This window comes from Xanthomonas sp. NCPPB 3583 (genome assembly GCF_041475715.2).
Lineage (GTDB): Bacteria > Pseudomonadota > Gammaproteobacteria > Xanthomonadales > Xanthomonadaceae > Xanthomonas > Xanthomonas euvesicatoria.
Window position 1 is genome coordinate 4882501 of sequence record NZ_CM191263.1, and the last position, 55597, is coordinate 4938097.

A 55597-nucleotide genomic window follows, 5' to 3' on the forward strand; every position below is an offset into this window, starting at 1 on the left:
ACGTGTATCGGCTTGTCGCTGCGCTACCGCGTGCCGGTGGTCACGGCCTGGTCCACGCCGGGCGCGGCGATGCTGATCGGCAGTGCAGCCGGAGTGCCGTTAGGCGAAGCGGTCGGTGCATTTGTGGTGGCCGCGGTGTTGGGGATGGTGGCCGGGTTTTCGGGATTGTTCGAACGCGCGATCCGGCGGATTCCGGTCTCGCTTGCCTCCGGGATGCTGGCCGGCGTGTTGTTGCGCTTCGGCCTGGACATCTTTGTGGCGATGCAGAGCCAGCTGTTGCTGGCGCTGGCGATGTTGGCGACCTACCTGGGCGGGCGGCGCTGGTTCGCGCGCTATGCGGTGATTGCGACCTTGTTGGTGGGTATTGCGATGGCTGCCAGCGGCGGGCTGCTGCGGTTGGAGGCGGTGCAGTTGCAACTGGCCCACCCGGTGCTGGTAGTGCCGTCGCTATCGTGGGCGGCGCTGTTCGGCCTGGCGATTCCGTTGTTCGTGGTGACCATGGCCTCGCAGAACGTGCCGGGCGTGGCTGTGATCCGGGCGTCCGGCTATGCGGTGCCGATCTCACCGACGGTCGGCTGGATCGGTGCGGTCAATGCGGTGCTGGCGCCGTTCGGTGGCTTTGCGTTGAATCTGGCGGCGATTACGGCGGCGATCTGCATGGGTCGCGAAGCGCATGAAGATCCGGCGCGGCGCTACACCGCTGCGGTCAGCGCGGGCGTGTTCTACCTGCTGGTCGGGTTGTTCGGTGCGACCGTGGCAGCGGTGTTTGCGGCCTTCCCGCGTGAACTGGTGATGGCCATTGCCGGGATCGCGCTGCTAGGCACCATCGGCAATAGCCTGGCGGCGGCATTGCGCGAGGACAGCGAACGCGAAGCGGCGTTGATCACCTTTCTGGTCACCGCCTCCGGGCTGACGCTGGTCGGGATCGGCGCGGCGTTCTGGGGCCTGGTGGCCGGAACGATCACATTGCTGGCATTGCGGACGAAGCCAGCGCCTTAGCGTGCGTGCCCGCTGATGGAGCACCAAGTGCGGCAGACGCATGCGCTGGCCGCCTGCCGGTGATCGCAGCGCTCTTACTCCGGGTCGCGCAACTGCAGCAGCCAGTGCGCAGTGACGCCGCTGGGGCTGGGCAAGGGTTCGAGATGGAACTGGCGATACACCGGTGCACCATCGCGGGTGCGCAGCGGCAAGGTGACATAGGCGGCGCGACCCAGGCGTAGCGCCTCTTCGAACAGTTCGACCTTGCCACGTGCGGCATCGTCGGCCAGCAAAGCGAGGATGTCGCAACCGATCAACTCGGCCACTTCGGTCTGGCTGAGTTCGGCGAACGCCGGGTTGACGAACATCAGCCGGTGCGCGGCGCCCTTGGCACCGCGTTCGATGATGGCCACTCCGTCGCGCAGCCGCGACAGCGAGGCTTCGAGCAGGGTGAAATCCTGCTGGAAGCGCTTGCGTTCCATCAGTTCGATCAGCACACGCAGGCTGCGCGCCGATTCCAGATGCAGCGGCGACCAGCGCCGTGCGCGGCCGCGCACGGTCTGCTGCCACAGATCGAAACTCTTGCGTGGCGACAGCCGCGAGTTGGGGATGTCCTGCAGCTTGGCCAGCTGCGGGTTGCCGGCCCATTTGACCTGCTGCACCTGCTCGCGGCGGGTCCACAACAGGGCGCTACGCGATTGCGGCATCAGCGGCACGAAGATGAAGCCGGCGGCCAGCGGAGCGAGGTCGGCCAGCTCAGGGAACACCTCGCCGATGGCGTCCACATGCAGGGCACCGACCGCATCCTCGCGCAGGGCGTCGTGATGCTCGGATTCGATGTGGTCGCGGATGCGGCGCAACGCCTCTGCATCCGGCACGCTGCCATGACGGCTGATTTCGTTGCCGTGGAAGATTGCCACGCCATCGGCGTCGACCACGTCCATCAGGTCCGGGGCCATGTCGGCGAGCATGTCCACGGTCAGGTGCTCGGCGTCGTTGAAGTCGGTGATCAGCTTTTCGCGGATGGTGAGCAGCACCGACTCCAGCCGCGCCCGCCCCACCGCCTGTAGCGCGCCGATGCGCCCGGCCAGCGCGCGGGTCACCGCATCGGTGGCATCGCGCATGGCATGGCTGGTGAAGTGCGGGCTGTAGTGGTGACAGGAAATCAGCCCCCAGAGCGCATCGTTGACCACGATCGAGGACACGAGGGTGGCGCTGACGCCCATGTTGGCCAGGTATTCCAAGTGCACCGGCGAGACGCTGCGCAGGCTGACATCGCTCAGATCCACCGGGGTGCCCAGGCGCGGATGCAAGGTGGGCTGGATCGGCGACGGCTGGTACCGCACATCGGCGATCTGGCGCACGCGGTTGCGCAGGTACAGCGCGCGTGCCTGCGCCGGGATGTCGCTGGCCGGGTAATGCAGGCCCAGATAGGCTTCCAGTTCGGGCTGGCGCGCTTCGGCGATGACGTCGCCATTCCACTCTTCGTCGAAGCGATAGACCATCACCCGGTCGAAGCCGATCATGCTGCGCAGGCCCTTGGCCGCGCGCACCGCCGCCTCGTTGATGCCCGCATCGCGCTCGATGCTGCGCAACAGCGGCAGCGCTTCGCGCAGGGTGACATCCATCAGGCGCGCGTCGCGCGGCTCGATTTCAATCAGCCATTGCTCCGGATATAGATGCCAGGCGGCCACCCAGGGATGATCGGTCGGCGCGCTGCGCTGCGGGAAGCGCACATCGGCGTGCAGCAGGTGCTGCGGTTGATCGTCTACTGCAAATGGTTGCGCATCGGGCAGTTCCAGCACCTGGGTGTACGGCATGCCCAGCAGGGCATCCATCGGCACGCCGAGCAGATCGGCGGCGGTGCTGCTGGCCTGCACGATGCGGCCATCGGCCGGTTCGATCACCAGCAACACGCCGTAAGGCTGGATCAGGCCGGGAATATGGATCGGTTCCCGCGCGCAGACATCCATATCCAGAGGTTCGGTGGACTGATTCACGGCTGTGGCTCCGCTGCGAGGCAGGTATGGAAGTGGGCGAACATGGCCTGCGCGCCGTCGATGGCGGCGTCGCGTGCGGATGGGGTGGCCAGGCGTCGGTCCAGCGCTGCCTGGAAGCGGCGCCAGCCGGCCGGGTCGTCGTCGGCCATCTCGAAATAGCGCAGGGCGCCGGCCAGCGCGGGCTGCTGCTTGCGCACGCTGCGTGCGATCACCCGTCCACCGAGCTGCGAGCCTTCGATGACGTACAACATGCCCCAGCGCGCGGCATCGTCGGCAGTGGCGGGCAGTGCGGCCGGCAGATCCGGTTGCTGGCCGAGCGCGCGCAGGTCATCGCGCAGTGCCGGCACCCGACGGCGGTAATGCCAGCCGTTGCCGACCAGGGTGGCCAGCCAGTTGCCGAGTTGCGCTTCGAAGCCGCTCAGCAAGGCATGGTGGCGGCGCAGGATCTGCACATAGGCGGCCGAATCGACCCGCCCCTGCGCTAACGCCTGCATCAGCGGCACTGCTTCGACCAGGCGATGGGCATCCTGGGTGGCGTGGCGCAGTGCGAGCGCAGCCGATGGCGGAACTGCCAGGACGTCGGAAACCATAGGAGCTCAAAGCGGTGCCGCGGCACGAAGGACACCAGCCTAGCAGTGCCTGCGCAAATCAGAAAAAGCAGACGCGAGCGCAAGCTGAATAGGTTGGCTTCACGGCTGCGCCGCGGGGCTGGTGCCGGCGCCGCGCGCAGCCCGTTTCCAGGCCATGCCCCAGCCTGCGGCCAGCAGCACAGCGGCCAGCAACCACGGCGCGCCCGGCAGATGCAGCGGTGCACCGCTGCCGATGAACCAGGCGAAGACATTGGCGAACAACAATGGACCGGCGATACCGGCCAGGCTGACCAGGCCGGTGAGCGCGCCCTGCACGCGACCTTGCGCGTCGGCGCCGACCTCACGGGTGATCAGGGCCTGCGCGGACGGTGCGGCGATGGCCCACAACGCACTGATCGGCACACCGATCAGGAAGGCAGTGCCGCTGTCGGCCAGCCCATAGATGATGAAGCCGATCACCCCGCAGCCCAGCCCCAGCAGCAACGCGCGGCGTTCGCCGAGCCGGCGCACCAGGCGGCCGACCAGCAACGCATTGACGATGATGCTGCAGACACCGACCCCGGCCAGCACCCAGCTCACTTCGCGCGGGCCCCAATGGTATTGGTAGCCGGCGAACAGCACGAAAATGCTGGGATAGACGTAGTGCGCCAAGTTGGCCAGGAACACCACCGACGCCAGGCCGAACACCTGCGGGTAGCGGCGCAGCAGCTTGAGCGCGCCCAGCGGATTGGCGTGCGACCAGTCCAGCCGCGCGGTACGACGTTCGGCGGGCAGCGATTCGGGCAGCACGAACCAGCCATACAGCACGTTCAACAGGGCAAGCCCGGCAGCAAACCAGAACGGCCAGCGCAACCCGATGCTGCCCAGCCAACCGCCGATCAACGGGCCGGCGACAAAGCCGATGCCGAAGGCGGCACCGAGCATGCCGAATGCGCCGGCGCGTTTGTCCGGTGGGGTGACATCGGCGATGTAGGCATTGGCGGTGGAGAAGCTGGCCGAGCACACGCCGGAGATGACCCGTGCCAGCAGCAGCATCGGCAGGCTGTGGGCAATGGCCATCAGGATGAAGTCCAGGCCCAGGCCCAGGCACGAGAGCAGGATCACCGGGCGGCGACCGAAGCGATCGGAGAGCGCGCCCTGCAATGGCGAGCAGACGAACTGGATGGCAGCGAACAGGAAACCGAACCAGCCGATCCAGCCGGCGGCCACCACGTAGTCGCCGCCGGTGAAGTGGCGCACCAGATCCGGAAGTACCGGAATGATCACCCCGAAGGACAGCACGTCGATCAGGACGGTGATGAAGATGAAGATCAGCGCGGCGCGGCGGCGCCCGGGGACGGGAGCGGAATCGGGAGAGAGGGACATCGCGCGGCGCAGTTGGGCGAAGCGGCGAGTGTAGCGGTGGATTGAATGGTGGGGTTGGGGTGGGCTGTCGTCTGATGCGCCCGAGGTCCCCTCTACTGAAAGCCCCTCTCCTGCGGGAGAGGGGTTGGGTGAGGTACGGGGCGAAGCGACATGTGCGCTCGGCCTCCACCAGGCTTCGTTCGTACCCTCATCCGCCCCTTCGGGCACCTTCTCCCCCATAGAGCAGGGCAATGTTCCGGTGGAAGAAGCGAGTCGTTGCTGCTGCTTTCGTATTCTGAAAACAGCGTGGGCTTTGCCCGATCGGGAGGCGATTGTTGCGCTTACTCGACGCTGATGGTCTGGGTCAGGGTGTGGCTGGCGCCGGGAGCGAGTTCGATCACGTCCGGGCCGGCATTGGCCGCTTCCAGGCAGACGTAGTCGCGCCAGCCCTCGCCCACGTCGGCCATCTGCCTGCCGGCCTCTTGGCCCGGGTTCCAGGCCACCAGCGAGCGGCTGCCTTCGGTAGCGATGACGATGCGGCGGCCGAGCACCGGGTCGGTGAGCGTGTAGCGGCCGCCGGCATTGGTGTAGATGCGGTCGCTGCGGCCGGGGTCGCGTGGGTCGCGCAGGCTCCAGTCGCCTTGCTGGCGGTGAACGGTGGCGTAGTTCTCGTACTTATCGAGATAGTCCAGGCCGTCCAGGCCCTGCACGCTGACCTTGAGCGCGTCGCCGACACGGAAATAGTTGTGCAGCGCCTGGGTGAAACGCACCGGGGCGGCGCTGGTGTTTTCGGTGATCAGGCGTTGCTCCAGCGTGCGGCCGATGCGCAGGGTCATGCGCAGGCGCAGCGCCAGGTCGTCGAAACGCGGCGGGGTGAGCGTGAGCACCACGGTGCCGTCGTCTTCGCGGCGGCTTTCGGTGAGTTGCCAGGCCACGGTGCGCACGAAGCCGTGGGCGGGGACGTCGCCGGTCTGGTCCTGGCGGCCGAAATACGGCCAGCACACCGGCGCGCCGCCGCGGATCGGGGTAGGCGGTTGCTTGGCAATGGGCGAGAGCCACATCACGTCCTGTCCGCCCTTGGGCACGAACGAGAGCAACTGACCGCCGAACAGGCTGATGGCGGCGGTGGAGAACGGGGTGTCGATCAGCAGCGACGGAAACCCGTGGAAATCGCCTGTGGTCAGGCCGGTGGTGTCGGACATGGGGGATGCCTTGTGGACGCTGGGGGAGTGGGCGAAGGCCGGGTATGCGGCCGGCAGCTTGAACGCGGTGGCGCGCATGGCGGTGGCGCCGGTAACTGGCGGGGCGGCGCGCAGGGCGGTGAGGATGCGTTGGCCGGGGCGGCCGTCGGCCGGTTGCAGGCCCAGGCGGGTCTGCTCGACCTGGATGGCGCGGCGGGTGGCACTGCCGACCATGCCGTCGGCCTCGCCGATCTGGTAGCCACGGGCGAGCAGCAACTGCTGCAGTTCGCGCCGTTCGGGCCGGCCCAGGCCGGGATCGTCGGTGGGCCAGGCCGCGATCAGGCCGGGGCCGCCACGCAGGCGATCGGCGAGCAGGGCGATGGACAGTGCGTAACTTTCGGCGGCGTTGTAGGCATAGATCGCGTCGTAGTTGCCAAACACCAGGAACGCCGGGCCAGTGGCGCCGGCCGGCAGCAGCAAGGCGGCCGGCGTTTCTGCCGGCAGTCCGGTCGGTGCCAGCGGTGTGCCGTCGGTGCCGAGCAGGCCGGCGCGTTGCCAGGCCTGCAGCGGCTGGCGGCGGGTGCGCCCGGCCTTGCTGGCGTCGAAGCCCCGCGGCAGGGTGACTTCCATGCCCCACGGACGGGCACGTTCCCAGCCGGCCTTGACCAGGTAGTTGGCGGTGGAGGCCAGTGCATCGGGAATGCTGGTCACCAGATCGCGGCGGCCGTCGCCGTCGCCATCCACGGCGATGCGGGCGTAGGTGGAGGGCATGAACTGGGTTTGCCCGAACGCACCGGCCCAGGAGCCGGTGAGTCCGTCCGCCGACAGATCGCCTTGCTGCAGCAGGCTGAGCAAGGCGAGGAATTCGCCGCGAAAGAACGGCTGGCGGCGGCCTGCGCACGACAGCGTGGCCAGCGACACCAGCAGCGGGCGCTTGCCGGTGACACGGCCGTAATCGCTCTCCACGCCCCACACCGCCACGATGGTGGCCGGGTCCACGCCGGTCTGTTCGGACAGGCGGGCAAGCAGCTCGCGGTGGGTAACCAGCACGGCCTGGCCGTCGCTGACACGCTGGCTGTCGACCAGGCTGGTCAGGTAATCCCAGATGGGCGTGGTGAATTCGGGCTGCGCATCCAGCAGCGGCAGCACGCTGGGATCGGGCGCCAGCCCGGCGGTGAAGCGCTGAAAGCTGGCAGCGTCCACGCCCTTGGCAGCGGCCTGGGACTGCAGGCCAGCCAGGCAGCGGTCGAAGGCCGGATCGGCAGAGGCTGCCAGCGGCAGCAGTCCCAACACGAACGGCAATGCACGCCGGGCCAGCGTCATGGCGCGATGGCCGGCGGGTGGACAGACGTCATGCGGTGAGGTGCTCCTGCGCGGCAAGTCGAGCCGCCGAGCATAGCCAACCTGGAGGTCACAAGCGTGCAGAGGGCGATACGTGAGGCGTCCCTGGGTGGGGCCGGCGGCTCGGTGCGAGCGAGAGGCCGCCGGCCCGACGCTCAGCTGCCGTCGCCGGTGATCCCGGTCAGCATCGACAGGGCCGGCGCGGATGGGGCGTTGTCGGTCACTCGGCGGGGGCGGGCATGGCGCGGCGCATCGTGGCGCGGGCCGAAGCGAATCAGTGCGGTCGCCACGCACGCCGGCAGCACGATCGCGAACACGACCGCCGCCAGAAGCACCCACTGCCAGAGATTGAAGGTTGCCATGATCCAAGTCCCCCCGCGGCGGAGTTCGCCTGCGCGGCAAGCTTCGGCGATCGGCTGCGAACGCGGCGTCGACAAATGGCGGGCGTGAAGACCGTTCGTCGGGCTGAACAGGCCTGGCGGGCGGTGCATCGAGGGGCGCAGTTGGTGGCGACGTCGGGCTGGGGTGGGACGGTGGGCGTGGGTCTCAGCGCGCGTCGAGGTAGTACCAGTGACCTGCCTCGCGCACGAAACGGCTGTGTTCGGTCATGCGGACTGCGCTGCCGCCACCGATGCGATAGCGCGCCAGGAAGACCACCTCGGCCGTCTCGGGGCCGGTCTCGAGGGTGCGCTGCACGCTCAGGCCAAGCCAGGTGGTGCGCCCGCCTTCGTCCAGCGACAGCGCGGCCGGGCGCGTGGACGGATGCCAGCTGGCCAGCAGGTACGCAGCATCGCGGCGCACGTAGGCGCTGTAGCGGGCGCGCATCAACGTCTCGGCGTCGGGCGCGGCGGCACCGGCGTGATACGGGCCGCAACAACGTGCGTAATCGGCCGGGCGGCCGCAGGGACAGGGGTCGGTGGGTGTGGTCGGCATGCGGGGATTGTGCGGGATGGGATTGGGGATTGGGGATTGCATTGCGAAGCGGGACGCGGGAGCGGCGGCTATGCTGTCGCCCCCGTTGCGCGGAGCGTGGTCTTGCTGGAACTGATTCCCACCGAATTGCCGTGGCTGCTGTGCATTGCGTTCGTGGCCGGGTTGGTGGATGCGGCGGTCGGCGGCGGCGGATTGATCCAGCTGCCGGGCCTGTTTGCCACGCTGCCGCAGCAGGCGCCGTCGCTGATTCTGGGCACCAACAAGTTCAGTGCGATGTTCGGCACCGCTGCGTCGGCGTGGCGATACGCGCGCACGGTGCGCTTTCCGTGGCGGCCGGTGCTGTATGCCACCGCGGCAGCGTTTACGTTCTCGTTCCTGGGCGCGACCGCCGTCAGCCTGATGCCCAGGCAGGCGGTGCGGCCGCTGATCCTGGTGCTGCTGATCGCGATGCTGATCTACACGCTGATCAGGAAGGACTTCGGCGCGCTGCATCGGCCACGTCAGATCGGCCGGCGCGAACTGGCCACCGCGTTGGCGATGGGAGCGGCGATCGGCTTCTACGACGGGTTCTTCGGCCCGGGTACGGGCAGCTTCCTGATCTTCCTGTTCATTCGCTTTTTCGGGCTGGATTTCCTGCGCGCCTCGGCGGCGGCGAAGGTGGTCAACCTGGCCACCAACCTTGCGGCGCTGTCGTTCTTCTTGCCCAGCGGGCAGGTGATGTTGGCGATCGGCCTGCCGATGGCGGCGGCGAACGTGGCTGGCGCGGTGGCCGGCACACGGATGGCGTTACGTGGCGGCACGCCATTGATCCGCAAATTGTTCCTGGTGCTGGTGATCGTGCTGATCGGCAAGATGGGCTGGGATCTGCTGCACTCATCACTGGCACCCGCTGCCAACGCAGCGTAGTCGAACCGGCGACGCCACCTGCAGATGGCGTCGCCCGTGGATTGTCTTCAGCGCTTGCCGCGCGCCTGCGGGGCGTTCGCCTTAGCGGCACGCTTTTTGGCCGGCGACGGTTTCGCTGCCGCACGTGATGAAGATGTCTTGCCGGCACCACGCGCTGGCTGACCAGTCGATGCAGCTGTTGCACGTGGCTTGGCTGCGGCAGTGTTTTTCACTGGCGCAGATGCAGCGGCGACCTTCCTGGATGTGGCGTTGGATGCGTTTGCGGCCGCAATCGGCTTGCCCGGCGTGTTTGAAGACGGAGTGGTCTTGCCCACGTTGGACCTGGCTCCTGAAGACACCGCCGACGCGTCCGCCGTGCGTTTGCCGGATGCCGGCATGTTGGCCACAGCTGGCGTGCGCGAAGTCGGTTTCTTGGTCTGCGTTGCGCGAGACTGTGCCGCAGCGCGCGTGGAAGATGCAGTCCTGGCGTTCTTGGCGGCCTTGTTCTGCTTGTTCGCCGTCGCGACGGCCGGCTTGCGCTGACCAGTCTGCGTTTCCGGCGCCGCGGACGAGGTCTCCTCCGCCGCAGGCGATGCCGTGCGCATCGGCACGCCGTCGGCTGCCATGCCATCTGCGCTGGTAGCGCCCTGCACGACTGCAGGCTCGCTCAACGCCGCGATCGACGGCGCTGCGCCAGCAGCATCGGCAGCTGCCGGCTCATCGCCACGCGAGCGCTCCGGCAGCTTCAATCGCTGTGCCTGCTCGTCGTATTCGATCAGCAACACGCCGGAGTTATGGCGGCCGCTGATTTCGACAAAACATGCGCCGCCGATGAAGGGCTCCAAGGTCATCACCGACTTCAACGGCGTGGCCACCACCATCTGGAAGCCGAAGTTCTCGAAGATGTTCATCGCCAGCGCGGTGAATTCGTTGTCGGCCTTGTCGAAGGCTTCGTCCAGCACCACCGCGCAGTAGCGCGGCAGTTCGCCGTCTTCGCCGCCAAGCTGGTAGCGCAGCGCGGCCGCCAGGCAGGTGGTTGCCAGTTTCTGGCGCTGACCGCCGGACTTGCCCGCGCCGCTGCGGTAGATCTCCACCTGCGCGCGCGTCTGCGCGTCCAGTTCCACACCGATGAACTCCACATGCAGGCGCACATCCAGCACCTGTTCGCGCCAGCGGCGTGCCTCCGGTTCCTGCGCACCCAGGCGCGCCACCAGCGCACGCAAGGTGGAAAACTGCGCTTCGGCCAGGGCGCGGTCTTCGGTCTGTTGATGCGACAGCACCGCGCGCAACTGCTGCTGGAATTCCTGCACCTCGGCCAGGCGACGGTCGCCGACCTCGATGGTCAGCACGGTGTCGCGATTGAACGGCACCTGCTCCAGGCTGGCGTTGACCTCGTCCATGCGCTGCTTGATGCCTTTGTGGGCTTCGGCGGTGTAACGCTGCAAGGCCAGCAGGTTGTTCTTGCTCTGAGTCTGCAACAGGTCGAAGAAACGATGCTCGTGACGCGGCAGGCCATCGCTTTCCAGCCGGTCCAGACGCGCGAGGAAATCGTCGGCGCTGGCAAGGCTCACGGTGAAATCGCCGCTGTCTTCGGGCCACTGCTGGCAATACTTGCGGAAGCATTCCAGCAACTGCGCGCTGAGCCGGCTGTCGCGGCCCTGGCTGTCGGCCAGCTGCTCGGCCAGGCCACGTTCGACCACGCGGAAATGCGCTTCCAGATTGTCCAGCGACAGCGGCGTCAATGCGGCAAGCCGTTCCCGCAAGCCCTGCAACTGGGTGGGCGTGAGCGTGGCGGAACCGGCGCGGCCCGCGCAGGCCGCATGCTGCTGTTCGAGCCGCACGCGTTCGCGCGCCAGTTGCGCGCGCTCCAGCCGCACATCTTCATAGGTGCGCTTGGCCTGGTCGCGCAGGGTCCGTGCGGTCTCGATGGCCTGGCCGAGCACGCGCAGGCCGCTGTTGCCTTCGCGCAGCTGCACCAATTGTTCGTCGATATCGCTCAGGCGCTGCAGCTTGGGGCCGACGTCGATCTCGTCCCAGTCGCGCTCCACCAAGGTGTGCGCAGCGAGTTGGCGTTCCTGGTCCTGCTCACGCTGCTTGCGCAGCGCTGCCACATCGGCATCGCAGCTGGCGATGCGCTGGGCCAGCGCCTGCGCTTCGCGCTCGAACACCTTGAGCTTGTCGCGGTTGTCGTGACCGAGCAGCCAACGCTTGCGATCGTTGACTGCGTGGCGGTCGTCCTTCTCATAGCGATCGCCAGGATGCTTGACCTGGCCCTCGCGGGTGATCGCGCGGTCGGCGTTGCGCAATGCTGCGGCATTGTCCACGCACGCGTAGTCGAAGCGACGGGTCAGTTCGTTGCGCAGCCATTCGGTAAAGGCGTGCTCGCGCAGCTGCAGCTTGCCGGGCAGCGCGCCGGGATCGACCCGCCGCGAATGCAGCTCGTCGTTGCGGCGCACACGGAAGTACACCAGGCGCGTGCCGATGTGGGTGCGGTTGACCCATTCGCTGACCTGCGCGTAATGCCGCTCGTCCACCAGCAGCGATTGCGCAAAGCCGTGCAGCACACGCTCGATCGCACCGCGCCAGGCCGTCTGGTCCTCGCGCACCTGCACCAGCTCGCCAACGAACGGCAGCGCGGCCTCGGCAATGCCGGTGTCTTCGCACAAGCGCGCGCGCAGGGCCTGCATCGGTGCGGGCATGCTCGATGGCGCGCGCTTCAGCGCATCCAGTTCGGCACGGATTTCGGCAAACCGGCGCTCGTCGTCGCGCCGCGCGCCCATGCGTTCGGCGATGGCCTCATCCAGCGCGCTGGCGTCATGCTTGCCGTTATCCAGCACGGTCTGCGCATGCGCGATCTGTGCGGCAAAGCCACTGGCGCCGGCCGCCAGGGCGGTGCCGAGCTGGCGGCAGGCCTGTTCGATCTGTGCACGGCGGCGCAGGCGTTCGTCGCGCTCGCGCTCGACGCGTGCGCGTTCGCGTTCCAGTTCCTCGATCTGCTCGCCACCGGCGGCGCGCTGTTCGCGCTCCAGGCCGGCCAGTTTTTGTTCGTGGTTATCCAGCGATTCGCGGCGCTGGCCTTCTTCGCCGGCCAGTCCACGGTCCTGGTTGTCGAGCTCCTGCAGCCGCTCCTCCAGCAAGGCCAGCCGCTGCTGCTCGCGGTAGCTGTCCACGCCCAGCTGCAGCTCGCGCAACTCGCCGACGCTGTGGCGCAGCGCCATCAGCGCCGCGTGGTGCTCGCGCGCAGGGGTCAGGGTTTCCACCTGGCGCCGGGCGGTGACCACCGCATGGTGCGCGCCATCGAGCTCGGCAAAATCTTCCACCAGCCGGTCGGCCGCTTCGAAGGTACGCGGCTCGTCCAGCATGAAGCCGCGCAGAAACGCATTGAGATCGCCCAGGTTCTTGGCCGACTGGGTCTTGTGCAACAGCCGCAGCGCCATCTCGTTGCCGATGCCCAGCGCATGCCGGAAACGTTCGGCGTAGCCGGCGAAGCCGTCGAAATGCGCAACGTCCTCACCCAATCGCGCCTTGAGCTTGCGCAGGTCAAGATCGAAGCCATCCAGCTCGGTCGCCACGTCGAAACGGCGTGGCGCGACCATGTAGTGACGCCGTACATCGGCCGCCGCGTTACCGCTGCCGGCGATCCAGAACAAGCGGATCAGGCTCACCGCCTCGCCGTGCGCATTTGCGTATTCCAGCACCAGCGCGGTCCAGGTGGCGCCCTTGCGCAGGTATTGGGTGGCGATTTCGCCGGACGCGCTGTCCTGCTGATCGGCCCACGCACCGCGCACATACGACACCAGACTCCGATCGCGCCCACTGCGCTCGGCTTCGCGCGCGGCGGCGTTGAAGTCGACGATGCTCGGCGGCGTCAGCAGTGCCGACATCGCATCCAGCAAGGTGGACTTGCCCGAGCCCGAACGCCCGACAAACAGGAAGCCCTTCTCCGCGATCGGCACTTCGGTCAGCCCGTTGAAGGTGCCCCAGTTGTGCACCTGCAAGCGCCGCATGCGGAACTGCTGCGCACGTTGCTCGGCGAGCGTCTCGGCAAACAAGGAGGCACCTGGTTGCGCTGGCGACAGATTGGACTGGGAATTCATAGCTCACTCATCAAAACGGGACGACGTGGAACGCGAAAAACCGGATGACGCATGGTGCCGCGCTGCTGTGTGGTGAGTTGCTGCGGCGCTGTTGCTGTCGATGCTGCGATTCCTATAACTGCCGTCGTCGCAGTAGATGCAACACATACGACATGTTCCCAAGCACCACGCCACAACGTCCCCTCATCGCCCTGCGGGCAGCTTCTTCCCGATGAAGGAGGACAATGTCCCGACGCGAGAACGGAAGCCGGCGCGCCGGCGCGGGAGAAGGAAAATTACTCAGCAGCTACATCCCCTTCCCGCAAACCGCGATACGCGACCACCAAGGCCTGCACATCCTCTGCCGAGAACAACAGCTTCAGCACCGGCGAGACTTCATAGCGCTCCTCGCTGCCGCGCAAGCGCGACAGCAACTGGTTGTCGCGCATCTTGCCGATGGCCGTCATCACCCGCCGCGCGAAGCCCGCCCGATCGGTGGACACGTTCTTCTCGTAGACCGACAACGCCTCCACCAACTGCGCTTCGTCCACCACCGCACGCTCGCCGCGCGTATCGGCCTCGGCCAGTTGCTGGCGCAGGAACAGCAGCAACACCGACTCGATGAACGTCAGCGGCGCGCTGCGCAGCAAGGTGGGCGATTCGAGCTCGGCGGTGTCGGCCTGGCGGGTGAAGGCCACCCCGCCCTCGCGGTCGAGCACCAGCTCCAGAAACAGCTCGCACAGCACCTGGCGGATCGCCACCTCGTTGCGCAACAACGCCGGCCACAGCGCGCCGTGCCGTTGCGCATCGATGCTGGGCCCTGCCAGCAACTGGCACAGCGCACGCCGCGCGTCGAACGGCAGCGTGCCGGTGTCGCCTAAAAACAGCTCGCCGCGCGGCTCGGCACTGGAGGCTTGCGTCATCGGCATGCGGTCGTCGATGGCCGACACCGCGGTGCTCTCGTCGGCGTCCGGGCCGGCGTCCTCAGACCAGTTCATTGCGTTTCTCCCGGGTAAACCACACCAAGGGAATGCGCGCGCGCCGCACGGCGCCGTCGCTGCCTTCCCATTGCACCGTTTCCATCTGTCCTTCGATCACCATGCCGTGGCGCGTGCCCAGCGACAGGTATCCGATCACGCTGCCCAGGCCCTGCACGGCCGGGCGTTGTTGCAAGGCGTCGCCGATGGTCAGCCGCGGGCGTTGGCCGAGCAGCTCATGCAGGTCGTTGCGCAGGCTGCGTACATCGATCTCCGATTGCGCGACCAGATCGCCCACGCTGTCCAGCGAGATCTCGGCCGCGTCGGCGGCCTGCACGCGTCCATCGACCTGGGTGAGCCGTGGATCGTGCAGCCGCCATTGCGACAGCGAGCGCAGGCGGCTGCTGCTGAGTGCCTGCGTATAGCCGGTGGCGGTGGTGGCGTGGAGGCTGTCGCGCAATTGCAAGGCTTCGCCCTGCGCCTGCTTGAGCAATTGATTGAGCCGGCGCTGTTCCAGATACCCACGGCTTTGCACGAACCCGCGCAGGCTGCGCGCGAAATGCTGCATCACCGTGTGCACCTCGCCGCCGCGTTCCAGCAGCGTGCCGGTCAGCCCGCGCAAGAAGGCGCGTTCGCGGCGATCGAGCTTGCGGGCAAACCCACGGGCAAGCAGCGCATCCAGCGCCTGGTCGAGCTGGCTGCTTTGCTGGGTGTCGTTGAGCAGACTCCAGAACGCCTCGAAGGTGCGCCCGGCTTCGCTGTCTGCAATCACATCCACGCCGTTGAACAATTGTTCGAGCACGTCGCCGCGCGCGCCTTCGTCGTCGATGATGCGCTCGCGGAATTGGCGGTTGAGCTGCTCGAAGTCGTCGCGCACGCGGTGGAAATCTTCGGCCAGCTCGTCAGAGAGATGGATCAGGTCGCGCGCGCGTTCCAGCGCGCGTTTGCCGTCCAGCGCCGCCACGCGGCCGGAGGCCACGCGTTCGATTTCGGCATCGATGCGCGCACGTTCATCGCGCAGCGCGGCCAGCCGGAGCTCTGGATCGGCCTCGGTCTGTCCGGCCAGCTGCACCAGTTGCTGGATCACCAGCGACAGGCGGCTTTCGGTGGCGCTGCTGCTGCTTTCGCGCAGGCCGGCGATGAAGCGGATGGCCTGGGTCGCGGCACGCGAGAGTTCGTATTCTTCTTCGGCTGCGCCTTCAGGCAGGCGGCGTTCCAGCCAGCCCTGTGCCAACCAATGCGCCAGATATGCCTGTGCGGTGCGCGGCAGTTCGCGCGAGAGCTCGTCGGCGCGCAAGGCGTCGAGCTGGCGCTGCAAACGTTCGTGCAACACGGCCGAAGGCAGGCGGCGTTCGCCATCCATCAGCACCGTCTGCAGCAGGCCGATCAGTTCGGGTGCGTGGTCGGCGGCGAGCAGTTTCCATACCGGCTGCTCGCGCAGTTGCCGATAACCGGCGATACGTGCCTGGTGCTTCATGGGCGCTGCCGCGACTGCCTCAACGCTTGCCGCCCACTTCGATGAACTGCAGGAATTCGGCGCGGGTGCGCGCATCTTCGCGGAAGGTGCCCAGCATCTTGGAGGTCACCATGCTGACGCCGCGCTTGTGGATGCCGCGGGTGGTCATGCACTCGTGCGCGCCTTCCACCACCACGCCCACGCCAAGCGGCTGCAGCACGTCCTGGATGCATTGGGCGATCTGCGCGGTCATCTTTTCCTGCACCTGGAAGCGGCGCGCGTAGCTTTCCACCACGCGGGCCAGCTTGCTGATGCCGACGACCTTGCCACGCGGCAGATAGCCCACGTGCACCTTGCCGATGATCGGCGCCATGTGGTGCTCGCAATGGCTTTCGTAGGAAATGTCGCGCAGCACGATCAACTCGTCGTAGCCGGCCACTTCCTCGAAGGTGCGTTCCAGGTATTCGCGCGGTTCTTCGCGGTAGCCGCTGAACCAGTCGCCGTAGGCTTCAGCCACCCGGCGCGGGGTGTCCAGCAGGCCCTCGCGCGTGGGATCTTCGCCCGCCCAGCGCAACAGGGTGCGCACGGCCTCTTCGGCCTGGGTCTGGGTGACGGAGGAATCGGGCTGGTTGGACTGGCTCATGCGCAGGTGCACCCAAAGGGGGCGTGCATGGTACCCGAGGACGGCCCGGCCGCCCCAGTGGCGGTTGCGCCAGCTTGCACATATTCAGTGACTATTGATTCATTTATGAATTGATAGCATCCTATCTATTATGAAACCTGCTCTTTCTCCACGCGCCCAGCTCAGTTCCGGTCTGCTGGTGGCTGCCCGTCAGTGGCAACGCTTGGCCGATCAGGCGTTTGCCGAGTTCGACCTGTCCAGCGCCTGCACCGGACCATTGCTGATGATCGGGCGCTCCGGCGGCGGCATCCGCCAGGTGGCGCTGGCCCAGCAACTGGGCATGGAAGGCCCCTCGTTGGTGCGTTTGCTGGACAAGTTGGCCGCGCAGGGCCTGCTGCGCCGCGAGGCCGACAGCAGCGACCGCCGCGCCAACCAGCTGTGGCTCACCGATGCAGGCCAGGCACTGGTCGGCCAGATCGAGATCCGCCTGGATGCACTGCGTGCGCAGGTGTTGGGCGCACTCAGCGACGCCGACGTGCAGGTGGTGCTGACCTTGTGGGAGCAGATCGCGCAGGCGCATGCGCGGCTGAGCCAGGCCGACTGAGTCGGCTGTCGGCGTCGCGCGCGACGCCCGTTGTGCCCTTTCCGATGCCCCGGCGCGCTGCGCCGGGCGCTGTGGTTCTTTTTCCAGGATGTGCCCGATGTACGGCGAATTCAGTCTCTACGGTGTGTTCGTACCCACCTTGCTGGCGTTGATGACGCTGGCCTACCTGCTCAACAGCAGCATCGCCGCGCTGCTGACCCGCGCTGGCGCCTACCGCTACATCTGGCACCCGGCGCTGTTCAACCTGGCGTTGTACATCGCACTGCTGGGCGGCCTGTTCTTCCTTACCCGTTGGATGCAATCGTGAAAAAGCTGCTCAAGACCGCGGGGCCGGCACTGCTGACCCTGGCGATGGTGGTGCTGGCCGCGTGGGTGTTGCAGCACCTGTGGCGTTATTACATGCAGGCGCCGTGGACGCGCGATGCGCACGTGGGCGCCGATGTGGTGCAGGTGGCGCCGGACGTCTCCGGGTTGGTGGAATCGGTCGCCGTGGCCGACAACCAACCGGTGACGCGCGGGCAATTGCTGTTCGTGGTGGACCGCGCGCGCTATGCGATCGCGCTGGAACAGGCGCGCGCCGCGCTGGCCGAACGCCAGGCTACGCTGACCCAGTTGCGCCGCGAGATCGCGCGCGACCGCAGCCTGCAGGATCTGGTCGCCGCCGAAGATGCCGAAGTGCGCCGCTCCAACGTACAGAAGGCGCAGGCCGCAGTGGCCACCGCGCAATCGGCGGTGGATCTGGCCCAGCTCAACCTGGACCGCACCCAGGTGCGCAGCCCGGCTAACGGTCGCGTCAGCGACCGCACCGTGCGGGTGGGTGACTACGTCAACGCCGGGCGTCCGGTGGTGGCGGTGCTGGACACCGGCTCGTTCCGCGTCGATGGCTACTTCGAAGAAACCCGCCTGCAGGGCGTGCACCCCGGCCAGCGCGTGGACGTGCAGCTGATGGGCGAGCCGGTCACGTTGCAGGGGCATGTGCAGAGCATCGCCGCCGGGATCGAAGACCGCTACCGTAGCGGCAGCGCCGGCGCATTGCCCAATGTCACCCCGGCATTCGACTGGGTCCGGCTGGCGCAACGCATCCCGGTGCGCATCGTGCTGGATCGCGTGCCTGCGCATGTGCAGTTGATCGCAGGGCGCACTGCCACGGTTAGCATTCTGCCCGACACAGCGCACCCAACCCCGGCGACCGCGCCTGCCCATGTGCAGGCCAAGGCGGCGCCATGAACCGCGCGATGTTGCGTCCGCTGGGAGTGGCCGCACTGCTGAGCATGCTCAGTGCCTGCAGCACGGTCGGCCCGAACTACGCGGTGCCGGCCGAGTCGGCCTACCAGCGCCCGGCCGCCAATGCCGCGTTCCTGGACACCGGCAACGCGCAGGTGCAGCCCGGCGCCGCGCTGCCGGCGCGCTGGTGGGCGCTGTATCAGGACCCGATGCTGGATGGCCTGATCGAGCAGGCCCTGCGCGACAACGTCGAATTGAAGGTCGCCGGTGCCAACCTGCGCCGCGCTGCCGCGGTGTACGAACAGGCCATGGATGCCGGCGGGTTCGATTACGACGTGGAAGCCGGTGTCAGCCGCGCGCAGGTCTCGGCCGAAGCATTTTTGCAGGAAGAAAAGCTGCCGGTATTCAACCTGGCCGATGGCAAGTTCGGCGTGTCGTACCAGTTCGATCTGTTCGGCAAGCTGCAACGCGGCGCCGAAGCCGCGCATGCCGACACGCAGGTGGCGCAGGCGGCGATCGATCTGGCGCGCGTCAGCGTGGCCGCGCAGGTGGCCGGCAGCTATGTGGAGATTTGCCACGCCAACCATGAGCTGCAGGTGGCCGAGCATTCGCTGCAGTTGCAGCAACACAGCCGCCAGATCACCCAGCGCCTGATCGCGGCCGGTCGCGGCACGCCGCCCGATCTGGCGCGCGCCACCGCACAGGTGGCGATGCTGGAAGCGGCGCTGCCGCCGCTACGGGCGCGCCGCCAGGCCGCCGGTTACCAATTGGCCGCGCTGCTCGGCAAGACGCCCGGCGAGTTGCCGCCCGGCGTGGACAGCTGCGCGCACGCGCCTGCAGTGCAGCAGCCGATCCCGATCGGCGATGGCCGCGCGCTGCTGGCGCGCCGCCCAGACGTGCGCCAGGCCGAGCGCCGGCTCGCCGCCGCCACCGCGCGCATCGGCGTGGCCACTGCCGCGTTGTATCCGGACATCCGCCTGGGCGGTTCGATCGGCGCCACCGGCCTGCTGGCGGATTTCGGCGAGCCGGCCACACACGCATGGTCGTTGGGCCCGCTGATTTCCTGGACGCTGCCCTCCAGCGGTGCGCGTGCGCGGGTGCGCGCCACCGAAGCCGGCGCCGATGCGGCGCTGGCGCAGTTCGACAACACCGTGCTGCAGGCCTTGCGCGAGGTGCAGACCAGCTTGTCGCGCTATGCGCAGGACCTGGACCGCCTGCATCTGCTGGAACAGGCGCAGCAACAGGCCGAGCTGGCGTCGGCGCAAAACCGGCGCCTGTATCAGGGCGGACGCACGCCGTACCTGTCCAGCCTGGACGCCGAGCGCACCCTGGCCAGCGCCGAGATGACCCTGGCCAACGCACAGGCGCAGGTGTCGCAGGACCAGATCCAGCTGTTTCTGGCGCTGGGCGGCGGTTGGGATGCCGACGCCGGGCGCAATACCACCACGGCTGCACGATGAGCCCGTTGTTGCGCGATCGCCAGGCCTGGCTGTTTTCGGCCAAGACCTTTGCCGCCTCGATCGCGGCGCTGTATGTCGCACTGGCCGGCAATCTGTCGCGACCGTACTGGGCCATGGCCACGGTCTACATCGTCTCGCAACCGCTGCTCGGCCCCACCCGTGCCAAGGGCGTGTACCGCGTGCTCGGCACCTTGCTGGCCGGCGTGGCCACCTTGGTGATGCTGCCGAATCTGGTGGAAACGCCGTTGCTGCTGAGCGCGGCGATGGCACTGTGGCTCTCGGCCTGCCTGTTCCTGGCGCTGCTCAATCGCGGCCCGCGCGGCTATGCATTCCTGCTGGCCGGCTACACCACCGCCTTCATCGGCTTTCCTGCGGTCACCTCGCCGGAAGGCATCTTCGACACCGTGGTGGCCCGCAGCGAAGAGATCATCCTGGGCACGGTGATGGCGGTGCTGTTCGCGTCGCTGTTGTTCCCAGCCTCGGTCAAGCCGATGCTCACCGCGCGGATCGGCAACTGGATGCAGGACGCCGCGCAATGGTGCCGCCAGGTGCTGCAGCGCGGCCCGTCGCAGGCGCCGCGCAATCGGCTGGCGGCCGATCTGGTGCAGTTCCAGGCCCTGATCGCCTTCGTGCGCCATGACGACCCACGCCATGCCGGCGCCGCGCCTGCGCTGGAACAGTTGCGCGCACGCATGCTGATGCTGTTGCCGGTGCTGTCGTCGATTGCCGACCGCCTGGACGCCTTGCAGCGCGACGACGCCGCGCACGGGCCGGAGTTGGCGACATTGCTGGAGGCTGTTGCTGCGTGGGTGGATCATGTCGCCGACACCGGCAGTGCCGATGCCGATGCCGATGCCGATGCCGCCCGACAGGCTGATGCACTGCGTGCGCGCATCGAGGCACTGCGCCCGGTGGTGGATCAGGACATCGATCACCTGCTGCTGGACAGTGTGCTGCTGCGCCTGAAGGAGCTGCTCGACCTGTGGCAGGACTGCCGCGCGTTGCAGCAGGCGCTGGTGCAGGGCACCGAGCCCGTTGCGCTGCGTGTGCCGCCGGCGCCGGCACCTGCTGCATCCATGCAAGCCGACCCTGCAGCGCGTGATGCCGCGGCGCGTTCCGCAGCGCCCGGGGCGTTGCTGCAGCGCCTGGGCTTCTCGCGCCATCGCACGGCGCAGCCGGCCGTGCCCACGCAGGACGACGCGGCGCCGCGCGATGGCGCGCTGCGCTCGTCAACGCGTGCGGCAGCGTGGCGGCCACCGGGCCAGCCCTCTGCAGAGATCGCTGACACTCCGGTTGCGGCACACGCCACGCGCCACATCGATTTGGGCATGGCCGCATTTTCCGCGCTGAGCGCCGGCTTTGCGCTGATGGCGTACTGCGTGTTGTGGATCGGCATCGGCTGGGAAGGCGGCGGCAACGGCGCGATGATGGCCGCAGTGACTGCTGCGTTTTTCGCCGCGCAGGACGACCCCGCGCCGAGCATGCTGTCGTTCCTGACCTGGGCGGTGGTGGCCAGCGTGGTTGCCGGCATCTATCAGTTCGGCATCTTCCCGGCCATCCACGATTTCCCGATGCTGGTGGTGGTGCTGGCGGCGGTCTTCCTGCCATTGGGCGCACTGCTGCATCGCCCCGGGAGCATGCTGATCGCCTTGCCGCTGGTGGTGAACCTCACCGCGCTGCTGAGCCTGCAGAACACCTACAGCGCCAACCTGCAGAGCTTCGTCAACGCGGCGGTGGCGATGGTGCTGGGGATCGGGTTTGCGGTGGTGCTGACGCGTCTGTTTCGTTCGGTCGGTGCCGAATGGAGCGCGCGCCGACTGGTGCGCCAGGGCTGGCGCACGCTGGCCGATGCCGCCGACGGACATGGCGCGCAGGATCGCCAGCACTTTGCCGCACGCATGCTGGATCTGCTTGGTCTGCTTGCGCCACGGCTGGCGTTGACGCCGGAAGGTAGCGACCTGGCCTCGGTGGATATGCTCAACGAAGTGCGCGTAGGCTTGAACATCCTGCAGCTGCGCCGCGCACGGCATGGCTTGCCGGCGTCCAGTCGCGATGCGGTGGACGCGATGTTGCGCGACGTGGCTGCGCACTACCGGCGGCAGGTTGCACGGAAGCGTCCGTTGCCTGGGCCTGACTCTTTGCGTGATCGTCTGGATATGTCGCTGACGCGCGTGGGCAAGGTGCCGGCAGGCGCGCATCGTGATGAAGCGTTGTTGGGGTTGATTGGTTTGCGTTACAGCGTGTTTGCTAAGACAACAGCGCAGCATCAGGACGGCGCAGAACAGCAGCCCGCGTTAGCCCCTCTCCCGCCAGGACGATAAGGCACTGCTTGCGCTCCACTGGCGCGCATGTCTTGCAGCGGCCGCGCTGCTAGTGCAGGCCGGGACGCGGAGCGGGGGTTGAGCTGAGGGTTTGGCTACCAATGCACGACCGCAGCATCGAAGCTTCACCTTGGCTGCGCGTGGCGACGCGTTTACCACGCTCGGTATGCCAATCACCTGAGGCGCCCCTCATCCGCCCTTCGGGCACCTTCTCGCCCATGAGGGGGGACAATGTCCCGCAGGGAGAAGGGAAGGGCTCTGCCCGCGCGCGCGCATCACCGCTTGCGCTGATGCATCGCCGCTTCGTCGTCCAGCCAGTTGCTGCCCTTGTTGGTCAGGAAGAACATGTAAACCACCAACGACACCGCAATCACCGCTGTCGCATAGATCACGAACTCGGTCACGTGGTTGGTCTTCAGCGAGGCCTGATACAGCAACGGCGCGGTTCCGCCGAAGGCCGAATTGGCCAGCGCGTAGCCAAGGCCGACACCCAGCGCGCGCACGTGGGTGGGGAACAATTCCGCCTTCACCACGGCATTGATCGAGGTGTAGCCGGTCAGGATCACAAAGCCCACGGTGAGGATTGCGAACGCGGTCAACCAGTCGGTCTGCTTGGGCAGTTCCATCACCAGGAACCAGGTGTAGAGCACGCCGCCGATGCCGAAGAACACGAGCAAGGTCTTGCGCCCGACGATGTCCGACAACCAGCCGCCCACCGGCTGCATCAGCATCAGCACGGTCAGCGCCACCAGGTTGATGATGGTGCCGGCCATCACGTCGCCACCGGCGAACGCGGTCTGGATCATCTTCGGCCCGGTGACCGAATAGGTGTAGAACGCGATCGTGCCGCCGGCGGTGATCAAAAAGCACAACAGCAGCGGACGCCACTGATTGACGAACAATTCGCGCATCGAGCCGGAGGCCTTGGCCTTGCCGGTACGCGAATCGGCGATGGATTCGGAGCTCAGCGACTCATCCATCGTGCGGCGCAGCCAGAACACCACCAACGCGCCGATGCCGCCCAGCCCGAACGCCACGCGCCAGCCCCATTCGGAGACCTGCGACGCATCGAAGAAATGCAACATGATCAGCAAGGTGGTCTGTGCCAGTACGTGCCCGCCCACCAGCGTCACGTAATGGAACGACGACAAAAACCCGCGCCGGCCGGGAATCGCCGCTTCGGACATGTATGTGGCGCTGGTGCCGTATTCGCCGCCGGTCGCAAAGCCCTGCAGCAGGCGCGCCACCAGCAAGATGATCGGCGCAGCGATGCCGATCGTGGCCACCGTGGGCGTGATCGCAATCACGAACGAGCACAGCGCCATCACCGATACCGAAATGGTCAACGCCAGGCGGCGGCCATAACGGTCGGCGAAGCGGCCGAAATACCACGCGCCGATCGGGCGCATCAGGAACGTCATCGCAAAGATCGCCCACACGAACATGGTGGCGTTCTTGTCTTCCTTGGAAAAGAACTGCGACTCGAAGTAGGTGGCGAACACCGAATAGACGTAGACGTCGTACCACTCGACGAGGTTGCCTGCCGAGCCCTTGAGCGTGTTGGACACCGAGCGGCGAAGGCTGCCGGCAGCTGTGCCAGAACCGGCAGCGATCGGAGACGATGGGGGTGCGCTCATGCGGTCAGAACCTCTTCGGTGGGACAGCCCCGGAGTATAGGTGCGCGCTTGTGTGACGCATGTAAGCATTTTGGCTTATAGATGGCGGCAACTCGCCCACCGGACCGCCTGCTTCAGCCCGCTTTTGGCGTGGGTGCCGCCAGCGCGTGGCTGTACTTGCCGGAGCGATCGAAACAGCACGCACGCCGCTTGCCCGAGGCCAGCATGGCGCATGCGGTAGCGATGCGCTTGCCCCGCGTTTGGGCCTTCTTGCCGGACACCACCCAGAAGATCCAATCGCGCCGCGCCACGGCGGTGATGTCGTCCCAGGTCGCACGCGCGGCCGGATGCGCGGCCAGCGCTGCATGCAGATCGTCCGGCACCAGCGGCTCGGGCTCTTCGGCCACGGGCGTCAGCGCGAGCGCCACCGTCTGTCCAGCGCACACGCCGGCTGCCTGCTGCAGGGCGCGTTCGATCGTCAGCCAATGCCCGCCCCGCCCGTCCGGCTGCAGCGTCGCCTGCAGTGGGTGCCCGGCCACCGTCCCGGTGACGCTCACCATGCTGCGCGTAGGCAACGCGTTGCTCGCCGCTGCAGGCAGCAGCAGAAACAGCCAGCTGGCATCGGCCGGCGTTGCCGGTTGCAGCAAGGTGGCAGTGAACCGGATGGCGGCCGGACGCATGGCGCGAACCATAGCACCGCACACCGCCGGGTTCTGCTGTTGCTGCCGCGCATTGGCGCACGCGTGATCGTGCAGGCAGCACCATGGTCGGAGCCGTGAGGTGCGCTTCAGCCGTGCTGCGGCAGCAGCTCCTTGAGCGTCTCGATAAAGGCGCGCAGACCCGGCGGCAGATGCCGATGCCCCGGGTAGTACAGCACCAGCCCCGGAATGGTGGGACACCATGCGTCCAGCACAGGCACCAACGTGCCGCGTTGCAGGGCGGCGCTGACCGCGTACTCGGGCACGTAGGCGATACCAAGGCCGGCTTCGGCTGCCTCGCGCATCGGCGCGATCTGGTCCAGGGTGAGCCGCCCGGGCACATCGATCACCACCTCCTCGCCACGGCGCTCGAACTCCCAGTGGTACAGCCGGCCGCTGGGCATGCGGTGGCGGATGCAGGCATGCCGGTGCAAGGCATCGGGCGTTGATGGAATCCCGGCGCGCGCAAGATAGGCGGGCGCCGCGACGGCGAGGAAACGCGTAGGCCCACCGAACGGTACCGCCACCATGTCCTGCGGCACCGACTCGCTGAAGCGAATGCCGGCATCGCATCCTGCAGCCACGATATCCACCAGCCGGCCTTCGCTCACCAGATCCACCGATAGCGCCGGGTGGCGCGCCAGCACTTGCGGCACTACCTGCTGCAGCAAGACCTGCACCACCACTTCCGGTGCGTTGATGCGTACCGTGCCGGTGGGCCCGCCACGGAAATCGTCCAGCGCCAGCAACGCGTGGTCCACCTCCTGCAGCGCCGGCACCAGCCTTGCGTACAGGCGCTCGCCGGCTTCGGTCAACGACACGCTACGGGTGGTCCGGTGTAACAGGCGCACGCCGAGATTGCGCTCCAGTGCGCTGATCACATGGCTGAGCGAGGACGGCGCCAAGCCCACCTCAGCGGCGGCACGCCTTCACTGCGGTGCGTGGCCACCGCAGTGAAGGCGACCAGATCGTTGAAGCCGGGCTTGGACATTGGTGGCAAAACCGCATCAAGTCATTCGAATTTTATGGCATAGACCCAACAATTCCCGTTTCCTAGAGTGACGCCTTCTCCAGCGAACAAGGCCACTCCCATGTCCAAGACCTGGCTCATCACAGGCGCATCGTCCGGCTTCGGCCGCCTCCTGGCAGAGACCGTGCTGGCGCGCGGCGACCGGATCGTCGCCACCGTCCGCAAACCACAAGCGCTGGCCGATCTGCAGGCCCGGTATGGCGATGCAGCGACGGTGCTGCAGCTGGACGTGCGCGAGACTGCAGCCGTGCACGCAGCGGTGGCGCAGGCATTCGCAGCGCTGGGTCGCATCGATGTGGTGGTCAGCAATGCCGGATACGGCACGCTGGGCGCGGCCGAGGCCGCCACCGAGGCGCAGGTCCGCGCGATCATCGACACCAACCTCATCGGCTCCATCGCAGTGATCCAGGCAGTGTTGCCGCGGCTGCGCCAGCAGGGCGGCGGGCACGTGGTGCAGGTGTCATCGGAAGGTGGGCAAATCGCCTATCCCGGCTTCAGCCTGTACCACGCCAGCAAGTGGGGCATCGAAGGCTTCATCGAGGCCGTGCAGCAGGAAGTGGCCGGCTTCGGCATCCACTTCACCCTGGCCGAACCCGGCCCGGCCCGTACCAATTTCGGCGCCGCCTTGGTGCGCACCCACATTCCTGCCGACTACGCCGACACGCCGGTCGGGGCGCTCAGCCGCGCACTGGACGATGGCAGCTGGGTCATCGCTGGCGACCCGCAACGCATGGTCGAGGCGATGATCGCCAGCACCGAACACGCCCCGCCACCGCGGCGTCTGGTGATGGGTGCCAGCGCCTACCATTCCATCCGGCAGGCCCTGGGCGCTCGCTTGGCCGAACTCGAGGCGCAACGCGGCATTGCCCTGTCGACCGACAGCCCGCCACCGTGATGCGGCAGACGCAGACGCAGACACGGAAGTGGATGTCGATGTGCCTGCGCGACGCCGCACGCAGACACGCTCTGCATGCCGCGCATCGTGCAGTGCGTGGGGTCTGCGCAGCGCGCGGCGGTAGACTCGCATCCACGCACCACACCCCAGCACTGCACATGCGCTCGCTGCACACCGAGACCAGCAAGTTCCTCAGCTATGTCCTTCGCCATGCACCGCAGTCCATCGGGCTGACACTGGATCGCCAAGGATGGGCCGACATCGATGCCCTGATCGCTGCCGCCACTGCCGCTGGAAGGGCGCTGGATGCAGACCTGATCCGTGCAGTGGTCTTCAGCAACGACAAGCAGCGCTTTGCGCTGTCTGCCGATGGTCGGCAAATCCGCGCAGTCCAAGGCCACTCCACAGCGACCGTCGCTCTGATGCATATGCCGCGCACACCGCCATCGATGCTGTACCACGGCACCGCGACCCGCTTTCTCGAGGCGATCCTTGCCCAAGGCCTGCAGCCCGGGCAACGCCATCATGTGCATCTGTCCGCTGATCCCAAGACCGCCACCACGGTCGGCGCACGACACGGCACACCTAGTGTGCTACGCGTGCACAGCCTGCAGATGCACGAGGACGGCCATGTTTTTTACCAGGCCGACAACGGCGTCTGGCTGACGCGGCATGTACCGCCGAACTACCTGCATCTGGTGGAGTGAGGCAGGCAGCACATCGCGTGCATGCCACCACCTGCTGCTGCCCCTTCACAAACCCCATGCCACCGGCCTTGCCAAAATGCCGGCCGCTTGCGCCCGCAGTGGCGGGACATCGGAGTGGGATGCATGACATGGATCATCGTGGCCGCCGTGGCGGTCACCTTGCTGGTGGGGCTGCTGCTGCTCAACTTCGCCACGCCGGAGAAAAAGCTCGAGCACATCCCCAAACACCTGTACGACGTTGCCGATCCGCAATTCAAACGCGAGATGTCGGTGTTGCTGGGGCCGGCCATCCTGCCGGGCAACAGGATCGACGTGCTCAATAACGGCCGCGAGATCTTTCCGGCCATGCTGGAGGCCATCGGCAGCGCGCAGCACACCATCACGTTCGAAACCTATATCTATTGGTCGGGCGAGATCGGCCGCGAGTTCAGCGACGCCTTGTCCGAGCGCGCGCGTGCCGGGGTGGATGTGCGGGTCACCATCGACTGGGGTGGCAGCCTGAAGATGGACCATGCACTGGTGGACACCATGACCGAGGCCGGCGTGGAGGTGCATCGCTACCGCCCGCTGGCCTGGTACAACCTGCATCGCATCAACAACCGCACCCACCGCAAGTTGCTGGTGATCGATGGCCGCATCGGCTTCACCGGTGGGGTCGGCGTGGCCGACCAATGGATGGGCGACGCGCAGGACCCGGACCATTGGCGCGACACCCACTACCGCATCGAGGGCCCGGTGGTGGCGCAGGTGCAGACCGCCTTCAACGACAACTGGATCAAGACCACCGGCCGTGTGGTCAACGGCGCGCAGTATTACCCGGCGTTGGAGGCTGCCGGCGACAGCGATGCGCAGTTGTTCGTGGCCTCGCCGGCCGGCGGCAGCGAAAGCATGCACCTGATGTACCTGATCGCCATCGCCGCCGCACGCAGCAGCATCGACCTGGCTGCGGCGTATTTCGTACCCGATGCCTTGATCACCCGCTCGCTGCTCGAAGCACGTACGCGCGGCGTGCGCATCCGGGTGCTGCTGCCCGGCAAGCATATCGATGCCGTCTCGGTGCGGCTGGCCTCCAAGGCCAGCTGGGAGCCGCTGCTGCAGGCCGGCATCGAGATCCACGAATACCAGCCCACCATGCTGCATACCAAGCTGCTGATCATCGACGGCCTGTTGGTGTCGGTGGGCTCCACCAATTTCGACATCCGCTCGTTCCGCCTCAACGACGAGGCCAGCCTGAATGTCTACGACCGCACGCTGGCCGCACGCATGACCGAGGTATTCGAACGCGATCTGCAACGTGCCGAGCAGTATTCGCTGGAGCGCTGGCGCGCGCGGCCGTTGCGGCAGAGGCTTGGCGAGAAACTGGTGTTCCCGTTCCGCTCGCAGGTGTGAGCGCGCAGGGCCAATCGCGGCGGGTCAGCGTGCCGCCTGCAGGCGCAGCTGGCGCAGCCGCCACCACAACCCGCCCACGTGCACCAGCGAATACAGCACCAGTGCCGCGGCAATCCCCAGGGTCAGCGGGCTGGCCTGCGAACCGGCCGCCGCCGCACCGGCAGTGAACGCGCCATCGGCCCAGCGCCAGGCCAGGCGCCCCAGCAACACCAGCGTCAAACCGCCGCCGATCCAGGGATTGGGCGTGTACCAGCCTTGGCCATCCACCCATCCGGCATGCGTGTAGCGCAGCGACAGCGCACCCAGGCCGATGCCGACCAGCGCGCCTGCGGCAATGCCGAACCGCACCTGCGGCAAGCCGTACACCGCGAACGCCAGTGCTGCCACCGCGATCAGCAGCACCGCGCTGCGCACCGCCGTGGCCATCGGCTTCCATTGCTGGCGCCCGAAGCTGCGCCGGATGCGCCGGTAGTAGAGGTAGCTGATGGCGGCCATCGAGAGATACGGCGTCAGGGGTGCGATGGCAGCGGCAGGCATGGCGAGTCCTTTGCGAATGAGTGAAGCGACCCGCGCAGAATGAAACCAGCCGTGGGCCCGAACAAGGTGCCAAGTGTCACTTTCTGCAGGCGGCAGCACTGCCGGTCGCTGCCCGGCATCGGGCATGCGGTTAGGCCGTGCGCCACCCAGACCGCTGCCGCGCAGGCGCTTGCCGCCTGCCCGGTGAACGCCGCGCGCGGACGCCGGCGCCTGCCACACGCGAACAGGAGCGGCGCGGGTAGACTTGCGCAGTGCTCCCCCCACCGCCGTGCCATGTCCGCCATCAAGCAAGACGCCCACATGCTGATCGACACGCTGCCCGAGACGGCTGGATGGAGTGACGTGGTCCGCGTCGTGGCCGACGCCAGCTTCCAGGCCGCGGTGCAGGATGGCATTGCCGCTGCAGATCAGGGCGCGTTGACGGCTCCGGCACAGGTGAGCGCACTGTTCGCCAGATGGGGCGTTGATGTTACGGCGTGACTGGACCGTCCCGGCCGCCACGCAGCTTGCACACGCCCAGGATCACTACCACGCGCTCAACCCGACTGCCGCTGCCGCGATGGCGCGGCAGGTGCTGGAAGCCACCCGCACCCTGGCCGAGCAACCCGGCCGTGGCCGCGCTGGCCGCGTGCCCGGCACCCGCGAATGGGTGGTCAAGCAGACCCCGTACGTGCTGGTCTACCGCGTGCGCGAGGGCGCCCTGCAGGTGCTGCACGTCCATCTGGATGCCAGCGACTGGCTGCCCCGCACCGAGCCGCTGATCGAACGCATCGAACCGTGGATTGCCGCGCTGATCAGCGCGCTGCTGCACGTGCTGATGTTGCTGATCCTGCTGTCGGCCTCCACCCCCACCATGACCCCGCCGCAAGGCTCGGCCAGCGGTGGACGCATCAAGGTGGATTTTGTCGGCGACACCTCCCAGCCCGATCAGCCGGTGCCCTCGCCCACCCCGGTGCCACCGACATCCACGCCCGTGCAGCCGCCACCGGCGGCCTCGCCGGTGCAGTCCACGCTGGTGCAGCAGGCCAAAAATCCGGTGCCGCCGCAGGGCGATACCGCGCAAGGCAGCCTGGCCGAACGCCGCCAGCCGCGTCGCCAGCAACGCCCCACCCCGCCGCAACCGCCCGCTCCGCCGGCGGCATCCGCACAGCGCCGCCCGGACACCTGGACCGGCAGGCCGCCCGGCATGCTGGACGAACCGGCCGACGGCGCCGAAGACGGCATGGCCAACACCCCCACCATCAGCCAGGGCCGCCGCAACGACCGCAACAACGCCCAGCCCAGCCTGGATATCGGCGGCTTCCAGGTCTATTACGACGTGCGCAGCGAAACCCAGCTGCGCGCCTGGAAAGAACAAGGCATGCAGGAAATCGCCATCATCCTGCCCGGCACCCAGCAACGCATGATCTGCCCGCTGGATGTCGCGCTCAAGCGCGGCTCCAGCAAATGCCGCCTGCTGCCGCCGGATTCGCCCGAACTGAAGTCCATCGGCGACGCCCGCGAAGTCATCAACATGATGGAGGTTTACCGCCAGGGCGAACCGGTCTGGCGTGGGCCGGGGCCGTATCGCTGAGGGCTGGTTGCCTGCCACACATCGCGGCAGGCAACCACGCCGCTTGCTCGGATACGGCGTCCCGGACAACGCCACCGCTCGCCCATCGCCAGCGTCCTGTGCTGGGCACATCCTGCTCCGGGGACGCGGCCGCTTAGCGATTGGTCGAACGCGCTGAAGCCCTGGTCGGCTGGCCCGTCCGGCGGCGACTGGGACGCTGCAACATCAACGCCCCTGGTCCTTTCCAAGCTGGCTGCTCAAGGCTCCCTGGAAGGGCGCCGGATCGCTGGTGACCAGGCAGTTGTAGCGCTTGTCGCTGTTGAGCACGAGCACGGACGACTTGGGGTCCTTGAAATTCAGCCCGACCGAGAACAGCACATAGGTGTTGGGCAGTGCGCTCGGCCGGAATGCACCAAACGCATAGTCGCCGGACAACCCCAACGGCGACAGCGGCACCGTGAGCATCAACGGCTGCGTGGCAACAGGCGATGGCAGCGACGCCGAAGCGGTCATCATCTTCGACTGCACATCGATGGAATAGGTGGTGGTGACCGCCACTCCCAGGTATTTGGACGTCGGCTCGGCAACCTGCTTGCGACACGCCGCAACATCTTCGGGCTTCTGATCCTGCTGACCGTTCTGCAGCGTGGCGAAGACATGGCGCAACGTAACCGTTTCCTTCCCGGGCACCGCTGCGGCAACAGCTGCGCTCATACACAGCACCATCGCCACAAGCGAGAGGCTGCATGCCGCAAGCGCACAGCGACGGTTTTTTTTCTGGATCATTTTGATCACTCCTGAGTGTGAGTTTATGGTGCAAGGACGATCAGCGGCCACGGTTTGTAGTGCGATGTACTGCGCTTTGAAAGAGCACGCAGTGCCATTTGCGAACATCTCAAACAGCAGATAATCGCTTGCGCTTTTGACGATTAGATACGGCGTTGAAGGTAATTCCAGATCTCCATCGATGTTTAATCGATTACTTTCTGGTGCAGCGATTTTGAGTTTCTGCAACATGCCAACCCGACAAATCGTCTCAGCGATTTCGTTACGTGATGCAGTTTTGATTTTCAGAGGAGAACAACCGGGTTCGGTCGATCGAGCTAGAAAACAACTGAGACAGAACGGATCCGTCACTTAGTGAGCGACTCGGTACGTCAGGGCCGCTACTGAAGTCTGAGCGTCTATTGATGACTCATGGATTGCTCTTACTCACCGATCCATGCTGGGCTTGGCCCAGAAGCGTCAGCGCAAAGCCCCATTGACAATCCGCTCAACGACTATCGGCTCTTGAGAGCTTGTAGTAAGCTGGCAGCCTTCCGCCCGAACGCTACTCGGTTTTCGAGCTTGGCCGAGAAGGACAGTATCTCGCGGATATTCGAATCACGTGATTAGTCGCATCAGGAGATCGCCATGCCACGCATCATGTCGAAGTGCTTGGCCGCAACACTTGCACTTGTCGGGGTTGCGGTACTTCCACTTTCGTCCTGCGCCAATGCGGACAATGCGCGCACTACTTCGACACAGGAAGACCCCTCGATGACAGGAGCCAGCCCAATGTTTGACGAGATTTATGCTTCCCAAAAACCCGTTCGATTCGAACAGATCGATGTGAGCAATATCGTTACGAAATACATACCGTTGGGCACTACAAAGGCGTCGGTGCTAGAGACCTTCGGTAAATCTCCAACCTCGAAGGTCGTTGAAGACACCGAAAGCAAGATTGTCGTCAGGGACAACAAGGGACAAGCGATGTTGGATCCCGATGCACGTTCCGTAGTGATGACTTTTTCTTTGGATGCCGACGGCAAGGTGACACACGTCGCAGCCGTTCATATCAAGAATCAGTAAGCCACAGGAGCATGTCATGGATGAGAAGATCGAAGTCGGGTACCGGAATATCGGGGCTGCTCTCGGCAAGGAATACCACCACAAGTTCCTTCTCTACACGGACAAGGAGGGCAACCAGCGCACTATTAGCGGCTGGACTGGCGATGAGCGACCTGGATTGCCGTACGGACGGATGCACGTTGAGACTAACCTCCCCTATGACCGAAACAACCCTGATCATCGGGACAATCCGAATGCAATTGGCCAAAAGCAGTATCGGGAAGAGATTGCAAATGGCGCGGACTTGTCCGGAACGTGGGGCCGCATGGTCGCTAATGCCAGGAGTAAGGATGACAAATATCCCTACGATCCCCTGCTGCAAAACTCAAACACACTCGCTGATAGCGTTCTGCGGGACGTGGGTCTTCAGGAACCGAAAAACGACGGAGTCTTAGGACATCCTGATTAGCCCTGACTCTCAGCCATGAAAATTGCTCGCTGCACGCAGGACCGGCTCTGGACATGGGTTGGATTGCATCATGGCCGTGGCAAGTCGCGGCAGCATCTCGCGCAAGCGGAATCGACGATTAAAACGATAGGCCGCTTCTCCCAGGTAGCGCCTTGCGTATTTGCCTTGCGCGATAGCGTGATACACGCCGCTGATGGCGCGTTTGAGATTGCCCAGCACCACGTTGAGCCAACGTGCACCGGCCGTTTCGGTCGCGGCACGACCACCGCCAGTGTCCAGCGTGGTGTGCGCGTGGCCGGCGTCTTCCAGCCGGCGGAAGCAGGCCAGCCCATCGGTGTAGACCTCGCATTCGGGCGCCAGGCGACGGGCAATCCAGTCCTGCAGCGAGGTGTTGTCGAAGCTGCGCACCGGCTCAATCACCACAAAGCGCGGCGCGGTGAAGGTGGCATCGGTCTGCACCGCAATCAGGAACGCTTGTTTGTTCTCTGATCCGCGTCCGGCCTTGCCACCGTTACGCTCGCCGCCGAGATAGGCATCGTCGATCTGCACGAAACCCGCCAATTTCCGCGTGGCTTCACGCTCGGCCATGACCTGCATGATCTTGTGCTTCATCCGCCAGGCCGTCTTGTAGTTAACCCCCAGATGACGCATCAGCTCCAGTGCGGCCATGTTGGTTTTGGTCGAGGTCAACAGGTGCAAGGCCAGCATCCAGGTGCGCAGCGGCAGTTTGGTGCCTTCGAACATCGTGCCTGCCATCAGACTGGTCTGATGCCGGCACGCGCTGCATTGGTAGTAGATCGCAGCACGCCGCTTGAAACGCGAGCGCACGCGCCCGGCACAAACAGGGCAACGAAAGCCCTGCGGCCAACGCCACGTGTAGAGCGCGCGATAGCACTTGGCCTCGGTGCCGTAGAACGCGAAGAACTCAGGCATCGACAATCCAGCCTGGAACTGCACCGCATTGATGCTCATCACGTCACCTCGTTGGCTTCAGAGTGACAGCAGCATCCACCCAGCGCGGCGCAGATCCTGCGACTGGCGGCTGAAGGTCAGGGCTAATCAGGTAGGACATTGGGCGCCTGCATCGGGGCGACAGCTGGACGAGTCGGTCCAGCCCGCGGTACCAGGTCTAGGTAATTCAGGACGTGCCTTTAGTGCAGGTGGAGCACCTCTCGATCCGCAACAAGAAGCCCGGCTGCGTGATGATCCATTGTTCAAACAGGCTCTTGCTGGACTCGACAAGCTGGGTCCAGATGCTGGTGTTTACACCAATCAGCAAGACAAGGAGCGGATTGCCGGCGCCCTGGCTGTCCAGGCAAAACTTAATCGTCCGCCTCTGCCCGAGATCCAAGAAGTCGTTCCAAGCCAAACCAATGGCAATGTCTTCGCAACTTATAAGAATCCAGGAAGTGACATGGACCTCCTGCGCACCCATGTCGACAAAGGTGAGGCCGTCAAGCAGCCGTTGGCAGAGAACCTGCAGAAGCTGGAAACCGCAAACCAGCAAGCTGTACAGCCCCCCGCACAGGAAGCATCACGCTCGATAGATCAACCAAGTCATGGCGCACTCGGATTGCGATAAGCACGGCGAACTGGTTAGTTGCATATGATTACAAGCGCAAGAAACATAATCAAAATCAACTTGTATTGTGGACGTGCTCCGGGCCCGTCAACATAGCGCTCGACGAGTCTGGACCGTCATATCGGCATTGCCAGCAATTAGCCCACGCGATCAAGCGTTGGGCTGTCGGACAAGTGCACCGGAAGCTGACTGCCGGCATCGACGACGTTGTCTGCACCGAGTGGCACAGGGAAGAAGTAGGAATTATCAGTTCGCCACTCTACCAGTAGACAAGCGTCCATAGGTCGCTTTCTACCGGGTCGCAGCGATGCATGAACTTCTAACTACAAATATCGCCATATAACTTATCTGACGCCTGTCTGCTGCTTGCCTATCGATGTCTTAAGCTCCACTCGCAAATTCGACGTGACCTGGATATCCGGTTGCCTCAGCAGTTCAGACAGTCGATCTAACTGCATGGTATCTGTGCTGTATCAGCTGCGCTGAGCTAGTCCGCCCTCACCACAAACGCCTTGAACACATGCAACTCTAGCCACTCTTGCGCCGCAAGCGACCCCAACCTGAGCGCGTAAAATACCTGGATTGGATGCGCTGACCTCATCTCGCCCACAGCGCGCGCAGCTCCCCCAGAAACTGGCTACAGTCCGCACAGGGCCACCAAGCCCACCCCACACATCCGCTTTCAAGGATCTGCATGTCCCTGCATCGTCTTGCCCCACGCCTGGGCCTGGCCGTCGGCCTGCTGTGCGCTTGTGTCTTACACGCCGCCGAGCCGGCGCCGGCGCATCGTCTGCTGCGCGTCAGCCTGGGCGGGGCGACCGACCAGGCCACGTCCGGGCGCCTGCTGGTGTTCGCCACCCTGGCCAAGGATGCCCAGGCGCAGGCCAAGCAAAGCGGGAAAGACGGCAAGGTGGAGGAGGTGGATATGAATCCCTTCCGCCCTACCGCAGTGGCGGTGGCCGCGCAGGAGGTCACCGCGCTGGCGCCCGGCGGCAGTGTGCAGATCGATCTGGACAACATCGCCTTCCCGCGCGGGTTTTCTGCGCTGCCGGCCGGCGATTATCTGTTCCAGGCCGTGCTCGACCCGGATGGCAGCTATGGCTACAGCGGCCGCGATGGCGGCGATCTGCTGAGCGAGGTCACCGCCGTGACATTGGCCAACGGCAAGCCGCTGCCGGCGCTGACCTTGAGCAAGCAGGTGCCGGTCTCGGACGATCCGTGGCAGGTCTCGCCACGCGCGCCGCAGGCGGTGCGCGATGCGGTGCCCGAAGCCAGGCTGCATAGCGCCGATGCCTCGATGGTGAGTCCGTCGCTCAGCGCGTTCTGGGGCCGGCCGGTGTCGCTGCGCGCCCGTGTGCTGACGCCGCCCGACTACAACGCCAAGGCCGCCACGCGCTATCCCACCGTGTATGTCACGCATGGCTTCGGCGGTAACTACAACCGCTTCGCCGGCAGCATTGCATCCACCTGGAGCCTGATGGCGGCCAAGCAGATACCGCCGATGATCTGGGTCTTCCTGGATCAGTCCACGCCCACCGGTACCCACGAGTTCGCCGATTCGGTCAATAACGGCCCGTGGGGCACCGCGCTGACCGAAGAGCTGATTCCGGCGCTCGAGCGTCAGTACAAGATGGACGGCAAGGCCAGCGGCCGCTTCTTGAACGGGCATTCGTCCGGCGGCTGGGCCACGCTGTGGTTGCAGACCCGCTACCCCAAACTGTTCGGCGGCACCTGGTCCACCTCGCCGGATTCCAGCGATTTCCGTGACTTCACCGGCCCGGATTTGTACACGCCCAATGCCAACGTCTACCGCCGCGCCGACGGCAGCCAGTTTCCGCTGATCCGCGACCACGGCAAGGTGCTGGCCGATCTGGAAACCTTCGCCAAGCTCGAACGGGTGCTCGGCCCGTACGGCGGCCAGCTCACCTCGTTCGAGTGGGTCTTTTCGCCGCGCGGCGCCGACGGCCGCCCGCTGCCGATGTTCGACCGCGACACCGGCAAGGTGGACCCGGCCGTGGTGGCCTATTGGCGTACCCACTACGACATTTCCGCACGCGTGGCCGCGCAATGGCCCACGCTCAAGCCGGACCTGGACGGCAAGATCCATGTGATCGTCGGCACCGCCGATACGTTCTACCTGGATGGCGCGGCGCATAAATTCCAGGCGGTGCTCGATGGCCTGGGCGCCAAGAGCGATTTCCGCTATCTGGAAGGCCGCACCCACTTCGATCTCTACACCGAGGGCGACGACAACGACGCGCTGATGAAGAAGATCGCCGCAGAGATGTACGCAGTGGCGCGACCGAAACGGTGAGTGGCTGAGATCATCGCGTTGCACACGGCTACGCGCGCGTGCAACGCCCGCCGCAACCGCACCGCGCATGCCGGACCGCATGCACGGCGGTGTCGATCAGGCATCAGGCATCAGGCAGAGCGCGGCAATTCCCATTCCACCTGCTGGCGCAGCACCAGCAGCAGCACCTGGATGCGCCCGCCACGCACCATCGCCGCAGGCGTCTGGCCGTCGAGGGCATTCATGGGTTGACGAAACCAGCGGATCAATGCCTCGTTATTGCCACCGTTCAAGGCCCACGCGTGGCAAACGATTTCGCCCAGGTTTTCGATGCCGGCGGTGCCAAGCAACTTGAGGTGTTCGGGGGTGAACGCAAACATCGACAGCACCAGCTCGGCGTCGGCCGCCTTGCCGTGGTCCACCTGCATCTGCTCGCTGTGCGCGGTGCTGTAGAGCGCGCCCTGCGCGCGAAAATCTTCGGCGCGCCGCATGCCGGTAAGCACTGCTGCGATGAGGTCGGCGCGTTCCATGGGTTGTCCAGCTGAGTACGTGCGCGCACGCTAACCGGGCCGCTGCTGCCGCTCAATCGGGAGACTCCTGACAGCCGCCAGGCGCGTCAGCGGCCGTTGCGTGATGCAGCGCGGCGCGGCGGCCCGGCGTGGAACACGCGTGCTGGCCGGCGCATCGCCTGCACGGCGTCGCCCGCGCCTGCCCGCCTTCGCAGCACTTAACGCAGCGGTTGCTAGCATCCGGGCGCGTCACTGGCAGCAGCCCGCGCGTGGATGGGCTGCAGTGTTGGAGTCTCACCTCATGAGGAGTTGTCAGATGCCCTGGAAATCCGCCCTTGCCATGCTTGCCCTGTCCACCGCCGCGCTGCCGGCGCTGGCCCAGTCCGACCGCCAGGTGGTCGAAGACATGCTCACCCGCTCGGCCAATGTCTGCCCCGGCCACAGCACCGAACGCACCACGCCCACCGTCAAGGCCGTGCCGGTCGGCGCGCTGCGCGTGATGCTGGAACGCGGCCTGGTCATGTGCCCCGACCGTCGCCTGGACGCCGCAGCACCGGCCGTGTTCTACGGCCGCCTGGGCGTGTTCGCCTGGAACCCGGACGTGAAAGCCGGATCCACCGTCATCGCCAAACAGATCGACAGCATGACCCGCAAGGACGAATACCCCACCGACACCCTGGTGTGGGACGCCAAGGGCACCGCGCTCAAACAGCAGACCGTGCCGATGTTCGAACCCAGGCCGGGTGCGGCGGTGTTGTACAAGGTGCGTTGAGGCCGACGCGATTGCACGCGGCGCCCAGTCAGGCCCTGGCGCCGCTCTGCACGCGCGGCTCGGCCGCATCGGCAGGGCCATGGCCGCCGAGCCGCTGTTCGTAAATCTCATCGACCACACCGCGCACCGCACGGGCGGCATTGAAGATGCTCTCGCCCAACACCGAGAGGCTGGTGGCGTCCAGTGGCTTGCCGCTGCAGACCGCCACCATATCGCTCTGCGCGGTGATCGTGCGCAGCAATGTGTGAAAGCGGTCGATCTGCTCGACCGTGACGCCGAAGGTGAAGTTTTCTTCTTGCTTTCGTAGCGCGGCCGTTTTGCTGGTTTTTGAGGTCGTCATGGCGCCCATCCTCGACGGAAACGGACGGGATATCCGCAGCCTGAATTTATCCCTTTTTCAGATATTTGAAAAGGGGATATAGCTTCAGTGCGGCCTACCAACCTCGCCGCCATGCCAATCAAGTCGATCCACAAAGATCATTACGACATCCTGCTGCAGCAGTTGCGCGAACTTCGCCTTTCCGCCGGTTTAACGCAGGTCGCCTTGAGCAACGCGTTGGAGCGCCCGCAGTCGTATGTAAGTGACGTTGAGCGAGGCAGTCGCCGGATGGATCTGCTTCAGTTGCGAGACTTCTGTAATGCATGCGGAACCTCACTGACCAAATTCGTTGCCGAGTTCGAGAAAGAACTGAAGTAATCCACAGGTGCAGTGCTGGTTGCTCTGTTCCTAACTGTTCGGCCCGACCTTCGCTCTAAAACTCCGTGGCTCACCGGTCAGCGGGTCATCGAACGCCAATGTATGCGCGAACAGCTGCAGCGGGCGTTCCGGGTCATCGGGCCGCTGGGCTTCCAGCTCGGGATAAAACCGGTCGTGCAGGATCGGCGCGCCCAGCGCGGCCATGTGCACACGCAGTTGATGCTTGCGCCCGGTCACCGGCTCCAGCCGATACGTCCAGGTGTCTGCGTTGCGTGCGACCACCTCGATCACCGTCTCGCTGTTCGCTTCGCCCACGCCCTCGTGCATGCGGAAGAACGGCTCGCCCGGCACCAACAGGCTGCGGTGCACATGCGGAAACCTCAGCTGTGGCAGCGGTGGTGCCACCGCCAGGTAGTGCTTACGGATGCGCCGTTGCCGAAACAAGGCCTGATAGATCCCGCGCGTGGCAGGGTTGGCCGAGAACAGCACCAGCCCCGCGGTTTCGCGATCGATGCGGTGCAATGGCACCAGCGCCGGATTGTCCAGCCGCCGCACCAGTCGCGTCAGCAGCGTCTCGCGCACGTATGCACCGGCGGGTGCCACCGGCAAGAAGTGCGGCTTGCAGGCCACCACCAACTGCGCGTCGGCATGCACCACGGTCTCGACATAAGGAATCACCGGCTCATCGGCGACCTCGCGGAAATAGCGGATGTCCGCACCCACGCGATACGGTGCTGACAACGCCAGGGCCTGGTCGTTGGCATCGCGCACCAGGCCGCGTGCGAAGCGGTCGCGCCAACGCTCGGCCGCGATCGCCGGAAAACACGCGCACAGCGCCTCGAAGACCGAGACCCACGGGCCGGCAGGCAGCTGGAAGCGGCTGGCCGGCGTGCCATCGTAGGTACGGGGTGCATCGGGCATCGCCGGGATCGCAACAGGATCGAGAGTGCAGCATGGTAACGCGCGATGCGGCGACGCACTGCATGCAGCGTGGCAGTTGCATGCAGCAGTGCAGCATCGGTCGATCGCTGCAGTGGCCGTAGTCGGCATGCGCGAAGCGATGTGCGCCCGCGCGATGGCGCCGCATCGACGCGTGGTGTGATGGAACTTAGGTTGGAAGCGCGATGCGTGTGATCGCGCCGCATGCCACGCCTCGATCGCGACGCTGCGGCTTGCAATACACCTGTCATCAAATCCGTTGACGTTGCGTACGTGCAACCGGCTCTCCTTCGATCCCTTTCTCAAGCAGGAACATCACCATGCGTTCAACACTTCACGCCACCGTCGTGACGGCGGGGCTTCTTGCGCTGGTCACCACCAGTGCGGCCATCGCCGCCGTGCCATCGGTGGCGCAATGCACCACGCCGCAGCCGTGGGCGCACTCCAATGCCGGCGTGGTGGTCGGCAACGGTACGGCCGCCAGTTGTACCGCCAGCGCTCTCGCCACTGCGGTGGCGCAAGGTGGCTATGTCACCTTCAACTGCGGCACCCGTGCAGCCAGCATCGCCGTCAACCAGACCATCAACATCAGCGCCAGCACGCCAACGGTGATCGATGGTCAGGGCAAGATCACCCTGGATGGCCGCCAGGCCGCGCGCATCTTCCAGGTGCAGAACGGCAATGCGCTGTCGGTGCGCAATCTCAAACTGCAGAACGGCAGCTCCGTGCAGCCGGCATCCAATACACAGTACGCGCCCGGCACCTGGGGCGGTGGCGCGATCAAGGTCAGCTACCGCGGCAAGCTGGAAGTGATCAACAGCCAGTTCCTGGGCAACCGCAGCAGCATCGGTGGCGGTGCCATCTTTGCCGGCAGCGATACCGACGTGACCATCGTCAAGAGCGCGTTCTCCAGGAACACCTCATGGCTGGGCGGCGCGCTCTACACCCAGCTCAGCCGTCTGACCATCGTCAATTCCGAATTTGTCGGTAACCAGGCCATCAATGCGCCGGCCGGCTTCCCCGATGCCGACCAGTTCGGTAACAGCGGCGCGATCGACACCGACGGCGCCTCGCTCGCCGGCTACCTCAACGCCGCTGCCGGTGGCGCAACGCTCTCGGTGTGCGGCACGGTGGTGCGCAACAACAGCGCGGCCAACAGCGGCGGCGGCGCCACGTTGTGGGCGTATGCGCCCGACACCATCGACGTGCGCTACTCCACCTTCGCCAACAACATCGCCTATGGCGGCCCGGCCGGCGGTGCGCGCATCAGCCTGGGCTTCGGCGACACCACGCACTCCGGCACCACCATCACCACGCCGGGCATCATCAACATCGAAGAAACCAGCTTCATTTCCAACCGCGCCGAAAAGAGCAATGCCGGTGCCTTGTACATGGACTGCTACGGCCCGTCCTGCAATGTCAGCAACAGCACCTTCTACGGCAACTACGCTAAAGGTGTGGGCGCGGCGATCCAGCATGTAGGCTGGCAGCCGTCCAATGGCGACCAGGGCAAGACCACGGTGCGCTTCAACAACGTCACTTTCGCCGAGAACACCCCCGGGTCCACGTTGTTCGGCAGCGGCTTCGACATCCGCAACAGCGTCTTCTACTCCAAGACCGAGCGCGCCTTCTGCAGCGACCAGAGCAGCACCGGCAACAACCTGATCGAGTACTCCGCTGCGGGCGGCTTGTTCCATAGCTGCCTCACCACCGGCCTGGCACGCGCCACCGACCCGCTGCTGGGCGCACCCGCCGCCAATGGCGGACCCACGCCTACCCAATTGCCGGCGGCCAATAGCCCGGTGCGCAACCTTGGCACTAGCTGCCGCACGATCGACCAGCGTGGTGTTGCGCGTGATACCGCGGTGTGCGATGTGGGCGCGGTGGAAATCAAGTAAATCGAACTGCGTGTCCTGCTCCCCTGGCGAGGACGCGCATTGTGTGGCCGAGTGGCTTAAGCCTGCTCGGTCATGCGATCAAGGATTCCCAGGGCCGGCCCCTTTGTGACGGCGACTGCGTCTTCGAATCTGGTCTTGTTGTGATGCACGGCTTGCTCAACCGCTGGAGCCGATCAAGCTGCATGTTGAAATCTTGCGCAGTTCCGGATTTGGTCAATGCGCAGCTGCACGCAAAAGCGCAGCAGCGATCTACTTCGTTTGCTGCGGCGGCGTTTCGTCCCTAAAAAAATAGTTAATTGCCGAGGAATTACGATGTCTTGAGTTGTTTCACCATAACCTCGTAGGAAAAGATGATTAATATTTACTTCGCGCGTCGAGATACGTCTCAAAAGAAAATGGGACGTGCACGTCGCGGCTCTTTGATCGCCGTTAGTGTCCTGGCGTTCCTTGCGTCTGCCTCGGCGCTTGCTATCGATCAGGCCAGACTCCGGCAGCCAGTGGTTGGCGGTACGGTGCTGACGATGAGCCTGGGTAACCGCTGCACTGCCGGTCTTGTGCTTAAGCAGACAGGCTTCCTTGCTAACTTGACGCCCTATCGGAGAGCGGTCCGGTTCGTTCTGACTGCAGGTCACTGTGGTGACTACAACAGCACAGTGTCCGTAGATGGGGCAGATCTTGGCTATGTCTCATGGAAATCGAGCGTTTCAGATCTCGAATTGATTCGCGTGGAACCGGTGCTGCATAACTACCGGCATTGCGAAGCGCCATCAACGGGAATTCACTGCACAATCGTTTCGACCTACGAGCCGCGTGCGGTAGGCAAGGTCCTGCTCTCGCGGGCAATTCTTTATCGGTCGCGCGCTGGTGGACTCGATACGATTGCGGTCAATGGCCACACGCCCGCTCCTCCGACTGACCGCTTCTGCACAAGCGGCATGAGCACCGACGTGTTGTGCGACTGGACCGATGCGCGCATTCCTGCAAATTTCCCAGACCCAGGACTCCAAGGACTGCATGCCGCCACCCCGGACTTCGGCGGCCTGACAGGTCCAGGCGATTCCGGCGGACCGGTGGTGAGCTCATCGGGAGTGATGCATGGGATCATTAAAGGTCAATACGATAATCTGAACATGATGTTTTATACATCTACAGCTCAGTTCTTCCGTGAGCAGCCTGATTATACGATTGCACCACCAAACTGATTTCGGCAGTGAGATGATTTGACGAAGTATTCGCCTATCACTCCGGGCCGGCAGCCCCTTCCCCTTCAAGGGAAGGGGTTGAATGGAACGAGTTGCCGCAACTGAGTGTTGCCCGCTTGATCTCAAGGCAGAGAACCTTCAAACCTGCCTCCACCGACGATCCAAAGACTCCGCTCGTAACGATGGCCAAGTTGGCGACCACTAGCCCGCATTGCATCTGGTCATGTTGATCGTCGTATCCGAAAACAATCCGCGCGCAACCCGTTCAAGAGTCGGCTTGCGGCTGCCGATGCAACTGCCGACGTAGTTTTAGCGGACTCAAGCATTGAGATCCGTGTAAGCCTTCCGCGCTGAAGTGCACGATCCTAATCACTTGATGGGGTGCAGATCGCAATAGCATCGTTCGCTTGCTGACAACACGCGTTTCAGCAGTTATGTTCGAACCTGGAACGGGGGTTCTTGCATGGGACGCAGAAAGAAGCAGAGGGGGTTTGAAGCGTTGGCCGCGTTGCCGTGGCCGCTCGGCCTTGTAGCGGGAATCGTAGGGTATCTTGGGGTGCGCTACGGCATCGGCTGGTGGTTCTCTCACCATGGCGGGATGCTGTCCCAAGGGTTTGCCCAACAGTCGAGTGGGGCGTTCGCGCCATTGGCGTGGATGCTGCTCGGCATCTGCTGGCTCGCCGCGCTGTGCTCCTATCTGGGCTCACGCAGCCGGCAACGCTTTCTGGACACACGTACCACCCTGGAGAGCCTGGCCGCTGGCGGCTGGCGCCAATTCGAACGATTGGTAGGCGAAGCATTTCGCCGCCAAGGCTATAGCGTCGAACAAACCGGCCTGGGCGGTGCAGACGGCGGCATCGACCTGATTCTGCGCAAGGACGGCCGCCGCATACTCGTGCAATGCAAACAATGGAAGCGTCAGCAGGTTGGCGTCAGCGTCGTGCGCGAAATGTACGGCCTGCTGGCCCATCACCAGGCCCACGCGGTCAAGATCGCCTGCATCGGCACTTACACGAAAGACGCCGAGCGCTTTGCCGAAGGCAAACCGATCGAATTGATCGGCGGCGAACAGTTGTTGGACATGATCCAAGCAGTGCAGCAACAAGCCACAGCGCAGCCGACGGCGATATCCGCGCGCATCGAGCCTGTCTTTGGTTCAGCTGATTCCACTGCCTCTGCAAACATTGCCACTCCAAGCTGCCCACGCTGCGGCAGCGCACTCGTGCAGAGAAGAAACCGGCGCAGCGGCGAGAACTTTCTGGGTTGCAGCCATTTTCCTAGGTGCAGAGGAATTTCGTAAGCGAACCTGACCCCCGTTTTTTTTCATTTTTCATAGGTTCGTTTGCTGCTCATGTAGTTCGTGGGTGTGCGAGTCGCGGTTCGAATCGCGACTAATGTTGCAGAGTCAGTCGGACTGTATTTTCTTGGACTCTGGACATTTTTTAACATGAAAGACAAGATAGGCATTGCTGGCACAGCCGGGCTTTTTACTTCTCATGTTCCTTTCGATGACGCAGAATCCAAAGGCGTCCAAGCTGAGTCATCACAAGCGGCGCCGGAGTATAAATTCCAGACCCAGCTTGATAATTTGCCGGCTAGACCCCCTAGTTCGAAGAGCAGTAACACCACTCATGCTTATGTTCATGCATCGCCGCCGCATTCGGTGCCGATCGCAGGTACATCGACCGCCGCGGTGACACATCAACAGGCTACTCAGCTTAAAGGCACCGATGAGTTATATGGTTTGGGCAACCTCCCATCTTCTGGTCCGGGGCGATGGGAGTATCTGGCGAATCCGGAGAACTGGCATCCGGAGCGCCGTAAGTTGCACGAAAAGCTATTAGATGAAGCACGATCTTCGGCCTTGACCCTGGCAGAATCTCTTGAGCGCGATGGCTGCCAACCGACATTGTTTGCGTTGCGCGGAAACACTGCCACGGGTAAGACGCGGATAGCCACAAAAAAAATTCCAGCTCTCGCCGCAGCTCTGGAGAAGACAGGTGGGAAAGGTTGCATCAATCCAGATGTATTCAAGAGTTCGCTTGCGAAGTCGGAGGCCGGCGCCAAGATATTTAGCTCGGCGCAAGTTCATAACGAATCATGTTTTCTTGCTGACCATTTTGAAGACGGGCTTCGCTCTCAAAGGACGGGCAGCGGTGCAATCGCTAGCATTGTTGTCGACAAGCGCTTGGCAAGGGCGTACGAAATCGACAGCTATATAGAACTAGCCAAAGAAACAGGTCGAAAAGTTGAATTGTGCGATATCGATGCACCCCTTGAGAATTCTTTGACGGGAGTTTTGCAACGGAAACCTGAAGGTGAAGATCCTAGGCCTCCTTACCCTGTAGTCTCAAGTGGATTTGTGGCCGTACGAAGCAATAGACTGGGTGTGATAGACAGGTTCATCGCCGATCCGGGCTTGGGAAACTATCGACTATTCGGAACAGCCGAGGATGGTAAGAAGGTCATGGTTGCTAGCGTCATGGGCGGTGAGTTGAGTGTAGAGGATGCTGATTTATATGAAAAGATAACGTCCCCGCAGGCCTCGGTCACCGGTGATTTGGCTGATAAGATAATCGACAATGAATTGATTGATCGTCTGACAAATAATATAGATGATCCCGAGCGCGCGGCGAATACGCGAGCCGCGCTGGAAAAATATAACGGCAAGTCATGGTCGGCCGCGCTAGCTGCTCATAGCGAGCTAATTTGATTGACAGGAAAATAGCGATGAAGACTTTGAAAGGCGCAGAGGCGCTCGAACTCCATAAGAAGCTTAAGGAACGCAATGAAGCCTTACATGCTTCCGATATCGCGTCAGCATTAGTACGCGCCGATGCCGTCGGCAAGGAACGGTTTGATCTCGAGGAACTGGAAAAACTTTGCGATACCAGTAGTGCGGGGCGCCTTACTGATGTGAAAGAGCGCCGCGACATATATGAGCGGATGTACTACGTCGAGTATCCTAAAATTATGACGTTAAAAGAATTTGCTCGTATCGTTGAGACACTTTCCTCTTGGTCATGACAGCCAGGCTGGTGCATTTACAATGATGGTTTTGTATCTATCGATAGCTTAGCTGGCTCAGTCTGAGTCCTCGGCGCAAGCTAGGTAGGTTCAAGTGTGTAAACCAGGAAACTGGGTCAGGTTGAATTCTAAATGGACCTGATTCTGTTCTTGCGACTTCGTCGAAAGCGCGTGCGTTTCGGCGCGCGATGAGGCGCGGCGATGTTTCGATGAGAAAATTGGCCTCGACCATCCATGGTGAGGTGTCTCATGCATCCCGCAGTGTTACCGTCCTTGTCGCCGATGGCGAGAAGAGAAGAGATCGATCTGGAAAGAGGTCGTGCCGAGATCGAACTCGGCGCCACAGAGCCGCGACATGCCGATGCACGGATAGATGCACAGTTGCAAGGCCTACCACAACAGCCGGTGCGCAGAGCGTCGACCAGAACGACGGGGCAACGGATTGCCGGCCACGTTTCGACCGTCGCCGGCATCGGCGCCGCTCTCACTGGTATCGCTTCGATTCCTCCACCCATGGTCGCATTCATGGGCTATATCAGCGAGAAAGACCAACTTGCAAAGTACAGCGGAATTGCCGCGCTGGCCGGTGTTGCCACTACCTGCGCGCTCAGTGCCGTCCAGCGCCTGGCACACGCTTATGCGTATGGAAACAACATCAGTTCCAGGGCCCGCGCAATGGGAATGACAGACGGCTGCATGAACCGCGCGGTCGACATAGTCACGATGCCCGGGGAGCACGATCGCGCCGCGCATCCGATGAACGAGCATGAGACCCAGCTGCTCGCCGACGATCTGCTGCGGTTGGCGACGTGGGAGCCTTCCAGATTGGAGCCGGGCCTGTGGGAGGCGGCCAGCGGCGTTGGCGATGACGCGGACGCGCTGGTCGATCGCCTGCTTGCCTTTAGAAGGTCGGTGACGGCAGCCGCCACAGCGTCGTCCTCCGAATAAGGTACAACTACGGAAACGGGGCGGAAACGGAGTCAGGTTTACTTTCTGAGTGAACTTGACCCTGTTTCCTTGCCACCTCCCCTGCATGCCAATGACGCAGCCGGGGCCAGACAAAAGCCCCCGTGCAGAAGCACCGCCGAGGGCTTGCATCTCAGTCGCCTAGAACCTCTACATACCCAGATCAGACAGCCCCGGATGATCGTCCGGGCGACGGCCCAGCGGCCAGTGGAACTTGCGGTCGCTTTCCTTGATCGGCATGTCGTTGATGCACGAGAAGCGGCGCTCCATCAGGCCATCGGCGCCGAATTCCCAGTTCTCGTTGCCGTAGGAGCGGAACCAGTTGCCTGAATCGTCGCGCCATTCGTAGGCGTAGCGCACGGCAATACGGTTTTCGGTAACGGCCCACAGTTCCTTGATCAGGCGGTACTCAAGCTCCTTGTTCCATTTGCGCGCAAGAAACTGCCGCGCTTCTTCCCGACCGTTGGTGAACTCGGTACGGTTTCGCCATTGGGTGTCGAGCGAATAGGCAAGCGACACTTTGTCGGCATCGCGGGAATTCCAACCGTCTTCGGCGAGTCGTACCTTTTCGATCGCCGATTCGCGGGTGAAGGGGGGAAGCGGCGGGCGAGCGTGAGCGTTGGACATGGCACAGCCTCCAATCAAAGTGGATACATCGGTGTTTTGAGCTTGCGACGGAGCGTCAGGCCGCTAGCCGGTGGCCTGCTTTAGCAACAACTGCGCGATATCCCTTGCGGTGTCTGCGGCGTCTTCGTCACCCATCACGCGCGAGACGGTGATTGCGCCTTCCATGAGAAGCAGCAGCTGGCGCGCCAGTGCGGCCGGCTGCGTAATACCCAGTTGCCCGGTCAGTTCCAGCGTGTAGTCGAGCAACTTCTGTTTGTGATGCTTGGCGATCTTGCGAATTGGATCGTCGGGGTCCCCGACCTCGCCTGCGGTGTTGATGAACGCACAGCCGCGGTAACCGGCAGACTGGAACCATTCCTTGAGCACCGTGAACATGCGCAGGATGCGCGCCTCGGGGCTGTCGGCCTTGTCGCATTCGCGCCTGAACCACTCGAGCCAACGGACGTCGCGCGCGCTCAGTGCAGCGGCGGCCACCTCGTCCTTGTTGTCGAAGTGGCGGTAGATGCTTTTCCGCGCCACGCCTGAGGTCTTCACCAGCAGGTCCATGCCGGTGGCATGGATGCCGTGCTGATAGATCAGCGCCTCAGCCGTTGCCAGGATCTTCTGTTGGGTGTCGTTGGTTGGCTTGTCCACGGCGCCAAGGTAGAACGATCGTTCTCCCTTGTCAACGATCGCGCGTGCGTAGGTTCCGAGCCCTCACCACCCGACACGAACGATCGGGCAATCCGGACGTCATCGTGTCAGCCGCCTCATGCAGCCGACGCCGCCCTTGGCGCTGCAATGCCGTCGACGAACAGCCCGATCAGATGCGCGATGCGCGTCTTCGGCGAGCCATGCTGTTCGGTGGCCAGCGAGGTGGCGATGGCGACGACGACGAGATCGTCGAAGCAGACATCGCAGCGGACGACGCCGCTGTTCTGCGCGCTACGCAAACGTTGCTGCCCTTCCTTGCTGACGGCCTCGCACCCTGGCGTGCCGCTCTGCAGCACGGCGCCGAGCGACGCAGCCAGGCCACGATAGACACTGGTGTGCAGTGCCAGATCCTCCAGATACGCGCGCAGCGCGGTCAGCGCGTCGAGCGAACTGGCGCGCGCGTGACTGGCGTTCGCCAGCGACAGGAAGCGCCCGCTATAGGCCGCGGCAAACAATGACTCGCGTGTGGGGAAGCGCCGATACAGCGTGCCGATGCCCACACCGGCGCGCTTGGCGACGTCTTCCATCGACGCCTCGGCGCCGCGCTCCAGGAATACCTCCTCGGCCGCGGCAAGCAGGCGCTCGCGGTTTCGCTGGGCATCGGCGCGCAAGGGAGTGTCGGCGGTCAACGGGCTCTTCCGGCGTGACTTGTGGAAGTGGAGGCTACCTCCATATAATAAGTGGAGCAATCCTCCACTTACTGGGAAACACCATGGGCAAGCGATTCGAAGGCAAGGTGGTCGTGGTCACTGGCGGTACGGACGGCATCGGGCTGGTGACCGCGCAGGCGTTTTCGGCCGAAGGCGCGCAGGTCTACGTCACGGGGCGGCGGCAGGACCGGTTGGACGCTGCGGTGGCGGAGATCGGCGGCGGCGCGGTGGGCGTGCAGGGCGATGTCGGCGTGCCCGAGGACATGGACCGGCTCTATGCGCGCATCCAGCAGGAGCACGGCCGGCTGGATGTCGTCTTTGCCAACGCGGGGGTTTCCGAGTCGGCCGCGCTTGGCGAGATCGACGTTGCGCACCTGGAACGCCTGCTGGCGACCAACATCAAGGGCACGGTCTTCACCGTGCAGAAGGCGCTGCCACTGATGGCCAGCGGCGGCGCCGTGATCCTGGCCGGCTCTGTGGCTGGCAGCAAGGGCATTGGCGCGCTCTCGGTCTACAGCGCCACGAAGGCAGCCATCCGCTCGTTCGCGCGCACCTGGACGAGCGACCTGAAAAGCCGCGGCATCCGCGTGAATGTGGTGTCGCCCGGCATGGTCCACACACCGGCCATGCAGACCTACCTGGAAGCCAATGCAGGGGCCGAGGACGCGTTCAAGCAGATGATTCCGTTCGGGCGTCTGGGCGACGCCGAAGAGATTGCCGAGGCGGTACTGTTCCTGGCCTCGGACGCGTCCAGCTTCATCGCGGGGCACGAGTTATTTATCGATGGCGGAGTCATGGCGATTTAGGCCGCTGCCAGAGCGCTGCGATCCGCCAGGGTGACCGCGCGCTCGATCGCCCGCAGGTGGCGGTTGTCGCCATGTTTGCTGGAAACGCGGCCGGGGTTACTTTTTCGGTGGCCTTGTCCAATGGTTGCCGCCGATCAGGGGGTACTCCGGCATCCCGTCGCCACGCCGTGTCGCCTTGCGCACTGGCCATGCGTCGCGACACCGAGAACCGATCGATCTGCTCCAGCGTGGCGCCGAACCTGCAGCGCGCTATTGGGTGAAGCCTGAGCGCGGTTTTTCCGGTTTGCTGCCTGTGTCATGTCGAGCACTCCAGCCGCCCAACGAACGGTCGTCGTAAGCGCCTGGAATGCATGCCAACGGTCGATCACGACGCCGAACGCGCCACCGTGCAGTGCTGAGCCACGCACACGATGGCAGTGATTGTGCCGCCTGCGCCCGCAGACCCCGCGTCGCTCACAGTGCCGCCAAGGCGTTGCATGAGCGCCACCATCGGGGCCAGGTTGTCGCCCCCATTGTTGGTCCAGGTACCCGAAAGTTCGCTGGCTTGCTTCGGAATCGATTGGCCCGCTGCGGTTCTTTCGCTACCGGGTTCGGATTTTCCGTTGGCCTGATTCACATCAACGATCACGCCGACATATGAGCCGTCCTTGAAGACAACTCTGAAAAGCAAGTTTGCCCGATGCGGGTTGGCCCGCGACGCCGTGGTCCCGGAGCCTGTGACCTGTTGTATCAGCGAGCTGCTGCCCGTGGCAGATTCAACCATGGCCCTGAGATTTGCGTCGGTGACGTAATCGTATGCGCTTTTCTCGCGTGCATGAGAATTCAATCCCAGCATCTCGATCGGGATATTGTAAATAGGTCGAATGGTGCCCCCATCGATCACGTGAAACGTGTGCGCGTTGGCGAGCTCTTGAGTCGCTCCAGCGGATGGCGTCTGCTGCTGCACGATTGGCGTCGGTGGAGCTTTCACCGCTGCGGGCACTGTGTCGCCGTCTGATCCAACGTACCACTGTTGAACCAGGTTATCTTTTACGTTGTAGACGATGTGGGTGCCAGGTCCGCTGCGCACCGCTTCAGCACGAAAATCGCTGTCTACTCGGCAAGTGTCGCACCGGATTGCGACGGCCTGGGCCCAGGCCGAGACAACGGCACATCCTGTCGCCAGCACAGCGCTCCATATGTGCTTCACGATATCTCCGTAATTTTTTGCGAAGGCAGTTCAAACAGCCTATTTGAGGGGGTCTTTTGTCGCAACAGGTTCGCATGTGACGCGTTTTCGCACTTGGCAGAAGGTGCGGGAGCAGAGGCAGAATTGACGTAGGACAAGAGTCGGGTCGACTTCTTCCAACCTCATCGGTGCTCGCATTCGAGGCCTGGGCGAATACCCCTTGACCTCCCATACATCCCCCACCCGCCATCCTCGCTGCAGCCTCAACTGGAGAACGCACGATGATGAAGTGGATGGGCACCGCGCTGGCCGCGGCATTGTTGATGAGCGGTTGCGCCAAGGTGGAAGGCGAGAAGTTCGTTGGGCATTGGGTCAACCTGCAGTCGCAGGACGAGACGATGGACATCGAGCGCAATGGCGAGACCTTCATGGTGCGCAGCACCACACCGAAGTTCTTCAGCCGCCAGCCCAAGACCGAAAGCTACCCGGCGGTGTACAAGAACGGCGCATTGCAGGTCACCAACGATGGCGAGACGGTGAACTTCGCCATCGACGAGAGCAACGGCCATCTCAATACCGGTGGTGAGCAATACGAGCGCGTACCGGCCAAATAAGAGCAGCTGACAGAACGACTGCGCAACCGCCAGGCGGGGGCGGTCGGTGCTCGGAATCGGCATGTACCACGCATACACTGCGGTTCTGAGCGCGCCGTCCGCGCCCGCCTGACGGCTGCTGCCTACGTTTTGTTAGCCGCTCTAAGGCCGCAGCTGTCACCGGCGCCCGCGTGCAGCCCTTGACGGCCGCACGCGGGCGTTCGGCATCTGGGCATGTATGCGTCTCTTGATGCGGATGCATGCGCCGAAGCGAGCTGGAGCAGCGCGCTGTTTTCGAGATGGCTGCATGCTGTTGCAGGCGTATAGGATCACGGCCTTGTTCGAGGCCGTGCAATGCGCATCCATTCAAGACACATTCCCTATTCCCGCTTTGCGCGTGCGTCGGTCTTGGCGGTGGTGCTCGCACTGTTGGCAGGCCAAGGGTTCGCGCAATCCAGTCACGGCCCGACATACGTTGCCCCGACGCCGACGGTTGCGCCGCCGGTAGACCACGCCTTTGCCGGGGTGATGCGCGTGGACGTGGATGCCACCGACGTAGCGCGCCGCATCTTCGCTGTGCGCCAGCAGATACCGGTAGACGCGAGCGGCGCAATAACGCTGCTGTATCCACGTTGGGAGGCCGCCAGCCACGGGCCGAGCCTGACGGTGACCGATCTTGCCGGCCTGGAGGTCAGTGCAGCGGGCCGCCGCCTGGCATGGCGGCGCGATGCCTATGAGCCGCATGCCTTCCACGTGCAGGTGCCGGCCGGCGTGCAGCAGCTCGATGTGCGGTTCCAGATGGTGGCCGGCGGCGAGTTGCTGACACGCGACATCGTGTCTGTGCCCTGGCAGCGGTTGGTGCTGTATCCGGCCGGTTGGTATGCGCGGAACATTCCCGTGGCCGCCATGTTGACGCTGCCCGACGGGCTGCGACCGTTCAGTGCCTTGGACGTGGAGCGCGTGCGCGGCACGCACTACGCCTTCAAGACGACATCGCTGGAAACGCTGCTGGATGCGCCGGTGCTCGCCGGCCGATACGCCGCGCAGCTGCCGCTGAGCGGGGCGGTGTCGCTGGATATCGTGGCGCAGCGGCCCGCCGACCTGCAGGTGCCGCCCGCACGTGTGGCCGAACTACGTTCGCTGCTTGCGCAGCTGGGCGTGGTGTTCGGTCCGCCACCGTTTGCACGCTACGCCATCCTGGCGCGGCTGAGCGACGAGGGGTCGGCTGGCGGCACCGAGCATCGTGCGTCCAGCGAGAACGGTTTGGCCTCGTCGCATTTCCAGGACTGGCCGGGCCAGATCCTCTCGCGCGACCTGATTGCGCACGAAATCGTGCATGCCTGGAACGGCTTTTACCGGACGCCTGCCGATTTATGGGCACCGACGCCGAACATGCCGGTCTCCGGAAGCCTGTTGTGGATGTACGAGGGACAGACCGAGTTCTGGGGCCGCGTGCTGGCGACACGGGCCGGCCAGTTCACGCCCGATGAGGTGCGCGACCGCCTGGCGCTGGAAGCAGCGGAGATCGCAACGCGGCCCGGGCGGGCATGGCGCTCCTTATCCGACGACGTGCACTACCCGGCTTTCATGTTGCGCCAGCCGGTGGCGTGGCGCGACTGGCAGCGCCGGCGCGATTACTACTCCGAAGGCGTGATGCTGTGGCTGGCCGTGGATGCCGAACTGCGCACGCGCAGCGGCGGCAAGCGCAGCATCGACGATTTCGCGCAGCGCTTTTTCGCCGGCGCCACGCCGCACGCGCCCACGCGGACCTATACGTTCGAGGACATCTGCGCCACGTTGCATGCGGTGGCGCCAGCGAACTGGGCAGGTTTCCTGCGCGGGTGGATCGATGCCCACGACGAACTGGACACCACGCGCGGACTGGCCCAACACGGTTGGGCGCTGGTCTACACCGACACGCCAACGGCCGCGTTGCGTGCCAGCGAAGCGGAAGCTGGCGTTGCCGATCTCACCTACTCGATCGGATTGACGGTACGCGCCGACGGCATGGTGCGCACGGTGGCCTGGAACGGCCCCGCGTTCGCGGCCGGGCTGCGGCCGGGCACGCGCGTGTTGACCGTCAATAGATCGCCGTTCGAGCAGGACGCGTTGCGCGATGCGGTGCGCGACTCCATTCGCCGCCCCATCGTGTTGGGCATCGCACAGGACGAGCAGCGTGCAGACGTGCAGATCCAGTACACCGGACCACTACGCTACCCACGGCTGGAGCGGCTGGCCGGGCGGCCCGACACCCTGGCCAAGCTGCTTGCGCCACGCTGAGGCGATGGGCGCCGGCTGCCGCCACCGATTGTCGCGTCTTCCACTGCGCCAGACCCTCTGCCCTTCCATGGCGCACAAGCCTTACAGTGCGCTGGCACGCCGGGTCCGGCGCTGCCCGACCGTTCAATCCAGCAACCACGAGGGTGTCATGAGCAAGGGGATGGACCAGAAGAAGAACCAGAAGAAAGAGCCGACCAAGACGCTGAAAGAAAAGCGCGCGGCCAAGCAGGAAAAGAGGGGCAAGTAAGCCGCCCGGCCTGTTGGCAGGCGGACGAACTGGAGGGGAAGCCCAACCTCGCGCTTCGCGGATGACGCCCGACGGCGCCACTCCGCGAAAGCTGCCGAGCGCTCAGCGCCCGTGTTGCCCCTCGTCCTGCTGGGCGAGCGCGGCCTTGGCCAGCGCCGACAGCAACAGCCTGGCTTTTTCCGGACGCACAACCTCGGCGTGGCCCACGTGCTCCACCGGGCTGGCTCCCTCGCGGTGCATGGGGGTTGGCTGGAACAGCAGGCGCGCGGCGCCGGGCAGCGCTGCCAGCAGGGTCAGCGGATCGTAGAGATTGAGCTTGGTCACCTGTGGCCAGATGGCGTCGAAGCTCAGGGCGCCTTGCTGATCCGCTGCCGCTGGATCCTGCGGTTGTGCTGCGACGAACGTACGGAAGAACCACGCCGTATCCAGGCCGGGGATCAGGTTGGCCTGGATGCCTTCCCACAGGCCTTTCAAGGCGTTTTTCTGCACATCGCGCAGATACTCGCCCACGGGGTGGCCATTGCGTGCGATGCCTTCGTAGAACGCCGGCGGTACGGCGGCCCTGTAGGCAGCTTCCTTGCTCAGGATGCGCAGCGGAATGCCGAGTTGCTGCGCGCGGCGGTAGAGCGCACGGGCGGCGTGGATGTCGGTGGCGTTGTTGTAGGCGCGCGTGTCCGGTTGCACGAGACCATCGGCGTCCCTGGCCGGGTCGATGCCCCCCATGATGGTGATGGACGCGACCTTTTCCCGCACCAGATCGCCCGCCTCCGCAAGCAAGGCGCTGGCGTCGGTCATTCCGGCGATGACCACCATGCCGAGCTTGTGGGGCGAGGTCGCCAGACGCTCGCGCATCGCGCGGACGCCATCGGTGTGCACCGCGTCCGGCGCCGCACGCAGCGCGGCTCCCTCGGCGAGGAACTTGGAATGCTCCCGGGCCTGCGTGGACGTCATGGGATAGTCCTGACCGCGCGCGACGCGAACCTCCGGCAATGCCAGGCGATCGAAGACACCTTTGGCCAGCTGCGCGCGTTGCGATCGCATGTCGGCATCGCCCAGGGTGACGACGACGTCGGTCAGACGCAAAAAGCCTTCGGCCTGCAGCTGCTTGGCGATGGTGTAGGTCACGACATCGTCGGGGTCCTTGTTCGGGTCGGTGAACAGCAGCGTGTCGAGCGGCAACGGCGGCCGGTGCAGACGCAGCTCCCGCAGCACGGCCGTCTCGGTGGGCGTCAGCACGGACGTGTCGGCCACGCCCAGCTCGGCCAGCATGCCGCGCTGGGCAGGCGTCAATCGCGCGGGCAAGCTCTGCGTGCGGCGGTGCCGTGGTCCGTCCGGGCGGGGAGGACGGCCAACGATGGTCTGCAAGGCGCCCGGCGGCGGCGCGGCCGCGTCTGCGGCGGAATGTCCCGGCACGGCGACGGGTGGAGGATCGCGTAGGTCAGCCGTCATGTCTGCGCCGGGCAAGCCGACGGTGGAACGGATTGCGGTGGGCTGCATGGGAGGACCTCTGGCAGTGAACGGCGGTGCTGGCAGCCCCCGTCGGCAACACGACAGAATCGGTGCTCTCGCTCATGCATGCGCAAGGCTGCACGAAACTGTCGCCTGTTCGCGCTCACGCGTGCCACCGTGGGCCGCGGCAATGGCGTGCGGCGCGATCACGCGATCCTGCGGACGGCCAGGCTCGCAACGTTACCCACCTCCAGCGCAGCGCCAGGGCGGCGTGGTGAATTCCTGTGTGCGGCGACGAAGCGTCACCGGCCGGCACGCCGCCGCATCAGCCCAACCCGACGCCGGTGTTGGCGAGCAGCGCATGCGCTATGCCGACTTAGCAGCATGTGCTGGAAGCCGCCCGGATCATGCCGCCAGCCGCTTGATCCGCGCCGGCAAGTCGCCCAGCGCGCGATGCGCCTGCTCCAGTTCGTCGTCGGCCTGC

General features: G+C 64.8%; 52 protein-coding genes, 1 other RNA gene and 1 pseudogene (2 of these 54 running past the window's edge). 29 read left to right on the plus strand and 25 right to left on the minus strand.

Features of this window, described 5'->3' with window-relative positions; all coding sequences use genetic code 11:
* A protein-coding gene (locus tag ACCQ07_RS20870) for a benzoate/H(+) symporter BenE family transporter (protein ID WP_029820608.1) crosses the window boundary here: on the plus strand, positions 1–999 show its 3' portion. It extends 183 nt beyond the left edge of the window; only the last 999 of its 1182 coding nucleotides appear in the window; the start codon falls outside the window, past its left edge; the stop codon is at positions 997–999.
* A gap of 74 nt (positions 1000–1073) precedes the next feature.
* On the opposite strand, the gene bphP is transcribed toward ACCQ07_RS20870, so the two are convergent.
* From bphP to ACCQ07_RS20900, 6 genes are all read right to left on the minus strand, one after another.
* Positions 1074–2978, minus strand: a complete 1905-nt coding sequence (gene bphP / locus ACCQ07_RS20875) for a bacteriophytochrome BphP (RefSeq protein WP_071118347.1) — start codon at positions 2976–2978, stop codon at positions 1074–1076.
* Complete coding sequence (locus ACCQ07_RS20880) at positions 2975–3568, minus strand: biliverdin-producing heme oxygenase (RefSeq protein ID WP_008573226.1); 594 nt, start codon at positions 3566–3568, stop codon at positions 2975–2977. Before ACCQ07_RS20880 ends, bphP begins: the two co-directional genes overlap by 4 nt.
* A gap of 99 nt (positions 3569–3667) precedes the next feature.
* Positions 3668–4933 carry a TCR/Tet family MFS transporter gene (locus ACCQ07_RS20885; protein WP_029820605.1) on the minus strand — a complete coding sequence of 422 codons (1266 nt, stop codon included), beginning with the start codon at positions 4931–4933 and terminating at the stop codon, positions 3668–3670.
* Positions 4934–5253: 320 nt separating this feature from the next.
* Positions 5254–7416: a lytic murein transglycosylase gene (locus tag ACCQ07_RS20890; RefSeq protein ID WP_372363632.1), complete on the minus strand. Its 2163-nt coding sequence runs from the start codon at positions 7414–7416 to the stop codon at positions 5254–5256.
* 173 nt (positions 7417–7589) lie between these two features.
* The gene (locus tag ACCQ07_RS20895; protein WP_031425161.1) at positions 7590–7796 is read right to left on the minus strand and encodes a hypothetical protein; all 207 of its coding nucleotides are present in this window, start codon (positions 7794–7796) and stop codon (positions 7590–7592) included.
* A gap of 184 nt (positions 7797–7980) precedes the next feature.
* Positions 7981–8367 carry a YchJ family protein gene (locus ACCQ07_RS20900; RefSeq protein ID WP_081711182.1) on the minus strand — a complete coding sequence of 129 codons (387 nt, stop codon included), beginning with the start codon at positions 8365–8367 and terminating at the stop codon, positions 7981–7983.
* Positions 8368–8463: 96 nt separating this feature from the next.
* Here ACCQ07_RS20900 and ACCQ07_RS20905 point away from each other — a divergent pair, with 96 nt between their 5' ends.
* Complete coding sequence (locus ACCQ07_RS20905) at positions 8464–9273, plus strand: sulfite exporter TauE/SafE family protein (RefSeq protein ID WP_218505902.1); 810 nt, start codon at positions 8464–8466, stop codon at positions 9271–9273.
* A gap of 47 nt (positions 9274–9320) precedes the next feature.
* Here ACCQ07_RS20905 and ACCQ07_RS20910 read toward each other — a convergent pair whose 3' ends face one another.
* From ACCQ07_RS20910 to folE, 4 genes are all read right to left on the minus strand, one after another.
* On the minus strand, positions 9321–13349 hold the full coding sequence (locus ACCQ07_RS20910; protein ID WP_372164727.1) for an SbcC/MukB-like Walker B domain-containing protein: 4029 nt from the start codon (positions 13347–13349) through the stop codon (positions 9321–9323).
* A 275-nt stretch (positions 13350–13624) separates the two neighbouring features.
* On the minus strand, positions 13625–14326 hold the full coding sequence (locus ACCQ07_RS20915) for a DUF4194 domain-containing protein (RefSeq protein ID WP_008574660.1): 702 nt from the start codon (positions 14324–14326) through the stop codon (positions 13625–13627).
* Complete coding sequence (locus ACCQ07_RS20920; protein ID WP_029820599.1) at positions 14313–15782, minus strand: DUF3375 domain-containing protein; 1470 nt, start codon at positions 15780–15782, stop codon at positions 14313–14315. Before ACCQ07_RS20920 ends, ACCQ07_RS20915 begins: the two co-directional genes overlap by 14 nt.
* A 19-nt stretch (positions 15783–15801) precedes the next feature.
* Positions 15802–16404, minus strand: a complete 603-nt coding sequence (gene folE, locus ACCQ07_RS20925; RefSeq protein WP_008574657.1) for a GTP cyclohydrolase I FolE — start codon at positions 16402–16404, stop codon at positions 15802–15804.
* A gap of 130 nt (positions 16405–16534) precedes the next feature.
* Between folE and ACCQ07_RS20930 the strand changes: the two genes are divergently transcribed.
* The 5 genes from ACCQ07_RS20930 to ACCQ07_RS20950 all read left to right on the plus strand — a co-directional run bounded on the left by ACCQ07_RS20930 (position 16535) and on the right by ACCQ07_RS20950 (position 21992).
* The gene (locus ACCQ07_RS20930; RefSeq protein ID WP_008574655.1) at positions 16535–16987 is read left to right on the plus strand and encodes a MarR family winged helix-turn-helix transcriptional regulator; all 453 of its coding nucleotides are present in this window, start codon (positions 16535–16537) and stop codon (positions 16985–16987) included.
* Between the two features lie 88 nt (positions 16988–17075).
* The gene (locus ACCQ07_RS20935; protein WP_008574653.1) at positions 17076–17294 is read left to right on the plus strand and encodes a DUF1656 domain-containing protein; all 219 of its coding nucleotides are present in this window, start codon (positions 17076–17078) and stop codon (positions 17292–17294) included.
* Positions 17291–18214, plus strand: a complete 924-nt coding sequence (locus ACCQ07_RS20940) for an efflux RND transporter periplasmic adaptor subunit (RefSeq protein WP_218556448.1) — start codon at positions 17291–17293, stop codon at positions 18212–18214. Before ACCQ07_RS20935 ends, ACCQ07_RS20940 begins: the two co-directional genes overlap by 4 nt.
* Entirely contained in the window at positions 18211–19671 is a 1461-nt protein-coding gene (locus ACCQ07_RS20945; protein ID WP_218507982.1) for an efflux transporter outer membrane subunit, read from the plus strand. Before ACCQ07_RS20940 ends, ACCQ07_RS20945 begins: the two co-directional genes overlap by 4 nt.
* Positions 19668–21992, plus strand: coding sequence for an FUSC family protein (locus tag ACCQ07_RS20950; RefSeq protein ID WP_372363633.1), 2325 nt, complete (start codon positions 19668–19670; stop codon positions 21990–21992). Before ACCQ07_RS20945 ends, ACCQ07_RS20950 begins: the two co-directional genes overlap by 4 nt.
* 275 nt (positions 21993–22267) lie before the next feature.
* On the opposite strand, the gene ACCQ07_RS20955 is transcribed toward ACCQ07_RS20950, so the two are convergent.
* From ACCQ07_RS20955 to ACCQ07_RS20965, 3 genes and pseudogenes are all read right to left on the minus strand, one after another.
* The gene (locus ACCQ07_RS20955) at positions 22268–23629 is read right to left on the minus strand and encodes an MFS transporter (protein WP_011349150.1); all 1362 of its coding nucleotides are present in this window, start codon (positions 23627–23629) and stop codon (positions 22268–22270) included.
* 113 nt (positions 23630–23742) lie between these two features.
* Positions 23743–24288: a YdeI/OmpD-associated family protein gene (locus ACCQ07_RS20960; RefSeq protein WP_372183867.1), complete on the minus strand. Its 546-nt coding sequence runs from the start codon at positions 24286–24288 to the stop codon at positions 23743–23745.
* A 107-nt stretch (positions 24289–24395) separates the two neighbouring features.
* Positions 24396–25297 (minus strand): annotated as a pseudogene (locus tag ACCQ07_RS20965) (LysR family transcriptional regulator).
* A 100-nt stretch (positions 25298–25397) separates the two neighbouring features.
* Here ACCQ07_RS20965 and ACCQ07_RS20970 point away from each other — a divergent pair.
* From ACCQ07_RS20970 to ACCQ07_RS20980, 3 genes are all read left to right on the plus strand, one after another.
* Positions 25398–26231, plus strand: coding sequence for an SDR family oxidoreductase (locus ACCQ07_RS20970; RefSeq protein WP_109290553.1), 834 nt, complete (start codon positions 25398–25400; stop codon positions 26229–26231).
* A 158-nt stretch (positions 26232–26389) separates the two neighbouring features.
* The gene (locus ACCQ07_RS20975) at positions 26390–26938 is read left to right on the plus strand and encodes an RNA 2'-phosphotransferase (protein WP_303401393.1); all 549 of its coding nucleotides are present in this window, start codon (positions 26390–26392) and stop codon (positions 26936–26938) included.
* A 123-nt stretch (positions 26939–27061) separates the two neighbouring features.
* Positions 27062–28327, plus strand: a complete 1266-nt coding sequence (locus tag ACCQ07_RS20980; RefSeq protein WP_218499886.1) for a phospholipase D-like domain-containing protein — start codon at positions 27062–27064, stop codon at positions 28325–28327.
* A gap of 24 nt (positions 28328–28351) precedes the next feature.
* Here the strand turns inward: ACCQ07_RS20980 and ACCQ07_RS20985 are convergent, their stop codons facing one another.
* Positions 28352–28864, minus strand: a complete 513-nt coding sequence (locus ACCQ07_RS20985) for a CcdC protein domain-containing protein (RefSeq protein WP_031425182.1) — start codon at positions 28862–28864, stop codon at positions 28352–28354.
* A 273-nt stretch (positions 28865–29137) separates the two neighbouring features.
* Here ACCQ07_RS20985 and ACCQ07_RS20990 point away from each other — a divergent pair, with 273 nt between their 5' ends.
* Together ACCQ07_RS20990 and ACCQ07_RS20995 are read left to right on the plus strand one after the other, a co-directional pair.
* Positions 29138–29344: a hypothetical protein gene (locus ACCQ07_RS20990; RefSeq protein ID WP_029820588.1), complete on the plus strand. Its 207-nt coding sequence runs from the start codon at positions 29138–29140 to the stop codon at positions 29342–29344.
* A complete protein-coding gene (locus ACCQ07_RS20995) occupies positions 29331–30437 on the plus strand; it encodes a type II toxin-antitoxin system RelE/ParE family toxin (protein WP_218492917.1) in 1107 nt (368 codons plus the stop codon). Before ACCQ07_RS20990 ends, ACCQ07_RS20995 begins: the two co-directional genes overlap by 14 nt.
* Before the next feature lie 204 nt (positions 30438–30641).
* Here the strand turns inward: ACCQ07_RS20995 and ACCQ07_RS21000 are convergent, their stop codons facing one another.
* Complete coding sequence (locus ACCQ07_RS21000; protein WP_029820586.1) at positions 30642–31130, minus strand: hypothetical protein; 489 nt, start codon at positions 31128–31130, stop codon at positions 30642–30644.
* A 699-nt stretch (positions 31131–31829) separates the two neighbouring features.
* Here ACCQ07_RS21000 and ACCQ07_RS21005 point away from each other — a divergent pair.
* Both ACCQ07_RS21005 and ACCQ07_RS21010 read left to right on the plus strand, forming a co-directional pair.
* Positions 31830–32267, plus strand: coding sequence for a DUF6393 family protein (locus ACCQ07_RS21005; protein WP_223866239.1), 438 nt, complete (start codon positions 31830–31832; stop codon positions 32265–32267).
* A 16-nt stretch (positions 32268–32283) separates the two neighbouring features.
* Positions 32284–32715: a hypothetical protein gene (locus ACCQ07_RS21010; protein ID WP_372363634.1), complete on the plus strand. Its 432-nt coding sequence runs from the start codon at positions 32284–32286 to the stop codon at positions 32713–32715.
* 9 nt (positions 32716–32724) lie between these two features.
* Here the strand turns inward: ACCQ07_RS21010 and ACCQ07_RS21015 are convergent, their stop codons facing one another.
* Positions 32725–33687 carry an IS1595-like element IS1595 family transposase gene (locus ACCQ07_RS21015; RefSeq protein ID WP_011347617.1) on the minus strand — a complete coding sequence of 321 codons (963 nt, stop codon included), beginning with the start codon at positions 33685–33687 and terminating at the stop codon, positions 32725–32727.
* Between ACCQ07_RS21015 and ACCQ07_RS21020 the strand changes: the two genes are divergently transcribed.
* Positions 33680–34297 carry an XVIPCD domain-containing protein gene (locus ACCQ07_RS21020; RefSeq protein WP_372363635.1) on the plus strand — a complete coding sequence of 206 codons (618 nt, stop codon included), beginning with the start codon at positions 33680–33682 and terminating at the stop codon, positions 34295–34297. The two genes, ACCQ07_RS21015 and ACCQ07_RS21020, sit on opposite strands and share 8 nt — an antisense overlap.
* A gap of 694 nt (positions 34298–34991) precedes the next feature.
* Positions 34992–36611, plus strand: a complete 1620-nt coding sequence (locus ACCQ07_RS21025) for an alpha/beta hydrolase (RefSeq protein WP_372363636.1) — start codon at positions 34992–34994, stop codon at positions 36609–36611.
* 110 nt (positions 36612–36721) lie between these two features.
* Here the strand turns inward: ACCQ07_RS21025 and ACCQ07_RS21030 are convergent, their stop codons facing one another.
* Positions 36722–37120, minus strand: coding sequence for an antitoxin Xre/MbcA/ParS toxin-binding domain-containing protein (locus ACCQ07_RS21030; protein ID WP_008574610.1), 399 nt, complete (start codon positions 37118–37120; stop codon positions 36722–36724).
* A gap of 319 nt (positions 37121–37439) precedes the next feature.
* Here ACCQ07_RS21030 and ACCQ07_RS21035 point away from each other — a divergent pair, with 319 nt between their 5' ends.
* Entirely contained in the window at positions 37440–37871 is a 432-nt protein-coding gene (locus ACCQ07_RS21035; protein ID WP_029820583.1) for a hypothetical protein, read from the plus strand.
* 28 nt (positions 37872–37899) lie between these two features.
* On the opposite strand, the gene ACCQ07_RS21040 is transcribed toward ACCQ07_RS21035, so the two are convergent.
* Positions 37900–38211 carry a hypothetical protein gene (locus ACCQ07_RS21040; RefSeq protein WP_031425193.1) on the minus strand — a complete coding sequence of 104 codons (312 nt, stop codon included), beginning with the start codon at positions 38209–38211 and terminating at the stop codon, positions 37900–37902.
* A 111-nt stretch (positions 38212–38322) separates the two neighbouring features.
* Here ACCQ07_RS21040 and ACCQ07_RS21045 point away from each other — a divergent pair, with 111 nt between their 5' ends.
* Positions 38323–38568, plus strand: a complete 246-nt coding sequence (locus ACCQ07_RS21045; RefSeq protein WP_017112444.1) for a helix-turn-helix domain-containing protein — start codon at positions 38323–38325, stop codon at positions 38566–38568.
* A 30-nt stretch (positions 38569–38598) separates the two neighbouring features.
* On the opposite strand, the gene ACCQ07_RS21050 is transcribed toward ACCQ07_RS21045, so the two are convergent.
* Positions 38599–39489 (minus strand): pseudouridine synthase, encoded by an 891-nt coding sequence (locus ACCQ07_RS21050; RefSeq protein ID WP_372363637.1) that lies wholly within the window; start codon positions 39487–39489, stop codon positions 38599–38601.
* 365 nt (positions 39490–39854) lie between these two features.
* On the opposite strand from ACCQ07_RS21050, the gene ACCQ07_RS21055 reads away from it, so the two are divergent.
* From ACCQ07_RS21055 to xopAV, 6 genes are all read left to right on the plus strand, one after another.
* Entirely contained in the window at positions 39855–41405 is a 1551-nt protein-coding gene (locus ACCQ07_RS21055; RefSeq protein WP_181388232.1) for a choice-of-anchor Q domain-containing protein, read from the plus strand.
* A 350-nt stretch (positions 41406–41755) separates the two neighbouring features.
* On the plus strand, positions 41756–42607 hold the full coding sequence (locus ACCQ07_RS21060; protein WP_109290555.1) for a chymotrypsin family serine protease: 852 nt from the start codon (positions 41756–41758) through the stop codon (positions 42605–42607).
* Between the two features lie 463 nt (positions 42608–43070).
* Positions 43071–43907 carry a restriction endonuclease gene (locus tag ACCQ07_RS21065; RefSeq protein WP_029820580.1) on the plus strand — a complete coding sequence of 279 codons (837 nt, stop codon included), beginning with the start codon at positions 43071–43073 and terminating at the stop codon, positions 43905–43907.
* A 60-nt stretch (positions 43908–43967) separates the two neighbouring features.
* Complete coding sequence (gene xopAJ, locus ACCQ07_RS21070; RefSeq protein ID WP_372363639.1) at positions 43968–45320, plus strand: zeta toxin family type III secretion system effector XopAJ/AvrRxo1; 1353 nt, start codon at positions 43968–43970, stop codon at positions 45318–45320.
* A 17-nt stretch (positions 45321–45337) separates the two neighbouring features.
* The gene (locus tag ACCQ07_RS21075; RefSeq protein WP_071117661.1) at positions 45338–45634 is read left to right on the plus strand and encodes a hypothetical protein; all 297 of its coding nucleotides are present in this window, start codon (positions 45338–45340) and stop codon (positions 45632–45634) included.
* Between the two features lie 249 nt (positions 45635–45883).
* On the plus strand, positions 45884–46582 hold the full coding sequence (xopAV, locus tag ACCQ07_RS21080; RefSeq protein ID WP_372363640.1) for a type III secretion system effector XopAV: 699 nt from the start codon (positions 45884–45886) through the stop codon (positions 46580–46582).
* 168 nt (positions 46583–46750) lie between these two features.
* Here the strand turns inward: xopAV and ACCQ07_RS21085 are convergent, their stop codons facing one another.
* The 3 genes from ACCQ07_RS21085 to ACCQ07_RS21095 all read right to left on the minus strand — a co-directional run bounded on the left by ACCQ07_RS21085 (position 46751) and on the right by ACCQ07_RS21095 (position 48549).
* Positions 46751–47227, minus strand: coding sequence for a nuclear transport factor 2 family protein (locus tag ACCQ07_RS21085; protein ID WP_031425210.1), 477 nt, complete (start codon positions 47225–47227; stop codon positions 46751–46753).
* Positions 47228–47290: 63 nt separating this feature from the next.
* Positions 47291–47860: a TetR/AcrR family transcriptional regulator gene (locus ACCQ07_RS21090; RefSeq protein ID WP_011349171.1), complete on the minus strand. Its 570-nt coding sequence runs from the start codon at positions 47858–47860 to the stop codon at positions 47291–47293.
* 116 nt (positions 47861–47976) lie between these two features.
* Positions 47977–48549, minus strand: a complete 573-nt coding sequence (locus tag ACCQ07_RS21095; RefSeq protein ID WP_218489457.1) for a TetR/AcrR family transcriptional regulator — start codon at positions 48547–48549, stop codon at positions 47977–47979.
* A gap of 83 nt (positions 48550–48632) precedes the next feature.
* Here ACCQ07_RS21095 and ACCQ07_RS21100 point away from each other — a divergent pair, with 83 nt between their 5' ends.
* Positions 48633–49376 carry a glucose 1-dehydrogenase gene (locus ACCQ07_RS21100; protein ID WP_008571767.1) on the plus strand — a complete coding sequence of 248 codons (744 nt, stop codon included), beginning with the start codon at positions 48633–48635 and terminating at the stop codon, positions 49374–49376.
* Between the two features lie 364 nt (positions 49377–49740).
* Here the strand turns inward: ACCQ07_RS21100 and ACCQ07_RS21105 are convergent, their stop codons facing one another.
* The gene (locus tag ACCQ07_RS21105) at positions 49741–50259 is read right to left on the minus strand and encodes a hypothetical protein (protein WP_029820574.1); all 519 of its coding nucleotides are present in this window, start codon (positions 50257–50259) and stop codon (positions 49741–49743) included.
* A 566-nt stretch (positions 50260–50825) separates the two neighbouring features.
* On the opposite strand from ACCQ07_RS21105, the gene ACCQ07_RS21110 reads away from it, so the two are divergent.
* The 4 genes from ACCQ07_RS21110 (at position 50826) to ACCQ07_RS21125 (ending at position 53664) form a co-directional block, all read left to right on the plus strand.
* On the plus strand, positions 50826–51158 hold the full coding sequence (locus ACCQ07_RS21110; protein WP_122273446.1) for a hypothetical protein: 333 nt from the start codon (positions 50826–50828) through the stop codon (positions 51156–51158).
* A gap of 61 nt (positions 51159–51219) precedes the next feature.
* A non-coding RNA gene (locus tag ACCQ07_RS21115) (sX9 sRNA) lies at positions 51220–51296 on the plus strand.
* Between the two features lie 195 nt (positions 51297–51491).
* On the plus strand, positions 51492–53417 hold the full coding sequence (locus ACCQ07_RS21120) for a M61 family metallopeptidase (RefSeq protein WP_372363641.1): 1926 nt from the start codon (positions 51492–51494) through the stop codon (positions 53415–53417).
* Between the two features lie 67 nt (positions 53418–53484).
* Positions 53485–53664 carry a hypothetical protein gene (locus ACCQ07_RS21125; RefSeq protein ID WP_003482327.1) on the plus strand — a complete coding sequence of 60 codons (180 nt, stop codon included), beginning with the start codon at positions 53485–53487 and terminating at the stop codon, positions 53662–53664.
* A gap of 102 nt (positions 53665–53766) precedes the next feature.
* Here the strand turns inward: ACCQ07_RS21125 and xopQ are convergent, their stop codons facing one another.
* Both xopQ and ACCQ07_RS21135 read right to left on the minus strand, forming a co-directional pair.
* The gene (gene xopQ / locus ACCQ07_RS21130; protein WP_218556535.1) at positions 53767–55161 is read right to left on the minus strand and encodes a type III secretion system effector XopQ; all 1395 of its coding nucleotides are present in this window, start codon (positions 55159–55161) and stop codon (positions 53767–53769) included.
* A gap of 357 nt (positions 55162–55518) precedes the next feature.
* Positions 55519–55597, minus strand: the end of a protein-coding gene (locus tag ACCQ07_RS21135; protein ID WP_372363643.1) for a HigA family addiction module antitoxin. Its footprint extends 212 nt past the window's final position; 79 of the gene's 291 nt are visible here — the last part of the coding sequence; its start codon lies off the right edge, out of view; it ends in the stop codon at positions 55519–55521.

Bases quoted from the DNA above. Each gene is read 5' to 3' on its own strand.
- ACCQ07_RS20950 (WP_372363633.1), top strand. From the start codon at position 19,668: ATGAGCCCGTTGTTGCGCGATCGCCAGGCCTGGCTGTTTTCGGCCAAG.
- ACCQ07_RS20975 (WP_303401393.1), top strand. From the start codon at position 26,390: ATGCGCTCGCTGCACACCGAGACCAGCAAGTTCCTCAGCTATGTCCTT.
- ACCQ07_RS20915 (WP_008574660.1), bottom strand. From the start codon at position 14,326: ATGAACTGGTCTGAGGACGCCGGCCCGGACGCCGACGAGAGCACCGCG.
- ACCQ07_RS20960 (WP_372183867.1), bottom strand. From the start codon at position 24,288: ATGCGTCCGGCCGCCATCCGGTTCACTGCCACCTTGCTGCAACCGGCA.
- xopAV (WP_372363640.1), top strand. From the start codon at position 45,884: ATGCATCCCGCAGTGTTACCGTCCTTGTCGCCGATGGCGAGAAGAGAA.
- ACCQ07_RS21110 (WP_122273446.1), top strand. From the start codon at position 50,826: ATGATGAAGTGGATGGGCACCGCGCTGGCCGCGGCATTGTTGATGAGC.
- ACCQ07_RS21075 (WP_071117661.1), top strand. From the start codon at position 45,338: ATGAAGACTTTGAAAGGCGCAGAGGCGCTCGAACTCCATAAGAAGCTT.
- ACCQ07_RS21125 (WP_003482327.1), top strand. From the start codon at position 53,485: ATGGCGCACAAGCCTTACAGTGCGCTGGCACGCCGGGTCCGGCGCTGC.
- ACCQ07_RS21035 (WP_029820583.1), top strand. From the start codon at position 37,440: ATGCTTGCCCTGTCCACCGCCGCGCTGCCGGCGCTGGCCCAGTCCGAC.
- xopQ (WP_218556535.1), bottom strand. From the start codon at position 55,161: ATGCAGCCCACCGCAATCCGTTCCACCGTCGGCTTGCCCGGCGCAGAC.
- ACCQ07_RS20895 (WP_031425161.1), bottom strand. From the start codon at position 7,796: ATGGCAACCTTCAATCTCTGGCAGTGGGTGCTTCTGGCGGCGGTCGTG.
- ACCQ07_RS20990 (WP_029820588.1), top strand. From the start codon at position 29,138: ATGTCCGCCATCAAGCAAGACGCCCACATGCTGATCGACACGCTGCCC.
- ACCQ07_RS21015 (WP_011347617.1), bottom strand. From the start codon at position 33,687: ATGAGCATCAATGCGGTGCAGTTCCAGGCTGGATTGTCGATGCCTGAG.
- ACCQ07_RS20885 (WP_029820605.1), bottom strand. From the start codon at position 4,933: ATGTCCCTCTCTCCCGATTCCGCTCCCGTCCCCGGGCGCCGCCGCGCC.
- ACCQ07_RS20980 (WP_218499886.1), top strand. From the start codon at position 27,062: ATGACATGGATCATCGTGGCCGCCGTGGCGGTCACCTTGCTGGTGGGG.
- ACCQ07_RS21040 (WP_031425193.1), bottom strand. From the start codon at position 38,211: ATGACGACCTCAAAAACCAGCAAAACGGCCGCGCTACGAAAGCAAGAA.
- ACCQ07_RS20995 (WP_218492917.1), top strand. From the start codon at position 29,331: ATGTTACGGCGTGACTGGACCGTCCCGGCCGCCACGCAGCTTGCACAC.
- ACCQ07_RS20930 (WP_008574655.1), top strand. From the start codon at position 16,535: ATGAAACCTGCTCTTTCTCCACGCGCCCAGCTCAGTTCCGGTCTGCTG.
- ACCQ07_RS20985 (WP_031425182.1), bottom strand. From the start codon at position 28,864: ATGCCTGCCGCTGCCATCGCACCCCTGACGCCGTATCTCTCGATGGCC.
- ACCQ07_RS21020 (WP_372363635.1), top strand. From the start codon at position 33,680: ATGCTCATCACGTCACCTCGTTGGCTTCAGAGTGACAGCAGCATCCAC.
- ACCQ07_RS21085 (WP_031425210.1), bottom strand. From the start codon at position 47,227: ATGTCCAACGCTCACGCTCGCCCGCCGCTTCCCCCCTTCACCCGCGAA.
- ACCQ07_RS20910 (WP_372164727.1), bottom strand. From the start codon at position 13,349: ATGAATTCCCAGTCCAATCTGTCGCCAGCGCAACCAGGTGCCTCCTTG.
- folE (WP_008574657.1), bottom strand. From the start codon at position 16,404: ATGAGCCAGTCCAACCAGCCCGATTCCTCCGTCACCCAGACCCAGGCC.
- ACCQ07_RS20900 (WP_081711182.1), bottom strand. From the start codon at position 8,367: ATGCCGACCACACCCACCGACCCCTGTCCCTGCGGCCGCCCGGCCGAT.
- ACCQ07_RS20920 (WP_029820599.1), bottom strand. From the start codon at position 15,782: ATGAAGCACCAGGCACGTATCGCCGGTTATCGGCAACTGCGCGAGCAG.
- ACCQ07_RS20880 (WP_008573226.1), bottom strand. From the start codon at position 3,568: ATGGTTTCCGACGTCCTGGCAGTTCCGCCATCGGCTGCGCTCGCACTG.
- ACCQ07_RS21000 (WP_029820586.1), bottom strand. From the start codon at position 31,130: ATGAGCGCAGCTGTTGCCGCAGCGGTGCCCGGGAAGGAAACGGTTACG.
- ACCQ07_RS20935 (WP_008574653.1), top strand. From the start codon at position 17,076: ATGTGCCCGATGTACGGCGAATTCAGTCTCTACGGTGTGTTCGTACCC.
- ACCQ07_RS21065 (WP_029820580.1), top strand. From the start codon at position 43,071: ATGGGACGCAGAAAGAAGCAGAGGGGGTTTGAAGCGTTGGCCGCGTTG.
- ACCQ07_RS21030 (WP_008574610.1), bottom strand. From the start codon at position 37,120: ATGGAACGCGCCGACCTCATCGCAGCAGTGCTTACCGGCATGCGGCGC.
- ACCQ07_RS21045 (WP_017112444.1), top strand. From the start codon at position 38,323: ATGCCAATCAAGTCGATCCACAAAGATCATTACGACATCCTGCTGCAG.
- ACCQ07_RS21060 (WP_109290555.1), top strand. From the start codon at position 41,756: ATGATTAATATTTACTTCGCGCGTCGAGATACGTCTCAAAAGAAAATG.
- ACCQ07_RS21025 (WP_372363636.1), top strand. From the start codon at position 34,992: ATGTCCCTGCATCGTCTTGCCCCACGCCTGGGCCTGGCCGTCGGCCTG.
- ACCQ07_RS21050 (WP_372363637.1), bottom strand. From the start codon at position 39,489: ATGCCCGATGCACCCCGTACCTACGATGGCACGCCGGCCAGCCGCTTC.
- ACCQ07_RS20955 (WP_011349150.1), bottom strand. From the start codon at position 23,629: ATGAGCGCACCCCCATCGTCTCCGATCGCTGCCGGTTCTGGCACAGCT.
- ACCQ07_RS20970 (WP_109290553.1), top strand. From the start codon at position 25,398: ATGTCCAAGACCTGGCTCATCACAGGCGCATCGTCCGGCTTCGGCCGC.
- ACCQ07_RS20890 (WP_372363632.1), bottom strand. From the start codon at position 7,416: ATGACGCTGGCCCGGCGTGCATTGCCGTTCGTGTTGGGACTGCTGCCG.
- ACCQ07_RS21010 (WP_372363634.1), top strand. From the start codon at position 32,284: ATGGATGAGAAGATCGAAGTCGGGTACCGGAATATCGGGGCTGCTCTC.
- ACCQ07_RS21100 (WP_008571767.1), top strand. From the start codon at position 48,633: ATGGGCAAGCGATTCGAAGGCAAGGTGGTCGTGGTCACTGGCGGTACG.
- ACCQ07_RS21120 (WP_372363641.1), top strand. From the start codon at position 51,492: ATGCGCATCCATTCAAGACACATTCCCTATTCCCGCTTTGCGCGTGCG.
- ACCQ07_RS20945 (WP_218507982.1), top strand. From the start codon at position 18,211: ATGAACCGCGCGATGTTGCGTCCGCTGGGAGTGGCCGCACTGCTGAGC.
- ACCQ07_RS21005 (WP_223866239.1), top strand. From the start codon at position 31,830: ATGCCACGCATCATGTCGAAGTGCTTGGCCGCAACACTTGCACTTGTC.